At 54.7% G+C, this 50,289-nt stretch carries 45 protein-coding genes (1 of these 45 cut by a window edge); 5 read left to right on the forward strand and 40 right to left on the reverse strand.

The genetic code is table 11. From position 1 onward, the window contains the following. Positions 1-219 carry the 5' end (the start) of a glutathionylspermidine synthase family protein gene (locus tag E1757_RS12420; protein WP_133228253.1) on the reverse strand. The gene continues 1,059 nt to the left of window position 1, outside the view, so 219 of the gene's 1,278 nt are visible here — the first part of the coding sequence; its start codon is at positions 217-219; its stop codon lies off the left edge, out of view. A 72-nt stretch (positions 220-291) separates the two neighbouring features. Beyond that, entirely contained in the window at positions 292-744 is a 453-nt protein-coding gene (locus E1757_RS12425; protein WP_133228458.1) for a hypothetical protein, read from the reverse strand. 227 nt (positions 745-971) lie between these two features. On the opposite strand from E1757_RS12425, the gene E1757_RS12430 reads away from it, so the two are divergent. Then, positions 972-1,466, forward strand: a complete 495-nt coding sequence (locus tag E1757_RS12430; protein ID WP_133228255.1) for a Crp/Fnr family transcriptional regulator — start codon at positions 972-974, stop codon at positions 1,464-1,466. 20 nt (positions 1,467-1,486) lie between these two features. Here the strand turns inward: E1757_RS12430 and hmpA are convergent, their stop codons facing one another. The 11 genes from hmpA to E1757_RS12485 all read right to left on the reverse strand — a co-directional run bounded on the left by hmpA (position 1,487) and on the right by E1757_RS12485 (position 14,574). Further along, complete coding sequence (hmpA, locus tag E1757_RS12435; RefSeq protein ID WP_133228257.1) at positions 1,487-2,707, reverse strand: NO-inducible flavohemoprotein; 1,221 nt, start codon at positions 2,705-2,707, stop codon at positions 1,487-1,489. Between the two features lie 197 nt (positions 2,708-2,904). Then, on the reverse strand, positions 2,905-4,251 hold the full coding sequence (locus tag E1757_RS12440; RefSeq protein WP_133228259.1) for a glycosyl hydrolase family 28-related protein: 1,347 nt from the start codon (positions 4,249-4,251) through the stop codon (positions 2,905-2,907). A gap of 199 nt (positions 4,252-4,450) precedes the next feature. Beyond that, positions 4,451-5,680, reverse strand: a complete 1,230-nt coding sequence (locus E1757_RS12445; protein ID WP_165972090.1) for an efflux RND transporter periplasmic adaptor subunit — start codon at positions 5,678-5,680, stop codon at positions 4,451-4,453. 105 nt (positions 5,681-5,785) lie between these two features. Beyond that, entirely contained in the window at positions 5,786-7,414 is a 1,629-nt protein-coding gene (locus E1757_RS12450; protein ID WP_133228263.1) for a DHA2 family efflux MFS transporter permease subunit, read from the reverse strand. A gap of 44 nt (positions 7,415-7,458) precedes the next feature. Then, positions 7,459-8,112 (reverse strand): biotin/lipoyl-containing protein, encoded by a 654-nt coding sequence (locus tag E1757_RS12455; RefSeq protein WP_133228265.1) that lies wholly within the window; start codon positions 8,110-8,112, stop codon positions 7,459-7,461. Between the two features lie 26 nt (positions 8,113-8,138). Continuing rightward, the gene (locus E1757_RS12460; RefSeq protein WP_133228267.1) at positions 8,139-8,564 is read right to left on the reverse strand and encodes a MarR family winged helix-turn-helix transcriptional regulator; all 426 of its coding nucleotides are present in this window, start codon (positions 8,562-8,564) and stop codon (positions 8,139-8,141) included. 168 nt (positions 8,565-8,732) lie between these two features. Then, positions 8,733-9,020, reverse strand: coding sequence for a stage VI sporulation protein F (locus tag E1757_RS12465; RefSeq protein ID WP_133228269.1), 288 nt, complete (start codon positions 9,018-9,020; stop codon positions 8,733-8,735). Positions 9,021-9,333: 313 nt separating this feature from the next. Then, entirely contained in the window at positions 9,334-11,388 is a 2,055-nt protein-coding gene (recG, locus tag E1757_RS12470) for an ATP-dependent DNA helicase RecG (protein ID WP_133228272.1), read from the reverse strand. Then, on the reverse strand, positions 11,385-12,248 hold the full coding sequence (locus E1757_RS12475) for a DegV family protein (protein ID WP_133228275.1): 864 nt from the start codon (positions 12,246-12,248) through the stop codon (positions 11,385-11,387). Before E1757_RS12475 ends, recG begins: the two co-directional genes overlap by 4 nt. Positions 12,249-12,289: 41 nt before the next feature. Further along, entirely contained in the window at positions 12,290-14,155 is a 1,866-nt protein-coding gene (locus tag E1757_RS12480; RefSeq protein WP_133228278.1) for a DAK2 domain-containing protein, read from the reverse strand. A 56-nt stretch (positions 14,156-14,211) separates the two neighbouring features. Continuing rightward, positions 14,212-14,574 carry an Asp23/Gls24 family envelope stress response protein gene (locus E1757_RS12485; protein ID WP_133228281.1) on the reverse strand — a complete coding sequence of 121 codons (363 nt, stop codon included), beginning with the start codon at positions 14,572-14,574 and terminating at the stop codon, positions 14,212-14,214. Positions 14,575-14,912: 338 nt separating this feature from the next. Between E1757_RS12485 and rpmB the strand changes: the two genes are divergently transcribed. Further along, a complete protein-coding gene (rpmB, locus tag E1757_RS12490; RefSeq protein WP_028550362.1) occupies positions 14,913-15,101 on the forward strand; it encodes a 50S ribosomal protein L28 in 189 nt (62 codons plus the stop codon). A 361-nt stretch (positions 15,102-15,462) separates the two neighbouring features. Here the strand turns inward: rpmB and spoVM are convergent, their stop codons facing one another. The 19 genes from spoVM to E1757_RS12585 all read right to left on the reverse strand — a co-directional run bounded on the left by spoVM (position 15,463) and on the right by E1757_RS12585 (position 36,940). Continuing rightward, on the reverse strand, positions 15,463-15,543 hold the full coding sequence (spoVM, locus tag E1757_RS37060; protein WP_133228461.1) for a stage V sporulation protein SpoVM: 81 nt from the start codon (positions 15,541-15,543) through the stop codon (positions 15,463-15,465). Between the two features lie 331 nt (positions 15,544-15,874). After that, positions 15,875-16,126, reverse strand: a complete 252-nt coding sequence (locus E1757_RS12500) for a hypothetical protein (protein WP_133228283.1) — start codon at positions 16,124-16,126, stop codon at positions 15,875-15,877. A gap of 7 nt (positions 16,127-16,133) precedes the next feature. After that, a complete protein-coding gene (gene rpe, locus E1757_RS12505) occupies positions 16,134-16,790 on the reverse strand; it encodes a ribulose-phosphate 3-epimerase (RefSeq protein WP_133228286.1) in 657 nt (218 codons plus the stop codon). A 1-nt stretch (position 16,791) separates the two neighbouring features. Then, a complete protein-coding gene (gene rsgA, locus E1757_RS12510; protein ID WP_133228289.1) occupies positions 16,792-17,757 on the reverse strand; it encodes a ribosome small subunit-dependent GTPase A in 966 nt (321 codons plus the stop codon). Continuing rightward, on the reverse strand, positions 17,757-20,072 hold the full coding sequence (gene pknB / locus E1757_RS12515; protein ID WP_133228293.1) for a Stk1 family PASTA domain-containing Ser/Thr kinase: 2,316 nt from the start codon (positions 20,070-20,072) through the stop codon (positions 17,757-17,759). Before pknB ends, rsgA begins: the two co-directional genes overlap by 1 nt. Positions 20,073-20,078: 6 nt before the next feature. Beyond that, a complete protein-coding gene (locus E1757_RS12520; protein WP_133228296.1) occupies positions 20,079-20,861 on the reverse strand; it encodes a Stp1/IreP family PP2C-type Ser/Thr phosphatase in 783 nt (260 codons plus the stop codon). Between the two features lie 8 nt (positions 20,862-20,869). Next, positions 20,870-21,952 (reverse strand): dual-specificity RNA methyltransferase RlmN, encoded by a 1,083-nt coding sequence (gene rlmN / locus E1757_RS12525; RefSeq protein ID WP_133228299.1) that lies wholly within the window; start codon positions 21,950-21,952, stop codon positions 20,870-20,872. 96 nt (positions 21,953-22,048) lie between these two features. Next, positions 22,049-23,395 carry a 16S rRNA (cytosine(967)-C(5))-methyltransferase RsmB gene (gene rsmB / locus E1757_RS12530; protein ID WP_133228465.1) on the reverse strand — a complete coding sequence of 449 codons (1,347 nt, stop codon included), beginning with the start codon at positions 23,393-23,395 and terminating at the stop codon, positions 22,049-22,051. A 192-nt stretch (positions 23,396-23,587) separates the two neighbouring features. Then, entirely contained in the window at positions 23,588-24,535 is a 948-nt protein-coding gene (gene fmt, locus E1757_RS12535; protein WP_165972091.1) for a methionyl-tRNA formyltransferase, read from the reverse strand. Further along, entirely contained in the window at positions 24,532-25,011 is a 480-nt protein-coding gene (def, locus tag E1757_RS12540) for a peptide deformylase (RefSeq protein WP_133228302.1), read from the reverse strand. Before def ends, fmt begins: the two co-directional genes overlap by 4 nt. Positions 25,012-25,212: 201 nt before the next feature. Next, positions 25,213-27,846 (reverse strand): primosomal protein N', encoded by a 2,634-nt coding sequence (gene priA / locus E1757_RS12545; RefSeq protein WP_133228305.1) that lies wholly within the window; start codon positions 27,844-27,846, stop codon positions 25,213-25,215. Continuing rightward, the gene (coaBC, locus tag E1757_RS12550; protein ID WP_133228307.1) at positions 27,846-29,057 is read right to left on the reverse strand and encodes a bifunctional phosphopantothenoylcysteine decarboxylase/phosphopantothenate--cysteine ligase CoaBC; all 1,212 of its coding nucleotides are present in this window, start codon (positions 29,055-29,057) and stop codon (positions 27,846-27,848) included. Before coaBC ends, priA begins: the two co-directional genes overlap by 1 nt. Positions 29,058-29,120: 63 nt before the next feature. Then, positions 29,121-29,336: a DNA-directed RNA polymerase subunit omega gene (rpoZ, locus tag E1757_RS12555; RefSeq protein ID WP_133228310.1), complete on the reverse strand. Its 216-nt coding sequence runs from the start codon at positions 29,334-29,336 to the stop codon at positions 29,121-29,123. Further along, positions 29,337-29,957: a guanylate kinase gene (gene gmk / locus E1757_RS12560; RefSeq protein ID WP_133228313.1), complete on the reverse strand. Its 621-nt coding sequence runs from the start codon at positions 29,955-29,957 to the stop codon at positions 29,337-29,339. It lies immediately after the preceding gene. Beyond that, positions 29,947-30,207 (reverse strand): extracellular matrix/biofilm regulator RemA, encoded by a 261-nt coding sequence (remA, locus tag E1757_RS12565; protein ID WP_009672664.1) that lies wholly within the window; start codon positions 30,205-30,207, stop codon positions 29,947-29,949. The genes gmk and remA overlap by 11 nt, the downstream gene beginning before the upstream one ends. Positions 30,208-30,266: 59 nt before the next feature. After that, entirely contained in the window at positions 30,267-31,148 is an 882-nt protein-coding gene (locus E1757_RS12570) for a YicC/YloC family endoribonuclease (protein WP_133228316.1), read from the reverse strand. Positions 31,149-31,187: 39 nt separating this feature from the next. Then, positions 31,188-33,107, reverse strand: a complete 1,920-nt coding sequence (locus E1757_RS12575) for a bifunctional homocysteine S-methyltransferase/methylenetetrahydrofolate reductase (RefSeq protein WP_133228319.1) — start codon at positions 33,105-33,107, stop codon at positions 31,188-31,190. 33 nt (positions 33,108-33,140) lie between these two features. Next, positions 33,141-33,983: a diaminopimelate epimerase gene (gene dapF, locus E1757_RS12580; RefSeq protein WP_133228322.1), complete on the reverse strand. Its 843-nt coding sequence runs from the start codon at positions 33,981-33,983 to the stop codon at positions 33,141-33,143. Positions 33,984-34,153: 170 nt separating this feature from the next. Next, positions 34,154-36,940 (reverse strand): calcium-translocating P-type ATPase, SERCA-type, encoded by a 2,787-nt coding sequence (locus E1757_RS12585; RefSeq protein WP_133228325.1) that lies wholly within the window; start codon positions 36,938-36,940, stop codon positions 34,154-34,156. A 243-nt stretch (positions 36,941-37,183) separates the two neighbouring features. Between E1757_RS12585 and E1757_RS12590 the strand changes: the two genes are divergently transcribed. Then, positions 37,184-39,019 (forward strand): Rqc2 family fibronectin-binding protein, encoded by a 1,836-nt coding sequence (locus E1757_RS12590; RefSeq protein ID WP_133228329.1) that lies wholly within the window; start codon positions 37,184-37,186, stop codon positions 39,017-39,019. A gap of 298 nt (positions 39,020-39,317) precedes the next feature. Here the strand turns inward: E1757_RS12590 and E1757_RS12595 are convergent, their stop codons facing one another. Further along, positions 39,318-40,817 carry an IMP dehydrogenase gene (locus E1757_RS12595; protein WP_133228332.1) on the reverse strand — a complete coding sequence of 500 codons (1,500 nt, stop codon included), beginning with the start codon at positions 40,815-40,817 and terminating at the stop codon, positions 39,318-39,320. Between the two features lie 188 nt (positions 40,818-41,005). Between E1757_RS12595 and E1757_RS12600 the strand changes: the two genes are divergently transcribed. Further along, on the forward strand, positions 41,006-41,242 hold the full coding sequence (locus tag E1757_RS12600; protein ID WP_133228335.1) for a hypothetical protein: 237 nt from the start codon (positions 41,006-41,008) through the stop codon (positions 41,240-41,242). Positions 41,243-41,437: 195 nt separating this feature from the next. On the opposite strand, the gene E1757_RS12605 is transcribed toward E1757_RS12600, so the two are convergent. From E1757_RS12605 to E1757_RS12620, 4 genes are all read right to left on the reverse strand, one after another. Beyond that, a complete protein-coding gene (locus E1757_RS12605; RefSeq protein WP_133228339.1) occupies positions 41,438-42,313 on the reverse strand; it encodes a PHP domain-containing protein in 876 nt (291 codons plus the stop codon). A gap of 52 nt (positions 42,314-42,365) precedes the next feature. Then, positions 42,366-43,277 (reverse strand): selenium metabolism-associated LysR family transcriptional regulator, encoded by a 912-nt coding sequence (locus E1757_RS12610; protein ID WP_133228342.1) that lies wholly within the window; start codon positions 43,275-43,277, stop codon positions 42,366-42,368. A gap of 93 nt (positions 43,278-43,370) precedes the next feature. After that, positions 43,371-43,808, reverse strand: coding sequence for a hypothetical protein (locus E1757_RS12615; protein WP_133228345.1), 438 nt, complete (start codon positions 43,806-43,808; stop codon positions 43,371-43,373). 404 nt (positions 43,809-44,212) lie between these two features. Beyond that, the gene (locus E1757_RS12620) at positions 44,213-44,479 is read right to left on the reverse strand and encodes a YlbG family protein (RefSeq protein ID WP_133228349.1); all 267 of its coding nucleotides are present in this window, start codon (positions 44,477-44,479) and stop codon (positions 44,213-44,215) included. Positions 44,480-44,531: 52 nt separating this feature from the next. On the opposite strand from E1757_RS12620, the gene E1757_RS12625 reads away from it, so the two are divergent. Beyond that, positions 44,532-45,560 carry an asparaginase gene (locus E1757_RS12625; protein ID WP_133228352.1) on the forward strand — a complete coding sequence of 343 codons (1,029 nt, stop codon included), beginning with the start codon at positions 44,532-44,534 and terminating at the stop codon, positions 45,558-45,560. A gap of 66 nt (positions 45,561-45,626) precedes the next feature. On the opposite strand, the gene E1757_RS12630 is transcribed toward E1757_RS12625, so the two are convergent. From E1757_RS12630 to E1757_RS12640, 3 genes are all read right to left on the reverse strand, one after another. After that, positions 45,627-46,085, reverse strand: a complete 459-nt coding sequence (locus E1757_RS12630; RefSeq protein ID WP_133228355.1) for a YlbF/YmcA family competence regulator — start codon at positions 46,083-46,085, stop codon at positions 45,627-45,629. 76 nt (positions 46,086-46,161) lie between these two features. Next, on the reverse strand, positions 46,162-48,231 hold the full coding sequence (locus E1757_RS12635; protein ID WP_165972092.1) for a helicase-associated domain-containing protein: 2,070 nt from the start codon (positions 48,229-48,231) through the stop codon (positions 46,162-46,164). Further along, positions 48,228-49,994, reverse strand: a complete 1,767-nt coding sequence (locus tag E1757_RS12640; RefSeq protein WP_133228360.1) for a DNA repair helicase XPB — start codon at positions 49,992-49,994, stop codon at positions 48,228-48,230. Before E1757_RS12640 ends, E1757_RS12635 begins: the two co-directional genes overlap by 4 nt. Positions 49,995-50,289 lie beyond the last annotated feature (295 nt).

The raw sequence follows: 50,289 nt of genomic DNA on the forward strand, positions 1-50,289 counted from the left end.
TATCTGTACGGTACGGGCATAAATGCGGGTCAAAGCCTCAGCGGCCTGCAGAATGCGGCTGTGCAGCTGCCTATCGATTCGATAAAGGCCGGCCAGCGCATACTCTTCGCCATACATGCAGTCCCACGTAAACACGCCTTCCTGGCGCAGAGGCGCGTAGATCGCCTCTCGTCTCGCTTCATACGGCACGGCTGATGCCGTTTTATTATGTCGTCTCATAATTGCGGCGCGCCTCCTTCCCGGCTGTTCGAATGCCGGATCATAACCTGATTATGGATAGCCGCATGCATATTACCCCTGGGACGGCACAGCGTAAAAGACGAACGTTTCACGGTCTTCATCGATTTCCACGGAAGTTCGGTACCATTCCCGGTCGTTCACATATACATAATTGGCTTGCAAATAGAGCATTGCCTCCAAATGGTCATGGAAGCCGTATGTATGCACCAAACGGTAATCCGTACCGAATTCGCGGTATTCGCGAAGCTCCATTTGCAATCCCCGAGGCTGCTCGTGTTGAGGCCTGTCCCAGCTCATTGCACGTTCGTCTTCGGCTTTTTTAACATAGATGACGCAGCATTCCTCCTCGATAGCACATGACGTTTTTTCGTAGACAGCGCTGTCCTTTACCAAATAATCGCAAGCAAACCGGAGTGCCGCTTCATCGCGTTCCATCCGGTCATAATAATAAAGCAGCGGAAAGTCGCTGCCCTCTTCATACAATCGATATTCCAAACGCGGCACAGTCATGCCCCTTTCTCCGACAAATTTTTGTATGTTTCAGCCAATCCATGATGTAAGACGCGCTCCATCAGGAAAAGCTACACAATTGTCCTCCATTATAACCCGATTCCGTTCCATTGTGTGCATTTTCAAAAAAATCTTCATAGCAGTCTGATTGTTTCCGGCAATAAGACGAGTTGGACGCAAAGTTGCCGGCGTGGTATCATACCCTTCGAGGTGATTCCAAAATGATATTACATAAAGGCGATATTTTGTTCCGGCAAGGCGAAACAGGCCCGTTGTACCGTGTGCAGAGCGGACTTTTCAAAATCGTGCGCGTGCATGAGGATGGCAGCCCTATTGTGGTCAATATCGTCGTTCCCGGCGAAACGATTCCACACCACTCGTTGATCAGCCCCAAGGAATATCACGGAACTGCCGTAGCCCTCGTAACCAGCGAAGTGGAGATGATCCCTGCCGATTCATGGTATCGGGAGTTGGAAAGCCACCCGACAAAATACCGGGAGATCGCTCTGCTGCTGCAAACAAAGCTGCGGATGATGCAGCAGCGAATCGATCACCTGACTTTGATGACGCCGGCGGAAAAACTGCATAAGCTTGAAGAATGGTTCGCGGCGTTCATTTCTCCCGCTTCGCTAAGAGAAGTACTGACGCAGGAAGAAATAGGCCAACTGCTCGGCCTGCGGCGCGAAACCATCAACCGGCTGCTTCGCCATAAATAGCGGCGGACGGCTGTCAACGGTTATTCCGCTTCCAAGCTTCCCGCCGGACCAAAAAATTCGTAATGAATATCCTCGTTCAGCACATCCCATGCTTTCAGCATGCGGTACATCGACTTCATAAACGGTATCGGACCGCACAAGTAGTAACTTGCATCCGGACCAGGTGCAATAGCCTTTAACCAAGGAAGATCGACGTAACCTTCTTTGTCATATCCGTGTTCGGCACGATCCGCTTCCGTCGGCATCTGGTAACAAATATAAGTTCGCAGCCGCGGATGAGCTTCCGTCGATTTGTTCATGTGCATCTTTACAGCATGGGTCTGCCCGTTCAACGCCGCGTGAATAAACGCAACATTGCGCTCGTCTCCGGTTTCAATCAGCTGATTCAGCATGCTGATCATCGGAGTGAGTCCTACGCCGCCGCTCAGCAGTACGATCGGCTTCCCATCTGCTTTCAGTGTAAAGCCGCCTGCCGGAGCAGTGATGGACAACAGGTCGCCCTCCTGAACGTATTGATGTAGATATGACGACACAATGCCCGCCGGTTTCGCTTCCGCTGCATCCTCCCGCTTGACAGAGATCCGGTAATACGGCTTGCCCGGCGCATCCGACAAGCTGTACTGTCGGATATGGGTATAATCATTACCCGGTATTTGTATATGGACGCTAACATATTGCCCGGGCTCAAAGCTTGCAATCGGGTTGCCATCCTCGGGAACCAGGTAAAACGATGTAATAACCCGGCTCTCCTCCTCCTTGCGCTTTACAATAAACCGCCGCAGCCCGCTCCATCCGCCTTCCCTGTTATGGGCTTGCTCGTACAACTCATGCTCTACGCCGATAAACGCATCGGCGATGACCTGATACGCTTCACCCCATGCCGCCAAAATCTCTTCGGTCGCAGCATCTCCCAGTACATCCTTGATCGCCGCCAGCAGCGAGCTGCCGACAATCGGGTAATGCTCCGGTTTCACGCCAAGACTGCGGTGCTTATGTCCGATCTGCCGGACAGCGGGCAGGATCGCTTCCAGATGGTCAATATGAACGGCTGCCGCATATACGGCATTGGCCAACGCCGTTTGCTGGCGGCCCTGCTTTTGGTTGGCATGGTTAAACAGATGGAGCAGCTCCGGATGCGCGGCAAACAACAGCTTGTAAAATCTTTTTGTAATGGCTGTCCCATGCACCTCCAGAACCGGAACAGTAGATTTGATTGTTTGAATCGTCGCTTGATTTAACATATTCCATACCCTCTTTTCTGTAGATTCTTGTACTTGGTTCAATCTTGACCCAGTATAGATCAAACCGCCCAACAACCTTGTGATTGGAATCACATAAAAAGAGGACGATTTGTGACCGGCTGCATTAAAATAAAACAAATAAAACCGCCCTAGTACCTAGGGCGGCCGGTCGCTTGCGTATGAATGATGGCATTTCATTAAAATCCGGCTGTAACAGTGTCCGTTCCCGAATCCGTCAGTCCGGCCGTATTGTCAAAGCCACCGTTGCCGAACACCTGGTTGCCTTGACAGCGTGCGGAGCCAATCTTCACGGCCGATACGGAGCATTGATACAGGCTGTTGGCGGTTATGACGTTTTGTTTTGCGATGGAACCGGCGCTCTCGCCTATCGTATCCAAAACAATTCCCGTTTCCACCCGGCGCACCTCGTTGCTTTTCACCGAGTTAGCGCTGCCGTTAAGAACAACGATACCCTTGACCGATTTGTTTACCATATTGCCGGTAATCGTATTGCCGTAAGGCCGGTCGTCTCCCGCATTGTCCGACGCTTCCAATTGGATGCCCGCAAATGCCGGACTGGAGATCGCATTGTTCGAAATCGTATTGAAGCTGCAATAATCCTTTAATCGGACTCCGTACGTGCAGCTGGTTTCCTCTTCGCCTATTTTGGCGGCTGAAATGAGATTGCCCCGGATGACATGATAAGAGCAGGCAGTAAGCTTGGACGTCAGCACAATCGCGGCATCCTTGCAGGCTTCGAAAATGTTGTCGGCAATCAAGGAATAGCTGCTTCCGGCACTGATCATGATTCCGTTCTTGAACACGTTTTTGAACCGGTTCGATTGGACCGTATGATTGCTTCCGCCCTCGATAACAACCCCGAAACCTTCGTACGGGCTGTCCGAGCCGATCATAAAGGAAAATGTGCAATTGTTCAGAGCAATATGCTGGGATCTTATAAGTTGAACGCCGGTCGTCAGTCGGTTAAACGTGCAGCGGCTGATCCGAATCTGCTCGGATTCAAAAATGTAGACGCCGCATTCGACCATCGGATTCGCCGTCGAGCCCGTGCCGACGCCGGTGCCCTCAAAGGTGATGCCCTCCACGGAGCTGAGCGAAACATTCGACAGGCAGCGAATTAATTGAACGGCCGTATCTCCCGACCGCAGGACGGTCACGCCGGGACCGGCGCCGAGCAAATGCACCTTCGAACGCAGCTGCAGGCTGGACCTTAGCACATAATCTCCCGGCGGTATGTAGACAGTCCCCCCGACGGCGGACGAGGCGGCGTTAATCGCCGCCTGAATATAGGGCGTATCGTCCTGGCTGAAGCGGCCTTCGCCTTGCGCGCCAAAATCTTTGACATTATAAAATACTCCCTTGTCGAGAGTAGGAGTCAAAACGGCGGCGGCTTGCGCCTCCCCCGGAAATCCGGTTCCGGTCGCCAGCAGCACGCCGGCCGCTCCCAAAGACGCCAGCAGCTGTCTGCGAGTCATCGTTTTACCGTGTTCTTGTTCGTTTCCGTTCGATTCTGTAGGCAGCAATGAAAGTTCCCCCTATCTTCTCTAGTTACATTTAAAACGATATAAATAGAATAGTTACTTTCTAGTATAAATGGAAAACGGTACGGCTTCAATCTTTAAAAAAATAGAACGGCATTGCCCGGCAGGCAAAACCGTTCTATTGGCCTGGCGCCAAAACCGGCTCGCGATAATCATGAGAGGACGATGACGGCAGTCCTCGTTAATTAATGATCTGTACCTTCTCTTTATCGTGCAGGCCTTGCACACCTGTGGATACCAGCTGTTCGCCTTCCTTCAAGCCTCCTATGACCTCGCGATAGCCGTTCACCGCACGGCCAAGCGTCACCTTGCGCTTCTCCACTTGATCGCCGGACAGCACGAAAGCGTACATATCGTCGCCTTCCTGGACGATGGCGGAGGTCGGTACGGCCAACGCATCCTGCTTGCCGCCCTCGCCGAGCAGCAGCTTCACGCGGGTACCGGGCTTCAGCTTGAAGCCTTCATTGGGAGCTGTAAGCTCGAGCACGAATGTTTTGCTCTGCGGGCTCATCACATCCGCCAAATAGGTGACGGTGCCCTTTCTTTTATCCGGGCTGCCGGGAATCGTAAAGCCGACCTCGGTCTTTCCTTTTACAAGCTTTATTCCGGCTTCCGTCAAATCGGCGTGAATTTTCACCGGATCAAGCTGCTGGATGACCGCTGCCACATAGCCTGCGGGAACCGACACGCCGACCTCCGGATTGAGCTCTGTCAAAATGCCGCTGATCGGCGCTTTGACGTCGAGATCGGATATCGTTTTTTCGATATCTTCGACCCCTACCGCCGTCGATTCCAATTGTATCCGCAGCGTGGCCAGCGGATCCGTGGCTTCGAGATTGGCCAGCTGCTTTTGCGCCGTATCGAGATCGAGCCGCGCCGTTTTCAGCTGTGTCTCCGCTTTATCAAGCTGCGTTTTTGTAACGGCTCCCCGATCGTAGTCGTTGCGTACGGTGCTGTACGATTTTTCCAAATCGGCGATTTGCAGCTCCAATTTTGTGATCGTATTGCGCAGCACCGCTTTGCTGGTAGTCACATCTTCCTTCGTCTTATCGAGCTGCGATTGCAAATTATCGCGCGACAGCTCCGTTTTCCGCTTCGATCTCAGCATATCCGCCGCGTCGAGCTTCAGGATGACTTCCCCCTGCTGAACGGCGTCGCCCCGTTTTTTCAGCAGCTGCTGAACATCACCGCCGACTTTCACCGTAACATTGACCTGGGAGGAGGAAACGACATCCGCGTCTTGCTCGATCGTTCCTTCCATCATCTGCTTGGCAACCGGCGCTGTTTTCACCTGCGGAAGCTGCGCTTCTTTGGCAGATGTCATGGCGCAGCCCGAAACGAATGCCGTGCCGATCAATAGGAACGCCATGGCGGCAGCCGCGCGTTTCCATGCCGAACTTGTGTGCGTCATTGTCATGAACTCCTTTACCGAATAAATATGAAGCTTAATATGTTTTACATTACCGGACGCCTGCAGCTTGTGCCTGTCAGGTTAAGAACCGCTTTCGTTCCGCGATTATTCGCCCATGACATGCTCTTTGGGAGCGCCTTTGGGAGCCTTTACCGTCTTCATAAAGAGCGATAATACGACAGCTACAAGCGCAAGACCCGCCGTCATGTAAAACACATCGTCCATCGCCTGAACCGTCGACTGAAGCTGAATCTGACCGTATATGTAGCTGATCGCGCTCGTTTGGGCCTGCCCGGCCGTTTGCCCTAGCGCCATAAATTGATGCTGGATTTGACCGACATTGCTTTGCACGGAGGCTGAGAACATGTTCATCTGATCGGACATGGCGGCCGAATGAAAGATGCGCTGATTGCTGAACATCAACGCCAGCCAGGCGATGCCGAACGAAGCGCTCACCTGACGGATTGCGTTGGACAGCGCGGTGCCCTGCCCCATCTTGTGCATCGGAACGGTATTCATTCCCGCGGTCTGCACAGGCATCATGACTAGCCCGACGCCTACGGCGCGTATCATAAGCCAACCGATAATTGTCGAGAAGGAGGTGCTGACGTCGAGCTGCCGGGTCAAATACAGTCCGTACGCGGTAATAATCATGCCGATGACGGCAAGCGGCTTGGCGCCGATTCGATCGAACAGCGCTCCGGCTATCGGCATCATCAATCCCGACACAATCGCCTGGGGCAGCAGGACAAGACCGGTCTGGATCGGAGACAGACCCGCCACATTTTCCAGAAATACCGGCAGCAGAAACAAGCTTCCCATCAAAATGACCATGGCCGTGCTGGAAATCAGCAGGGTGATCGTAAACGTAAAATTTTTGAGCAGCGATAAATCGAGCATCGGCCGCTTGACGTTCAGCTCGATAATTACGAATGCTATCAGACAAACCGCAGCAATCGTCAAATAGATCACGACTTCCTTGTCGCTCCAGCCTTTATCGGCTACAATGCCGACACCGTACAGCAGCGTGGCCAGCCCTGTGCTCGAGGTAAGAAAACCCCACACGTCAAATTTTCCGGGTTGATCGACCTTGTATTCCTTTAAAACCGAGACAGCAAGAAAAACATCGATAATGCCGATCGGGACGTTAATGGAGAAAATGAGCCTCCAATCCAGATATTCGACAATGTACCCGCTGAGCGTCGGACCAAGCGCAGGCGCAAACATAACCGAGATGCCGAACATCCCCATCGCCATGCCGCGCTTCTCCGGCGGGAACATCCGGAACAGCATGACCATGCTGACCGGCATGACCGCGCCGCCCCCGATCGCCTGGATAATGCGGAACACGATCATCGAATTGTTGCTCCATGCCGCACTGCACAGGGCGGAGCCGATAGTAAAAACAAGAACAGAATAGACGAATACCCGCTTGTAGCCAAACCTGTCGCCCAAGTAGCCGGTAATCGGAATCAATGCGCCGACTACCAACGAATAGGCCGTCAGCACCCACTGGATTTCGGTCTGGCTGACGCTGAACACCGCCATCATTTTCGGCACGGCCACATTGACGATACTCGTATCTAGAATGGCCATGAAAACCGCCAAGATCATGGCGAGCATCGCGAGCCCGGTTCGGTTTGGTTTCGTTTGGGCGTCCGACGCTCCCGATCCAGGTGCATCACCCGGCGCTCCGGGTGTTTCTGATTTCGCATCGTTTTGCTGATCCGCCATCGGTTAAGCAGCTCCTTTCTGGACTTAGACGGTTGCCGGCAGTGTTACCGCTCGATTTTAACGACGGCGTTCAAGCCCGGAATCAGCCGTTTTCCTTGATAATCGTTCAGAGCGATTTTTACGGGCACCCGCTGGACGACCTTCGTAAAGCTGCCGCTTGCGTTGGATGTGGGCATCAGAGAGAAGGAAGAGTTGGTGCCGAGGCCGATTTTTTCGACTCGCCCTGTAAACACCGTGCCGGGAAACGCATCGATCGTAAGCGTCGCTTTGTTGCCGATTTTCACATCTGTCAGCTCGGTTTCTTCAATATTCGCCGTCACGTACAGCTCGCCCAAATTGGTGCTCATCAGCAACGAAACGCCAGCGGCTACCGTCTGGTCTTTCACCGCGTTCGTTTGAATGATCGTGCCGTTATCCGGCGCAATAATTTCTTGAGTCGTTGCAGCAACGTTGCCGTGAGCCGGGGCCGTTTCAACGATGGCCAGAACGTCGCCCTTTTTAAAAGCGTCGCCCTCCTTATAATTCCATTCAATCAGTTTGCCCGGAGCCATCGACCCGATCGCCCGCAGCTCGCCCTGCACCTTGGCATCTTCGGTGGATATGTATTTGCTGATCTGCATGTAATAATAAAACCCTCCAATCCCGCCGCCGACCAGCACAACGGCGAGTACTACCAATCCGATGATTTTCTTTTTCATAAGCTCGTGCGCACCTTCCTTTTACCTTACTCTTTATTTACGAAATCTGCCGTCATTTTCCGGAACAACGCGATAAATTGCTTCTGCTCCTCCGGAGTCAGCTTTTGCAGCATGCCGAGCACGACCCGGTCCCTCGTTTCCTTCAGCCGGATCGTTGTCTCTATCGCCGAATCGGTCAGTTCGACCCAGACGACACGGCGGTCGGTCTCATCCCGCGTTCTGTTGATGTGGCCGGATTTGACCAGCCGGTTGATGGCTATGGTTGTCGCGCTGGTCGAAAGTCCGAGCTCCTCGGCAAGCTCGCCGACCGTTATTTTCTTTTTGTACAGCAGTGTAATAAGCAGCAGCATTTGTTGACGCGAGAAGCAATTTTGCTCGATAAGCTGATTTTTAAATCTCACCGCTCTTCGAATCAGTTCATCGATTTGCGTCATGCTCTCCTCGATCGTCATCGGTATCCGCACCTCCTTTTGCAACAAAATAGTTTTATGATCAAATTACTTTAGGATCAATTTACCATCCGTTTTCTGTACCCGTCAATCACCGTATTCAGCCAAAAACGCGCAAAAAAAAGCAGACCGGGTGGTCTGCCTGCCAATTTGCTTCATTCTCTCGCCCGTTTACCGGAACATACCCCAAAGCTTAATCAGATGAAACGTGTTGTTCGGATCGATTTTTTGCGAAATGACAAAATTAATCATATGCTCGACTTGTTTTTCGCTCAGCTTCTCGCCAAGCACCCTGCCCAACATGCCGACAAACCGGCGCACTTTGGCACGGTCCTGCAGATCGTGCTTCGTCACACCCTGCAAAATCATTTTGATACGCTCTTTCGTATCCGGATTTTTCATCTTCATTTTGACGCGCTCCACAAATGCCGGCTCAAATCCGTATTTCTGATAGCTCATGCCACGAACACCTCCGATCAAGGATAAACGGCTTCGTCGTCTGCAATGACGAGCGCGCTTGCCTAAGTTACGCGAAGCAAAGTAATAGATTACTTTACCTGACAATCAAGAAATGAGAAGTTCACTCCTTGTAAGTCTATGATGGGAGGCTCGGACATGTGTCTTAAATATAGGGCGAATCGCCACATTAGGCATTCCTGTTTGCCGGTTTGTCCGGCCGGCATCCGGCATGATTTGCAGCCCGGCATGGGTCATGTGGCACGCGTCTTGATATGATACCGGCATCCTACCGGGAAATAACCGGATTCGGCGGCTAGTCCAACAGTTCGCTGTCGAATATATGTTCGCGCTGCAAAAATTCGCGCTGTTTGATGTAAGCCGCATCCGTCCAAAAGCCGGGCTGCCTCACGAGCGCGGCCGCTTCGTCCCTGGCCTGCTCCATGACCTCGAAGTCCGTCACCATATCGGCCAGCCGGAAATCGGGCAGCCCGCTCTGCTTCGTGCCGAAAAAATCGCCGGGCCCGCGCAGCTCCAAATCGCGGCGCGCGATTTCAAAGCCGTCGTTCGTGTCAGTCATCGCCTTCATGCGCTGCTTGCCCACTTCATTTTTCGGATCGGCGATGAGCACGCAGAACGACTGGTGCTCGCCGCGGCCGACACGGCCGCGGAGCTGGTGAAGCTGCGACAGCCCGAACCGGTGCGCGTCGTAGACGACCATCAGCGTCGCATTCGGCACGTCCACGCCGACCTCGATGACGGTCGTCGAAACGAGCACCTGCGTTTCGTTCGCGCTAAAGCTGCGCATCACTTCGTCCTTCTCTGCCGCTGGCATTCGTCCATGCAGCAGCGCAACCCGGTACTCGGGAAACGCAAACTGCAGCTGGGCGTGCACATCGATCGCATTTTGAACATCGAGCTTCTCCGATTCCTCGATCAGCGGACAGATGACATACGCTTGACGCCCTTCATTGACCTCGCGGCGGATAAAGCCGAGCACCCGCTCCAGCATATCATGGGTAACCGCATAGGTCTTGATCGGCTTGCGGCCCTTCGGCAGCTCGCGAAGCGTCGATACGTCCATGTCGCCGAAGGCGGTGATGGCAAGCGTCCGCGGAATCGGCGTCGCCGTCATCGTCAGCACATCGGGGTTCATGCCTTTGCGGCGCAGAATGCTCCGTTGGTTCACCCCGAACCGGTGCTGCTCGTCCGTTACGACGAGTCCGAGACTGCGGAAGTATACATCCTCCTGGATAAGCGCATGCGTGCCGACGACTACGTCGATCATGCCCATCTGCAGCGAGGCCAGCACATCGCGCCGCTGCCGGTCGGTCAGGCTGCCGGTCAGCAGCGACACCTGTATACCGTACGGCTCATACAGCCGCTCCAGCGACCGCTTGTGCTGCTCGGCCAATATTTCGGTCGGTACCATCAGCGCCCCCTGGCCGCCTGCCTTGACGACCGCGAACAAGGAAGCCGCCGCCACAACCGTCTTGCCGGCGCCGACATCGCCCTGCAGCAGCCGGTTCATGCAGTACGGCTGCTGCAGATCGTGCAAAATTTCCGCCAGCACCTGCTTCTGCGAGGCGGTCAGCTTGAACGGCAGCGCCCGCACGAACGCCCGGACTGCAGGCAGGTCAAGCGCGTGGGCGACACCATCCGCCCGGTCATGGTTCAATGCCCGGTAGGCTTGCATTTTCAGCTGGAACAGGAACAACTCCTCGAATACCATCCGCTTGCGGGCCAGCAGGCCGTCTTGCATCGAGCCGGGCAGATGCAGCAGCGCCACCGCCTGTTTGCGCGGCATGAGCTCATATTTGTCCAGCAGCTCCCGCGGCAGCACCTCGGGGATGAGGTCGCCATATTGCGCCACCGCCTGTTTTAACGTCTGCCGCATCCATTTTTGCGGAATCGCTCCGGTCAGCGAATAAACAGGCTGCAGCGTTCCCGTCTGCGTCGTCCCTTTTCCCGGGAGCTCGGACTCCGACACGGTCAGCTGCAGCCTCTTTTGATCCCATTTGCCCGTCAGCACAATTTCCGTTCCCGGCTGCAGCTGATCCTTCATGTAGTGCCGGTTAAACCAGACGGCCGATATAAACAGCCGGTCGACCATAACTTTACAGGTCAACCTTGATTTGATCCGGCCATACATATGGACTTGCGGCATCCCCGCGATCGAAGCTTGGACCGTCACTTTATCGCCATCCTTCACCTCGGTCAGATCGCGCAGCGTGTAATCCTCGTAGCGGAACGGATAGTAATCCAACAGTTCGCCAACGGAAGAAATGCCGAGCGCCAGCAGTTCTTCCGGCTTTTTCCCTCTGATACCCTGCACCTGTTTGACCGGAATCCGGTACAGATCGATACTCATCCCGACACCTGCTGCGGGCAGGCAAACACGGCGACGACTCCGGGACCGGTATGCGTCCCTATTACCGCACCTATCCGGGTATAACGTGCGCTCTCGACCGTAAAATGCTCCTGCATCAAGTCATGCAGAGGCTTCGCATTGTCGATGGACTCGGCATAAGCGATCGCAATGTCAATCGGCCGTTCGCTCAAATCATGCTTTAACAGCTCGATGATGCGGGTCATTGCCTTTTTCTGGCCTCTCACTTTATCGACCGAATAAACAATGCCTGCATCCGATATGGACAATATCGGCTTAATGTTCAACAGCGAGCCGACCAACGCCGCCGCTTTGCCGATACGGCCGCCCTTTTGCAGAAACTCAAGCGTGTCGACCAAAAAATACAGCTTCATTTCGCGGCGCATCCGCTCGACCAACGCTATGATCTGCTCCTTGCTCTGTCCCGAACGTGCGGCCTTCGCCGCGGCTACGACGAGCATGCCGAAGCCGTAAGAAGCCGATTTCGAGTCGATAACGGTCACATCCGCCCCCTCGTCCAGCATCGTTTTCGCAAGCTGCGCGGACTGATACGTTCCGCTCATACCGGAAGATAAATGAATGGATACGACGGGGTCGTCCGAGGCGTCGGTCAACCGCTTAAACGTTTCCAAAAATTCGACCGGCGAAGGCTGCGAAGTTGTAGGAAGCTCCGGCGAAGCTACCAGCTTTTCAAAAAACTCGGCCGTTTCCAGGTCGATCTGATCGCGATACGTTTCCATTCCAAAATGAACCTTTAACGGCACCAGCTCGATGCCCAACGATTCCCTCAACTCGGCCGGAATATCGGCCGTGCTGTCCGTTACAATCCGCACCTGATTCAAAGATGGGTGCACCTCCATGTGTTCCGTTTGTTTCCGCCGCTTTATTCTGCGGAGATGATATAATAATACAGCGGCTGCCCGCCGGCATGTACCTCGACCTCGGCATCGCTGTACGATTGTTCGATATAATGAACGATACGCTCGGTCTGCTCGGGATCGGCTTCCTCTCCCGTATAAATCGTTACGATTTCCGCCCCCTCCGCCATCAGGCTGTCAACCAGCTTGATCGCGGAAGCCGTCAAATCGGGCTCGGCCGTAACGATGCGGCCATTATGAATACCGATGTAATCGCCCTGCTTGATCTCCATGTCATCCATGCGCGTGTCGCGGACGGCAAAAGTCACAAGGCCTGACTGTACCTGTCCGATTGCCTCGTTCATCGCTTCCGCGTTCATTTCCGCCGTAGCATCCTCCCGCAACGAAAGCACCGCGGCCATTCCTTGCGGAATCGTTTTCGTCAGGATGACGATCACCTGCTTGTCGTCGATCAGCTCGGCTGCCTGTTGGGCCGCCATTGCAATGTTCGAGTTGTTGGGCAGTATAAACACGGTACGCGCCCGAACTTGCCGGATCGCGCTCAATATATCCTCCGTGCTCGGGTTCATCGTCTGGCCGCCGGCCAGCACTTGATCGACACCCAGGCTGGCGAATATATCGGAGATGCCCTGACCGGCCGAGACGGCGACAAAGCCGAACGGCTTGAGTCCGCTCTGTGAAGTCATGGCAGCCGCGATGTCCGCGTGCGGACTTACGCCGGGATGCGTGCCCGACCGCAGCCCGCTCGCTCCTGAATCGGCATTGATTCCATCGGCCATGCCGGCTTCCTCCAGCAATATATGCGTATGCTGGTCGCGCATATTTTCAATTTTAATTCGGCTTAAATCGCCGTATTTCATCGCCAGGTTCATAACGCTGCCCGGATATTCCGCATGGATATGCACCTTGACCAAATCGTCATCGGCCACTACGAGCAGCGAATCGCCCAATTCGGACAATTCCTGGCGGAATGCTAATTCGTCGAAGTTTGAACCGTTCAGCTTCCGATCCTGCAGCGTCACCATAAATTCAGTGCAGTAGCCGAATTCGATATCCTTGGTTGCGAGCTTCGCTTGTGCGCGCTGTGGTTTCGAGTGCTGCCGGACGTCCCCGTCGAAGACGATTGCACCGGCGTCCGAATGCGGCTGCCGGCCCGGCGGCGCCTCCAAGACGGCTCGCTTGGCGCCGCCGGCATCCGTTCCAGCGGCCGCTGCGCCGGGAGCCGCAGCTCCCGTTACTTGCTGCTCGAGCGCTTGCAGAAAGCCCTCATAGATGAACATCAAGCCCTGCCCGCCGGCATCTACGACGCCGACCTGCTTGAGCACCGGCAGCAAATCCGGCGTCTTCGACAAAGCCGCGTTTCCTTTGAGGCAAACCTCCTTCATCAGCTCGGCCATATCCGTAGCCCGGCCTGCCTGCTGTACGGCCTGCTTGGCCGCTTCTTTGGAAACGGTTAAAATCGTTCCCTCAACCGGCTTGACGACAGCTCTGTAGGCCATGTCGACCCCGTTTTGCAGCGCGGCCGCAAATTGGACGGAATCGATATCGTCCGCATCAGCCACCGCCTTGGAAAAACCGCGAAACAATTGCGACAGAATGACGCCTGAATTGCCGCGTGCTCCCATCAGCAGCCCTTTCGCCATAGCTTCAGCCGCTTTGCCGATCTGCGCCGACGGGCGGCGCCGCAGCTCCTCGACGCCGGAAGTAAAAGTCAGGTTCATATTTGTCCCGGTATCCCCGTCGGGCACCGGAAATACATTGAGCGCATTGACCTGCTCCATATTTTCTCTAAGCTGCTGTGCCCCTTTTTCCACCATGCGGATCAAGTCATTTCCGTTAATGCGATTCAGGCGCTTAGCCAAATAAACCATTCCCCTTCCTGCCACAAATGTAGCCGAATTCCACAGTCCGGTCGTCTTCGTCTTCTTTATTCCGAAACCCGGACCCCTTGAACAAATATATTCACTGCGTCTACCTGGAGCCCGGCAACCTCATTCAGTACATACTTCACTTTTGTTTGAACATTGCCCGCTACAACCGAAATTGACGTGCCGTAGCTGACGATGATATATAAGTCAATTGTCGTCGTACCTTGTACGTCTCGATGGACCTCCACGCCGCGGCTCAAATTGTCCTGGCGCAGCAGCTCGGCAATGCCGTCCTTCAGCTGGTTGCGGGACGCCATACCGACGAGTCCATAACAATCCAGCGCAGCCGAGCCTGCCAATACTGCAATAACATGCTCGGTCACCCATACCTTGCCATATTCCGAAGCCAGTTCAATAGCCATCTTCCATAGCCCCCATTAAAATCGATTAGAATGGACTAAGTTTCATTTTACTATAGATGACGCTATTTAAAAAGTCCGCGTTCCGCGGCAAAACGCCACGATAAATGAATCCGTCACGGGTTCCCCGGGAAACTTGGCCAGGATAAACGGCTTCGCCGTCCTTAGGGACGTGCGCGTTTGTCAAGGTTGTGCGTTACGACCAAAAAAAGCACGCCTCCCGTTGACGCCCATAACTGCACTATGTTATGATATTTAAGTGTGTTTTTAACAGGATTTGCTTACGGAGAGAATGGTTTCGAAGATGCAGGTCGTCGAGGCTTTTAAGGAGGTGTAATACCATGTCCCGCAAATGTTTTATTACCGGTAAAGGACCCGGAACTGGCAACCACGTTTCTCATGCTAACAACAAATCGAAGCGTACTTGGGGTGTTAACGTTCAAAAGGTTCGTATTCTTGTGGACGGTAAGCCAAAGCGCGTTTATGTAAGCACGAAGGCTTTGAAATCCGGAAAAGTCACTCGTGTGTAAACTTTTTCCACAAACAGACAAAAAGCACCTGGGGCTCAGGTGCTTTTTTTGATTGAATAGAAAGTATAAAATTTCATACTTTGCTTCGTACAACCTTGATAACGCGCCTGTCCCCTAAGGACGGCGATGCCGTTTATCCTTGATTGAATAGAAAGCCATACATTGCTTCTCACAACCTTGATAAACGTACCCGTCCCATTAAGGATGGCTAAGCCGCTTATGCCAGGCTGTCAAGATCACATAAGTTTTGCAGCTTTAGCTTCGCGTCGGCCTTACAAACGCGCTCGTCCTTGTATCGGGCGAGACAGCATCCGATCCCGGGTTGTTCAAACAAACCGCTAAGTATAAGACCGCAATGCCGTCAGTTTTTGCTAAATGTGCTAAGTACAGCTTTTACCAATCCGCCCAACAACTTAGGTAGCTTGATCGTGTAAAATTTCATTCATGCCCCTCCTTCTAGTTTGCGTAAAAGCTGCTCCGATTTCGCCACATTGTCCGTGTCTGATACGGTGATACGCTGCTTTACCCAAGCGACAAGTTTATCCATGCTTTATTATATTCCTCCGCATGCAAAACGTGCCTATCCCATATTCGAGTCCGAAAAAACAAAAAGGCCACAAAAGCCTGAACTTTTGTAACCATGTTATGCGGCGGTAAGCCGTTTTATGCCATTGTTTAATTCGTACCGGCACACTTGTCCGGTCTTTAATCCGATTGAGCAAGCGCTGCGCACATTTGAGCGCAGCGCCTCGGCCTGTGCCGGCGAAACCGGATTAAGCCGGTAGCGGTCCCGCCTTGATCGTTAAATATATCGCGTAAATAACGGCGAAGATGAAATAAAGCACAATTGTCGTAATGACGAATGCGATCCGCATGCCGCGGCTCTCGTATTTTTTAAAAAACTGGATGCCGGTAAACAGCGCCCCCAACGAAAATATGTATTTCAATAAATCCTGAATTTGCGAAAACAGGGTCAATAGCCCGGCGCACAGTACGCTAAACCCGAGCACGATCAAAAATTTCAACGCCGCCTCACTCCCCGCCCCGAATGAGCCGAATCGCTTCGGCGCGGTCGGTCTGGTTGAATACGGCATTTCCCGCCACAAGCACATCGGCTCCGGCCGCGGTCACCCGACGCGCCGTCTCTGCATTGATTCCGCCGTCCACCTCGATATGTACCCGCTGCAAGCCGCGTTCGTTCAACATTTCACGCAGCCTGGCAATCTTGGGCAGCATGCCCGGAATAAACTGCTGGCCTCCGAAGCCGGGATTGACCGTCATGATGAGCACGAGATCGAGCGCCTCGTCCATCACATGCTCGATAGCGGTTAACGGAGTTGCCGGATTAAGAACGACACCGGCCTTGACGTCCTGCTCCTTAATAAAATGAAGCGTGCGGTGCAGATGACGGCATGCTTCCGCATGGACCGATATCAGATCGGCTCCCGCCTTTGTAAAGGGCGTAATGTACGAATCCGGATTGTCTATCATCAAATGGACGTCCAGTGTCAGCGCCGTGTGAGGCCGAATCGCTTCGACCACGAGCGGTCCGATCGTCATATTGGGAACAAAATGGCCGTCCATCACATCCACATGGATCCAGTCCGCACCGCCGCGCTCCACATCGGCAATTTCGGCACCGAGCTTGGAAAAATCCGCGGATAATATGGATGGAGCGATTTTCAGCATGTCAGTACCTCCTTTTTCTCTCTTTAATCTCTGTCAAAAAATACAAGTAATGCTCGTAACGCGACTCGGCGATTCGGCCCTGCTCTTTGGCTTCAATGACTTTGCAGCCGGGCTCATGCTGATGGAGGCAGCCGCGGAATTTACAGCTTTCCGCAAGCTGCTGAAATTCCTTGAAGCAGGCGCTCAGCTCCTCGGCTGCCCCGATTTGCGCGAAATCGAGCTGACTGAAGCCCGGCGTATCGGCTACCAGGCCTCCGTTTTGCAGCCGGATCAGCTCGACATGCCGGGTCGTATGCTTCCCCCGGCCCAGCTTCATGCTGATCTGGTTCGTTTCAAGCTGCAGTCCGGGCACCATGGCGTTGAGCAGCGACGATTTGCCGACACCGGACTGTCCGGCAAAGACGGAGATATGGCCGGACAGCCGCTGCAGCACCGGTTCAATTCCGATGCCCAGCTTGGCGCTTGTGACGACAACCTGATATCCGATCGATTCATACAAATGAACGATCGCATTCATCGGCTCCAGATTATCGCTCGCGCAAAAGCTGGAATAAGCTTCCGTCATCGACAATTCCGCACCGTCCGAAGCCGGCTCGCCGCTCTCGATTAAATCCTGTTTCGTCAAGCAAATAATCGTCTCCAGACCGGCGTTCTCGGTATGGACCAGAAATTTGTCCAGCAGCTGCAAATTGAGCGCAGGCTCCTGCACCGCAAACACCAGTACAACCAGCTCCACGTTTGCAACCTGCGGCCGGATCAGCTCCGAGCTGCGCGGTAAAATTTCATCCACCGTGCCTTCTCCGTTTTCGGTCAGCTCATATACGACTCTATCCCCTACCAACGGCGTCTCGCCGCGTTTCTTGAAAATACCGCGGGCTCTGCACTGCACCGGAACCATGCCCTCATCATCCTCGGGCAGCACGTAATAATAGCCGCTTAACGCTTTTACAATAAGGCCCGATGGCATCAGCTTCTGCCTCCCGCTGCCGGTGTGGCTCCGTTCCCGCCGCCTGCGGGCGGCGGCGGCGTGCCCGGAGCTCCGCTGCCGGTTCCCGTTCCGGCACCATTGCCGGTTCCCGAACCCGGTTGCGCTCCGGTTCCGGTGCCGCCATTGCCGTTGCCGGCGCCGCCCGTTCCTGCGCCCGGCGTGGATCCCGTTCCCTGCGTTCCGCCGGGATTGCCGGGCTTTGTGCCGTCAGGCGCAGTTCCGCTGCCCGGCGTGCCTTGACCTTGCCCCGGCGGCGTCGTTACGCCCCCGGGAGTTGTCGAACCGGGTGCCGTCGAACCCGACGTTACAGGCACCGGTGTAAACGGCTTGCCATTTTTCTGAGCGACAAAATCGTCGTACGTGACTGTAATCATATCGGCCAGCACATTGTCCTTCTTAATTTGAATGACAGCCCGTTTATCCGGGGATACGACCAAGTTGACGTCAACCGTGGTCACCTTCGAAATTTTGACCGATTTGTACTCGAAGTTATCGTACTGGGCATCGCTCAAAATAAACTTAACCGTCGTTTCCTTGCCTTCCTTGGTCGGTGTGACCGGAACGGCAATTTTCATCGGGCCCGCATCCTCCGGCAGTCCGGAGCTGATAATCAGTTTAATTTCCGCTCCCGGGGAAACCTCATCATTATATTTGTAAGGGAACTGCGTAATGACTTTCCCTTTCGGCTGCTTGTAGCTCGTTTCCACATTGATGCCGTCCTGCGCCAGCTTCAGATTGCTTGCGGCAATCCGCGTTCTGGCCTCCGCCTCGCTCAAGCCGACCAGATCGGGCATTTTGAACGTCTCTCTGCCTTTGCTGACTGTCAGCAGGACGTTGACCGTTGCAGGATCGAATTCCTCATTAAGGGCCGGATTTTGAATTACGACCGTTTCCGGATCTTCATCTACGAATTTCGGGTCGATTTTGATCCGGTCCTCCGTAATGCCGACCGCCATCAGCGCCGTTTTGGCATCGCCCAGCTTTTTGCCGGTCACGCTTGGCATTTTTTGCTTTTCCGCGCCTTTGCTTACATAGATCGTTTCCTTGCCGTGAAGCTTGAGCTTCATATTCATATGATCCTGGCGGATAACAATATCCTTCGGCACGTCCTTCGAATATTCAGGAACGACCTCAGCCTCCAGGCCGGCGGCGGTAAGCATCGCCTGAGCCTCCGTTAACGGCTTGTTGACGACTGTCGGCACGTCGACATCCTGAATGACAACCTTGGATTTAACGTATCCTACCAAATACCACATCCCGGCCAACAGCATCAGCAGAATGATGATCCATACGAGCGGCTTGATCCAACGTTTTTTCTTTTTTCCCGAAGCCTCGTCCTCATCCGCGTCTTCATCCTCATCGTCCGCCGTGTCCGATCCCGTATATTGATTGGGGCGGATCGCAGGAATGACCAGCGTTTTCTCCTCATCAAGCTCATCATCGTCCATGAAGCTGATTTTGGCTTCGTTGCGCCGATGCGGCAGCAGACAGCTGTCGAGATCGTCAAGCATTTGCTTGGCGGAACGGTAGCGCTCCGACGGATTTTTGCGCATCGCTTTTAAAATGATATTTTCGACGCTTTGCGGAATGAGCGGATTCACTTTGCGCGGCTCTTCCACTTCTTCCTGCAAATGCTTTAAAGCGACGCTGATCGGACTTTCCCCCAAAAAAGGCAGACGGCCGGTCAGCATTTGATACATGACAATCCCGAGTGAATACAAATCCGATTGCTCTCCGGTAGGAGTGCCTTTGGCATGCTCAGGGGAAAAATAATGAACCGAACCGACCACGGAGCCGGTTTGCGTAATGGTTGAGGATGTGACAGCACGGGCGATGCCGAAATCAGTTACTTTCACTCTGCCGTTTTTGCCGATTAAAATATTATGAGGCTTAATATCGCGATGAATGATTTGATTATGATGGGCATGATCGAGCGCGTCGCAAATTTGGCCGGCAAAATGGACGGCTTCCTCCACCTGCAGCGGCGCCTTCTCCTTGATCAGTTCGTTCAAGGTGGTGCCTTCGATATATTCCATCACAATATAGTGAACGTCATCTTCCTGACCGACATCGTAGATGCTGACTACGTTCGAGTGGGATAATGACGCGGCAGCCTGGGCCTCGCGCCGAAACCGTTGAATGAATTCCTCGTCGTGGACATACTGCGAACGCAATATTTTGACAGCCACATGGCGATGCAGCAAAATATCAAGCGCTTTATAGACAATAGCCATTCCGCCGCCGCCCACGCGTTCAAGGATTTCATAACGTCCTCCCAGCCGGTTACCTATCATTCATCATCACCTCTCTTCACCGTCAAAATGAGCTGTGTCCACTGCGGTGCTCCCGGCATCGTTGCTGACGAGAACTACGGTAATGTTGTCGTCGCCGCCGGCCTCCATCGCTTCCGCAACAAGCCGCTGCGCCTTGCCTTCAAGCAGGCCGTCCCCATTGACGACCGCCAGAAGCCGCTCCCGGCTGACCAGGCCGCTGAGTCCGTCGCTGCATAGCAACAAAACATCGCCGTACCGCCATTGCACGTCCCGTACATCGACTTCGATCCCGGCTTCCGTCCCAAGCGCCCGGGTCAGCACGTTGCGCCGAGGATGGTGACCCGCTTCTTCACGGGTAATTTGCCCGCTCTTGACCAGTTCGTTGACGAGCGAATGATCCTCGGTTAGCTGCTCGATGCCCGCCTGGTTCACCTGATAGGCCCGGCTATCGCCGATATGGCCGACAACGACCGTATGCTCGTCCGCGATGACGGCCACGACGGTCGTACCCATTCCATGGTAATTTTCCCGCTCCGCGGCAAATGCAAATATATTTGCATTGGCAAGCTCTATCGCCGCTCTCAGGCGGTTTTTTCGTTCCTCGACAGAGGCGTCTCCCGGTATCGACTGCAGCTCGGTATGAATGATTTCCACAGCCATCTGACTTGCGATATCGCCTGCCTGGTGGCCTCCCATCCCGTCCGCTACGATTGCCAGCACGAAGCCGTTCAAATCTTCCTGTACGACCGCCCTGTCTTCATTAACCAAACGGACACGTCCGATATCCGTTTGATTCGCCGTTCTTATCATGCTTCCCCTCACCTCGCACCTGACTCCATATGCTTCGCGCGCAGTTGTCCGCAGGCGGCCGCAATATCGCTGCCCTGCTCCCTGCGGATCGTCGCATTAATTTTATTCCGCTCAAGAATACGCTGGAATGTAAAAATGTCGTCTCTCGGCGTCCGAACATAGTCCCGCTCCGACACGAAATTGACCGGAATCAAGTTGACGTGTGCCATCGGGAACGCCTGAAGCACCTGCCCCAGCTCCTCCGCATGCTCGGGACGGTCGTTCACCCCGCCCATCAAAGCATATTCGAACGTGATTCTGCGCCCTGTTTTGGCCACGTAATACTTGCAGGCTTCAATCAATTCGGCAAAAGGAAACCGCCGGTTGACCGGCATCAGCTTGGAACGGAGCTTGTCATTGGGCGCATGAATGGAAATCGCCAAATTGATCTGCGTCTGCTCATCGGCAAAACGATAAATATTCGGCACAATGCCGCTTGTCGAAACGGTAATATGGCGTTGGCCGATATTCAAGCCCTTCGGATGAATCATCACCTTCAGGAAGGTCATCATCGCATCGTAATTTTCAAACGGCTCGCCGATACCCATAATGACAATGCTGCTGACGCGCTCATCGGTCGCATCCAATAGCTGCTGCGCCTTAACGACCTGGGCAATAATTTCGCCCGGCATCAGGTTGCGCTTCAGCCCCGTCAAGGTCGACGCGCAAAACGTGCAGCCGATCCGACAGCCGACCTGTGTCGTCACACAGACGCTATTGCCGTAACTATGCTTCATAATGACGGTTTCAATGGCGTTTTTATCCGACAGCTCGAACAAAAACTTCACGGTACCGTCCTTGGATTCGTATTTGGCGACTTCGGTCAAGGTAACGAAATCGAATGTCTGCCCCAGCTTTTCGCGGAGCGGTTTCGGCAAGTTCGTCATCTCGTCGAAGCTTGATATTCTTTTCACATACAGCCAGTCAAAAATTTGTCCGGCGCGAAATCCCGATTCGCCGTTCGACTTGACCCATTCCTGCCACTCCTCCAACGTCAGATCGTAAACGTACGGCTTGGCAGGGGCTTGAAATTTTTCTTTTGTCGTTTCCATCGATTATCACAACCTGTTTTTCAATTCATGCGGTGCGCAAATGAAACGGTCATCGCACTAACGCACATGCCTTAGATTTTACCATATTCGTCGCATTTACGCTCGTTTTCGCAGCCTGGCTATAAAAAAACCGTCGGAATGATGCTCGTACGGGTAAATTTGGACAGGCTCACAGTCCAAATCGTATTCCGGATGCGCCTCCAAAAATAACCGGACCCGACCTTCGTTCTCGTTATATTCAAGCGTGCAGGTGCTGTATACGAGCACCCCGCCAGGGCGCAGCAGCGAGTGAACGCGTTCGAGCAGCTCGTGCTGAATGACGCATATTTCGTCCAGCTCCCGCTCGCTTTTTGCCCATTTCATATCCGGCTTGCGACGAATGACGCCGAGCCCCGAGCATGGCGCATCGAGCAAAATGCGGTCGAAGCTTCCGGGCGCGAATCGCTCCGGAAGCTCGCGCGCATCCGCAACGATCGTGCGGATGGAGCCAAGGCCCAGACGATCCGCCTGCTCCTGAATCAGCTTCTCCTTATGCTCGTGGATATCGCAGGCCCATATTTCGCCGCGGTCGTTCATTTTTTCCGCCATATGAGCGGTTTTGCCGCCCGGAGCGGCGCAGCAGTCCAGCACCTTGTCGCCGGGCTGCGGATCGACCGTATCCGCCACCAGCATCGAGCTTTCGTCCTGGATCGAGAACAAGCCTTCCGCATACCACGGAGTCAAAGCCATGTTGCCGCCGCCCTTGACGACAATTCCGTCGCTCGCCAGAGCCGACGGCTCCGCCTCAAGTCCGGCCTCGCCCAGCTTCGCAAGCAGCTCGGAGCGGCTTAGCTTCACCGTATTGACCCGGATACTGACGTGCGGCGGCTCGTTGTTCGCCGCGCATATGCGCTCTGTCCGCTCTTCACCCAGCTGGCGGATCCAGCGATTCACCAGCCATTCGGGATGCGAATGGGCTAAGACGATCCGCTCCGCCGGCGGCAAATCCGCAGGCAGCTGCAGCGAATCCTTCTGTCGGAGAACGGAGCGCAGCACGCCATTGACCATACCGGATATCCCCTGGTGCCCTCTGCGCTTCGCCAGATTGACCGCTTCGTTGACTACGGCGTGATCCGGTATGCGGTCCAAATAGTAGATCTGGTAAAAGCTGAGTCTGAGCAGGCTGCGTACCCACGGCTCCAGCTTGGCCAAACCTTTGGCAACAAAGCGGGCGAGAAAATAGTCGATCGTGTTCAGACGCTGAATCGTCCCGTACACGATTTCCGTCGCCAGCCCGGCATCCGGTTTGTCCAGATTGTACCGCTGCAGCGTTTGGTGCAGCAGCAGATTGCTGTACGAGCGGTCCTGCTCGATGCGCACAAGCACGTCCAGCGCCGCTTCTCTCGCGCCGCCTTTGCGGTTCTGGCTTCCGGCGGGCCGGTTATGCGGCTCCCGGCGGTTCATTGGGGACCGGTCTACTCCAGGCTTACCCGGGTTTACGCCGTCCGAATTTAAGCCGCCTGCCTGGACCGTGCGGTTCGTTTGATTCGTCCCGTCCGCGCGGACGACAGCTTTGTTATGATTATACCGGCCGCGGCCGTTCTTCATGTTGTCGCTCAATGTTATATGCCTCCGCTCTTCCTCCGGCTGCCGGGATCAGCCGAGTACCACTCCCGCGTTCATCTGGCCGCCACGGGCAAATTGTCCGGCATCCATCGTTTTTTTGCCGGCAGGCTGCAGCTCCGTAATCGTAATCAGCCCGCTGCCGGTCGCCACCTGGATGCCTCCGTCGCCGACGGCGACAACCGTACCGGCCGCCGGGCTAGCTTGTCCGTCCGGCGCTTGATCCGGCTCCGGCTTGGCACACGACCATATTTTCAATACATCGCCGTTCCACAGCGTATAAGCGCCCGGACGAGGATGCAGCCCTCTCACCTTGTTCCAGACCGCTTCAGCCGGCTCATTCCAGTCAATCCGCTCCTGCTCGCGGGTAATATTCGGCGAATAGACCGCTTCGGCGTCGTTTTGCGGTACGGCCTGCACCGTTCCCGCCAGCAGTCCCGGCAGCGTTGCCTTCAACAGCTGCGCTCCGGCCAAGCTCAGCTTATGAAACATCGTGCCGGTCGTATCCGCATCCTCGATCGGCACCTCGATCCGGCTGATCATATCGCCGGTATCGAGCCCTTCCGCCATGTACATGATCGTTACGCCGGTCACCGCATCGCCGTTCATGACGGCATAATGGATCGGCGCTCCGCCGCGGTACTTGGGCAGCAGCGAGGCATGAACGTTAATGCAGCCCAGCTTCGGCAGCTCCAGCACCGATTTCGGCAAAATTTGGCCGTAGGCGGCGCTCACGATCAAATCGGGCTGCAGCGCTCTGACCGCCTCTACCGATTCCGGCCGGCGCAGACGCTCCGGCTGCAGCACCGGTATGCCGTGCCGTTCCGCTTCCACCTTGACCGGCGTAGGCGTCAACAGCCGTTTGCGACCGACAGGACGGTCCGGCTGCGTGACGACCCCGACCACCTGCTCGCCGCTTTCGATTAAAGCGAGTAAAGAAGGCACGGCGAAATCCGGCGTGCCCATAAAAACGATTCTCATGCTTCACCGCCCTTAGGGTCGATGCGATATACTTTTTCCGCCAGATCCGTATACAGCACGCCGTTAAGATGATCCACCTCATGCAGAATGCAGCGCGCCAGCAGCTCCGTGCCCTCAATGACAATTTCGTTGCCGTCGCGATCGAGCCCTTTGACCACAACGCGCTCCGCACGACGGACGTCGCCGTTCAGGCCCGGAATGCTCAAGCAGCCCTCGGGTCCGAACTGCTCGCCTTCCGTTTCGATCACCTCCGGATTGATCAGCTCGATTAAACCGTGATCATCGCCGACATCCATCACAATCACCCGCTTCAAAATACCGATCTGCGGGGCGGCCAGACCGACGCCCTCCGCGTCGTACATCGTATCGGCCATATCCTTGAGCAGTTTATGAATGTTTGCATTTATTTTCGTTACAGGCTTGCTTTTTTCCCGAAGCACCGGGTCCGGATCTTTCACAATCAATCTAATAGCCATCGGTTTCCACACCTTCCTGATAAAAAAGTTCATATGCCTTCAACGGGATCACGTGCAGCATGCACGCGATTCCATCCGAGATCATGCCGTAACTCCGATTTATGACAAAAAGACTTTATATATATTCATATGATGCCGGTTCATGGCGGGTGTTCTTTAATAAATGCGATTCTGTCGCGTATCGACTGCCGAAATTCGCGGTTACATCAGCACCTGCGGATCCACATCAATGCTGATCGTCAGCTTGTGCTGTTTTTCCATATCCTCAAACGCGGCCGCAGCCTGCCGGACAAGACCCGAAATGGATGCTTCCCCCCGATATTTTATCATGCATTGGAACCGATATCTATCTTTGATGCGGGCGATCGGCGAGGCCACCGGACCTAATATTTCGACAGGCAGCGGGGCGAGCGATTTCGCCAGCTCCTTCAGCCGGGCCGCCAGCGATTCCGCCGTCCGCATCAGCAAAGGAATCTGCTCATGAGATAAAGTAATCAGAATAAGCCGGTGAAACGGCGGATATTCATGGAGCTTGCGCAGCGTCATTTCCTTGTTTATAAACGATTTATAATCGTGCCTGCTGGCGCTTACGATACTGTAATGCTCTGGCGCATACGTTTGTACGAACACTTCGCCCGGCAGCTCGTGGCGTCCGGCGCGTCCGGCCACCTGCGTGAGCAGCTGGAACGTCCGCTCCGCCGCCCGGAAATCCGGCAAATTCAGCACCGTATCCGCAGCCAGGGCGCCGACGAGCGTTACATGCGGGAAATCGAGCCCTTTCGCAACCATTTGCGTGCCCAGCAGCACATCGGCCTGACGGTTGCGGAACATCGTCAACCATTTTTCATGGGAGCCTTTTTCCGTCGTCGTGTCGACATCCATCCGGATGACCCGGATTCCCGGAAACAGCTTGCCCAGCTCTTCCTCCACCCGCTGCGTGCCGGTACCGAAATGGCGGATATGCTCGCTGCTGCAGCTCGGACAAACCGTCACCTCGCGTTCGGCATAGCCGCAATAGTGGCAGCGAATGGCGCGCGAGCTTTGATGAAACGTCAGCGAAATATCGCAATGCGGGCACTGCGCGACATAGCCGCATGTGCGGCACATGACGAAGGTCGAGTAACCGCGGCGGTTCAGCAGCAATACGGTCTGCTCTTTCTTGTGTAACCGTTCTTCAATCGCTTTATACAGCGAGCGGCTGAACATCGACCGGTTCCCTTCGCGGAGCTCCTCCCGCATATCGATGATATGTACCCTTGGAAGCGGCCGGCCCTCGACGCGGTTGTGCATGGTCAGCAGCTCGATCGCGGCGCCTTGCGGCTGCAGCGGCGCTTCGTTTGACGGCGCGTCGGCCTGTACAGACGGATGCAGCCCGGCAGCAGAAACGGCGGCTGCCGCATCATTCAGGCGATTCCCGCCTGCGGCCCCAGACGGCGTTCCCGTCAGGGACGGCTGCCGCATCGTACCGTACATGCTCTCCAGCGACGGCGTTGCCGAGCCGAGAACCACGACGGCCCGGTGCTGTACGGCACGGGCCACCGCTACGTCTCGTGCATGGTATTTGGGACTCTCCTCCTGTTTGTAGGACGATTCATGCTCTTCATCGATAATGATAAGCCCGATCCGTGTAAACGGAGCGAATATCGCCGAGCGCGCGCCGATGACGACACGAACCTGCTTCAACATAATTTTGCGCCATTCGTCATAGCGTTCGCCATGCGATAACCGGCTGTGCAGCACGGCCACTTGATCGCCGAACCGTCCCTTGAACCGCTCGACCATTTGCGGCGTCAAAGAAATTTCCGGAACAAGCACGATCGCTTCCCTGCCCAGGTCCAGGCATGTCTGGATCGACTGCAGGTAAACCTCCGTCTTGCCGCTGCCGGTCACGCCGTGCAGCAGAAACACTTGATGCCGCTCATCCTGAACCGCCTCCGATATACGGCCGAATACATGCCGCTGCTCAGGCATTAACGCTAGCGGCTCGGTTCGCCGGAAGCTCCGCTGCGCATAAGGATCGCGGAACACCTCCACCTCCTCGATCGCCAGCCAGCCTTTTTCCGCCAAGCTTTTGACGGTCCCCGCGCTTGTCCCAAGCTCATGCAGCAGCTCGGACAGCTTGATCGGGAACGGATGCTCCGCCAAATAGCGGAGCACTTCCTTTTGCTTGGCCGAACGGGCAGGAAGCTCCTCCGCCCGCTGCAGCAGCTGTGCAGGCTGATCCGGCGGGATAACGGTCAACACTTTTTTGGCCGCCATCCGGTCTTTGATCATTTGCACCTCCAGCAAAAGCCCCTCGAGCATCAGCTGCTTGACCAAGCCTCCGTTCGCCGCGAATTTTTGCAGCAGCGCTCCGATTTCTACCGTTCCTTTTTCACGGACATAACGCAATATGTCAAGCTGTTCCGGAAGGAGCAGCAGATGCTGCCCGCCGGAGCCGCCGACGTTCGTCCCAGCGCTGCGTCCATCCGCCGCATGCTCCGCCACTTTGACATGCCGTTCGTATTTCGCTTTTAATGCACCCGGAATCATCGCCTGCAGCGCCGTTATTTCATGGCATAAATACGTTTGACTGATCCAGCGGGCCAGCTCTACGAGATCTGGAGTCAACGGCGGGTATACGTCCATCACCTCGGCAATCGGCTTCACCTTTGCGGGATCGTAGTCGACCTGGGTGCGGATGTCCACCACGAAGCCCTGGAGCTTGCGCGGGCCGAACGGGACGCCGACCCGGCTTCCGACCGCTACCCATTCGCGCATCGGTTCGGGAATCCAATAGTCGAACGCGCGATTCGTTTGTTTCGCAGGGACATCCACAATGACTTTTGCGTACATCAGTTCGCCCCTTCTCCTCTCCCGATCCGTTCCGCAACCAGATTCAACAGTTCCCGGGCCACGCCTTGCTTGGTCATGACAGGCAGCGCCTGGACCAAGCCGTTTTTATCATAGATGCGCACGACATTCGTATCCGTTCCGAAGCCGGCCCCTTCCTGCGTTACATCGTTGGCGACAAGCAGATCGCAGTTTTTGCGCTGCAGCTTGTCCATTGCATATTCATCGATCCGTTCGGTTTCGGCCGCAAAGCCGACCACGAATTGCGTCGTTTTCATGCTTCCGATTGTCTGTAGGATATCGGGGTTTTTGACCAAGGTTAGCGTCATTTCTTCCGATTTTTTCTTGATCTTTTGCCGAGCCTGCTCGGCAGGCCGGTAATCGGCTACCGCCGCAGCCTTGATGACAACATCGGCATCGGCCAGTCGTTCGAGCACGGCCTTCATCATATCGTGGGCCGATTCGATCGAAACGACCTTAACGCCCCGGGGAACAGGCGCAGTCGCCTTTCCGGCGATCAGCGTCACCTCAGCGCCCATATCGCGTGCGGTTTCCGCAATAGCGTAGCCCATCTTGCCGGATGAATCGTTCGTTAAAAACCGGACCGGATCGATTCGTTCAACCGTACCGCCCGCCGTAACGAGCACTTTTTTGCCGCTCAGCTGGCCTTGCTCCGAAAAAAAGCGGCGGATCGCCTCTACAATTTGCTCCGGTTCCTCCAGCCTGCCTTTGCCGACATATCCGCACGCAAGCTGACCCGTGCCCGGCTCCACGAACAGAACGCCCCGGTCGGCCAATGTCTGCATATTGGCCATGACCGCCGGATGGGCGTACATATGAACGTTCATGGCCGGCGCGACAATCACCGGTGCGGTGGCGGCCAGCAGCGTCGTGCTCAACATATCGTCGGCCAGTCCATGCGCCATTTTACCGATAATATTGGCCGTAGCCGGCACAATGACGATCAGGTCGGCCCGGTCGGCCAGATCGATATGGGATACGACCGAAGCATCCTTTTCATCGAAGGTGTCGACAATCACATCGTGCCGTGAAAGCGTCTGAAACGTTAACGGCGCGATAAAGCGGGTAGCGGATTCGGTCATGATCACGCGTACCTCAGCCCCCGCTTGAACCAGCTTGCTGCAAAGCGCGGCCGCTTTATATGCGGCAATCCCTCCGCTGACGCCAAGTACGATCGTTTTATTGCGAAGCATTTTCCGATACACCCCCATTATTGAGAAAAAAATAACAACCACGAGGGTTGTTGTTGGAGAAAGTTACTTTACAATTTCTTTGGCCGGCAGCTTCTCGTAAGAGATGTGATCCTCAAAAATCTCTTCCAAAGCAAGACCGACATACTTGTGCGAAACCTTGTTGCGAACTTCCGATTTGGCTCCGTCACGAAGCAATCTCGCGCGTTTGGCCGCCGCAACGACCAACGAATATTTGCTGTCGACTTTACCCAGCAGCTTGTCGATTGAAGGGTATAACATTTATTTCACCTCTGCCATCCATTGTTTAATTTTGCTGACTACTCGATCTTTGCGGCAATGCTCGGCGACAATAATCGATTGTATCCGGGAACAAGCATGCTCGACATGATCATTTACAATAGCATAATCGTAATGCTCCATCAAGCGGATCTCGTCCATTGCAACCGACATGCGGGTGCGAATCGCGTCCTTGGATTCCGTTCCGCGCCCGACAATACGGTTTTCCAGCTCATCCATCGATGGCGGCAGCAGGAAAATATAGACGCCTTCGGGAAACGTTTGCTTTACTTTTAACGCGCCCTGCACTTCGATTTCCAAAATGATATCTTTGCCTGTGCTCAGCGTGTCCTCTACAAATTTGCGCGGAGTTCCGTAATAATTGCCGACATATTCCGCCCATTCCAGCATCTGGTTGTCCTGGATCAGCTGCTGGAATTGTTCCCTTGACTTAAAAAAATAATTCACGCCCTCCGTTTCGCCCTCGCGAGGAGCCCGTGTCGTCGCAGAAACGGAATAAACCAAATCGGGCGCGCATTGCCTGAGCGCTTTGCAAACCGTACCTTTGCCGACACCGGAAGGGCCTGATAAAACGATTAAAATCCCTCTATCCTTACTCGTCATGATCATCGTCCTTATTGGAAAGTCGATGGGCCACCGTTTCAGGCTGAACCGCAGATAAAATCACATGGTCGCTGTCCGTAATAATGACGGCTCTTGTGCGTCGTCCGTAAGTGGCGTCGATCAGCATGTGACGGTCGCGCGCCTCCTGAATAATCCGTTTAATCGGAGCCGACTCCGGACTGACGATGGAAATGATCCGGTTGGCGGATACAATATTCCCGAAACCGATATTGATAAGTTTGATAGCCATCTATTTTCCTCCCACAGGCTTGCCAAGGCAATGCCGTTTCGTAGCATGAATGCATGTCGTTACTCGATATTTTGAATTTGTTCTCTCATCTTCTCAAGCTCCGCCTTCATCTCGACGACCAGCGCCGTAAGTCCGGCATGGTTGGCTTTGGACCCGATCGTATTGACCTCACGATTCATCTCCTGAACGAGAAAATCAAGCTTGCGTCCGACCGGCTCCGAAGAATCGAGCTGCTGTCTGTACTGCAGAAGATGGGATTGCATTCTGGTCAGCTCTTCATCGACGTTCACCCGATCTGCAAAAAGCGCCACCTCGGCTGCAATTCGCGTCTCATCGATGATCGGATGCTCCAGGAGCTCCTGTATACGCGTGCGCAGCCTCACGGAATAGTCCGATACCGACTGCGGGGCAAGCTGCTTCGCCTGTCCAAGATATTGCTCCATCGCATCCAACCGCAGAAGCGCGTCCGTACGCAGATGGCTGCCTTCTCTTTCGCGCATTTGCAGCAATTGTTCGGCCGCTTCGTTGACGCAGTCCAATAGTCCGAGCTCTTTCTGCTCCTCGGTGGCTTCATCGGCTTCCTTCATCGAGATCAGATCGGGAATCCGCAGAAGGTCATGGATCTGCAGCATGCCCTCGAGTCCGAACTTATCCTGCAGCTGTTTGGCTGCCGAGAGGTAGGCTTCCGCCAGCGGCCAGTTCAATTGTGCCGTCTGGCGGGTCGAGGCTTCGCGTTCGACGGTTACGAACAGATCTACACGGCCCCGTTTGATCTGCTGCTGCAGCGTGCGCTTCAGCAAATCTTCATATTTCAGCCATTCGCGGGGCATCCTTACAATAACCTCGCAATAGCGGTGATTGACCGACTTAAGGTCCATTTGCACGCTATAGCCAGCAAACAGGCGATTTGCTTGTCCGAATCCGGTCATACTGCGAATCATGGCATTATCACATCCATTAACCTATTCTAATCCATTTTGCTAGTGGGTACAAGTGGAAATCGCTCTCCCAGATTTTTCCCATACATAGCGGGTCAGATCGGCCGTCATCTCATAGGAAAGGAAAGGCGTCATCAAGTAAATTCCGTTAAAATAGCGCATTGCCGTATCCAGCAGTTCCTTCGAAATTTGCACGCCCATCGCCCGGCCTTCTTCGCCCTTCAAGCTGCCCATGCGCTGTCTTACCTCGTCGGACAATTGAATGCCCGGCACCTCGTTATGCAAATATTCCGCATTGCCGCCGCTGGCCAAGGGCATAATTCCAATAAATATCGGAATGCTCAAATGCTTGGTCGCTTCATATATTTTCTCGACCAGCGCCGCATCATACACCGGCTGGGTCATAATGTAATCGGCACCCGCCTCGATCTTTCTCTCCAAACGCTGTACCGCTTTATCCAAATATTTGACATTCGGATTGAAGGCCGCACCTACGATGAAGCTCGCTCTCTTCTTCAACGGCTTGCCGGAAAAAGCGACCCCCTCGTTAAGCTGTTTGATCATCCGGATCATCTCGAACGAGGTTAAATCGTAAACCGAGCTGGAGCCCGGCAAATCGCCGAAGCGCGCCGGATCTCCGGTTACCGCCAGCACATGATCGATGCCGAGCGTATGCAGTCCCATCATATGCGACTGCGTTCCGATCAGATTGCGGTCGCGGCAGGCAATGTGGATAAGCGGGCGCAGTCCGGTCTGCTCTTTGACCAGATAGCCCAGCGCCAAGTTGCTCATGCGGGTGACGGCCAAGGAATTGTCCGCCATTGTCAGCGCGTCGACATGAGCTTCCTTCAACGCCCGGGCGCCCTTCATAAATTTATCGATATCCAAATCGCGCGGCGGGTCCAATTCGACGATGACCGTATGGCGCTGCTTAACCAAATCGACGATATTCGGTTCATTCGCCCCGTCAGGTTTAGCGGACGGCGCCGGTTGTGCCAACACTTCCGCCGCCGGTTGAACCGGCTCCCGTTCAGGCAGTACGGCCGCTCCGGCTGACGTCGGCTGCGAACGGTCCGCACGTGCGGGGCCCGGGCTGTAGCCGGCGAGCGCCCTGGACATCGCGGCGATATGCTCCGGCGTCGTGCCGCAGCATCCGCCTATGATTCGCGCCCCCAGATCGGCGAATTTCAATGCCGTTTCGGCAAAATATTGCGGCGTTGCCGCATACGTAAACCGTCCGTCGACATAATCGGGTATGCCTGCGTTCGGAAATATCGAGTAAGGGAGCTCTCCTCCGATTGCGGCCACCCTTTCGAGCGAGCGCAGCAAACCGTTGGGACCGCTGCGGCAGTTGAAGCCGACGACATCCGCACCGTTCTGCTCCAGCTTGGCAAACGCATCCTGCAGCGTTACTCCGTCCTGCGTCGTCCCCGTCCCTTCGGTCGCGAACTGGCAAATGACCGGGAGTGAACTGAGCTTGCGGATAATTTTTAACGCCAGCAGCAGCTCCTCAAGATCGTAAAACGATTCCAGCAGCAGCCCGTCCACCTGCGTGTCCAATAAAATTTCGATTTGCTGCCGCAAATCGTCTTTGATTTTGGCAGTCCGGAAGTTTTTGCGGCGGCCTGCGCGGATCGAGCCGATGGCGCCGACCACGTAGGCGTCGCGGCCGACCGCTTTGCGCGCCAGCTCGACGCCGGCACGGTTAATCGCTTCGATATCTTCTTCGAGTCCGTACTTCGACAGCTTTTCCCGGTTCGCGGAAAATGTGTTCGTTTCGATCAACCGCGCACCGGCTTCATAATAGCGGCGATGGACGTCAACGATGACGTCGGGCTTCAACAGGTTCAATTCCTCATATGAAATGCCGACCGGAAATCCCATTTGGTACAAGTAGGTCCCCATAGCTCCGTCACCGACAATGATTTGTTGACGGAGCGCTTCTCTTAACTCAAGCTTCATCCTCTTCCGTCCCCCTTATTCCATTACTGATCTTTATAACGTTACCGATCCGGTATACACTTGCTCTGCCGGTCCTGTCATGTACACATGATTGTCCGCTTCGTTCCATTCGATAAACAAATCGCCGCCCTTAAGGGAAACGATTGCCGTTCTATCCGACAAGCCGTTCAATACCGAAGACACCAATGTCGCGCACGCCCCGGTTCCGCACGCCAGCGTCGGTCCCGCTCCCCGTTCCCACACGCGCATGTCCATCGCACCGCGCGATTTCACCGTTGCGAATTCCACATTGACGCGGCGCGGAAACATCGGATGCGATTCGAGCTTGGGCCCCCATACGGCCAGCTCGAACGATTGCGCGTCATCCACATAAATGACGCAATGCGGATTCCCCATCGAAACTGCGGTAAAGCGGAAATTCCGGCCATCCACTTCGATCGGATAATCGATCACACGTTCCTGATCGACCGCTGTCGGCACCAGCTTTCCCTGCAGCACCGGCTCCCCCATATCGACGCGCACGGCCGTTACTTTACCGTCCGCGATCGTGAGCTGAACCTGCTGCGCTCCCGCTCCCAGCGTTTCCACCGAAAGCCCGGTGCGCGAACTATCGATCAATTGATGCTCGTATATATATTTGGCGACGCAGCGGATCGCATTGCCGCATTGTTCGGATTCCGAACCGTCGGAATTTATAATTCGCATTTGATAATCGGCGATTTCCGAAGGCAGTATATAAACTAATCCATCCGCCCCGATCCCGAAAAAACGGCTGCACAACCGGACGGCAAGCTCGCTTGCGTCAGACGGCAGCTCATGCTCGCCCGCTACGATTATAAAATCGTTTCCCAGCCCGTGCATTTTTGTAAAATTCATCGTCTCTCTCCTGCTTTCGCGCTTATTCGTTCCTTTGGTTTAGCCATTATCATAACGCAAAACGACATGCATGCATAGTTTTTCCGCAAAATTTTAACCGATTTATACGGAAAATGCAAAAAGCCCGCCAGCAGGGCGCTTCCCCTCTGAACGGGCTGATGCGGCATCGGCTAGCGGGTAACCGGCTTGGCGCTGCCGTAGCGGATTTGCTTGCGTTTGGCCGGGCGGCTCATGACGCTGCCCAATCCCATTAAGAACGTCGGGATTCCGGCAAATACGAGCACGATGATCCAATCCTTCCAGCCGAGCGGAACCGTTTTGAAAATCGGCTGCAGCTGATCGATGTACAGCACCGCAAGCATCAAGATAAGCGATGAAATAACCGCCAGCACCAGGTAGCCGTTTTGCAGCGGGTTGCGGTGAAATATCGAACGCGAGCTGCGGCAGTCGAAAACATGGATCAGCTGCGCCATGACCAATGTCGCGAAAGCGACCGTCTGCGCCTGAACCAAAGCGGCGGCATCGCCCTTCGGCCCCTGCTGCAGCACGATCCAGAAGGCAGCCAGCGTGCAGAAGCCGATGAGCAGACCGCGGCTTATAATTTTCCAGCCAAGCCGGCGGGCAAATATATTTTCACGGGAGCCGCGGGGCTTTTGCTGCATCAAGTCTTTTTCGGCCTGGTCGACGCCGAGCGCCATTGCCGGCAAGCCGTCCGTCACCAGATTGACCCATAAAATCTGAATCGGAATAAGCGGCAGCGGCAACCCGGCCATCATCGCCAGAAACATCGTCATAATTTCACCGACGTTGGAAGCGAGCAAATAGCGGATGAATTTGCGGATATTTTCATAAATGCCGCGCCCCTCTTCAATCGCCGCGACAATGCTCGCAAAATTGTCGTCGCTCAATACAAGGGAGGACGCTTCCTTGGTCACATCCGTACCATTGATGCCCATCGCGATTCCGATATCCGCCGCTTTGACGGCCGGAGCGTCGTTCACGCCGTCACCGGTCATCGCCACGACATGGCCGTTGCGCTGCAGCGACTTGACGATGCGCAATTTATGCTCAGGCGAGACGCGCGCGTATACATATGTATCCTCTACGCGCTGATCCAGCTCCTCGTCGCTCAGCTGGTTCAGCTGCTGGCCGTTTAAAGCAAGGCCGCCGGCTGCCGGGAAAATCCCCAGCTGCTTGGCAATCGCTTCCGCCGTCCCCTGATGGTCTCCGGTGATCATGACCGTCTTGATGCCTGCCCTGCGGCATTGGGATATAGCATCCCGCACTTCCTTGCGCGGCGGATCGATCATGCCGGTCAGACCGATGAAGACGAGACCCAGCTCGACTTCCTCCTCGTCCGAGCTGCGGTCGCTAATTTTCAAATCGCGGTAGGCGAGACCGAGTACGCGCAGCGCATTTTTGGCCATGCCCTCGTTGGCGGCCAGCACCTTCTGCTTCAAAGTGGGAGTAAACGGAATGACCCTGTCATCCCATAGAACATAGCAGCACTGCTGGAGCAGCACATCGGGCGCTCCTTTGGTGCATACCGTCCGGCCGCCCTGGTGCTCGACGAGCACGGACATTCGTTTGCGTTCGGAGTCAAACGGAAACTCACCGATACGGTGATATAAGCCATCCATCGATTGCTGCGTCACTCCGGCTTTGGCGCCAAGCACGACCAGCGCGCCCTCCGTCGGATCGCCTTTAATGCTCCATTGGCTGCCAGGCTCTTCGACCGGCTGTTTTTTGCGCCGGACCTCCGGCTTTTCTTCGACCAACATCGCGTTGTTGCACAGCACAGACACTTGCAGCAGCCGCCGCAGCATTTGGTTGTTGCGAATATTGACATGTTTGCCGCCGCTCGTAATTTCGCCGTGCGGATCGTAGCCGTCCCCGCTCACTTCCAATATATGTCCGCCAAGCCACAGGTGAGTGACGGTCATTTTATTTTGCGTCAGCGTGCCTGTCTTATCGGAGCAAATAACCGAAGCGCAGCCGAGCGTTTCCACCGAGGGCAGCTTCCGCACAATCGCTTTGCGCTGGATCATCCGCTGCACGCCCAACGCCAGCGCGATCGTTACGATCGCCGGCAAGCCTTCCGGAATGGCGGCGACCGCCAGGCTGACGCCAGCCAGAAACATGCCGTACGGCTCCTGCCCGTGAACGATCCCGGCGACGACCACCACGACGGTCAACGCCAACGCGACGATGATCAATATTTTGCCGAGCTGCTCCAGCCGATGCTGCAGCGGCGTTTCCATCGACTCGGTGCTTTGGATCAGGTCGGCGATTTTTCCCATTTCCGTGCTCATGCCGGTTCGCACAATGATCCCCTTGGCCGTTCCCCGCGTCACCATCGTCCCCATAAAGCCCAGGTTTCGCTGGTCGCCCAGCGGCACTTCCTCGCCATCCAAAGCGTTCGTATGCTTGTTGACCGGCACGGATTCGCCCGTTAAAGCCGATTCCTCCGCATACAAGCTGTTGGCGTCGATAAATCGGAGATCGGCCGGAACACGGTCGCCGCTCTCCAAAAAGACCACATCGCCCGGAACGAGCTCGCGCGCGGGTATTTGGCTGAGAACCCCGTCGCGCAGCACTTTAGCGTTAGGCGCCGACAGCTCTTTCAACGCGCGCAGCGACCGCTCCGCCCGGAATTCCTGGACGAATCCGAGAATGCCGTTCATAATAATGATGGCGACAATCGTAATGGCGTCCAAATATTCACCGAGCAGCCCCGAAATGAGCGTCGCGCCCATCAGCACAAGCACCATAAAATCTTTAAACTGATTCAAAAACAAGGCAACCGGCGATACTTTCGCCCCTTCGGAGAGCTCGTTGCGCCCATGCTCGTCCAGCCGTTTCCGCGCCTCTTCAGACGACAGCCCTTTTGACGGATGAATTTGCTGCGATTGCATGATTTCCTCCGCCGTCATCTGGTACCACTTTTTCTGACTCATCTGCTCATTCCCTCCCAAAAGGATCAGACACTTGAACAACCTCTCGAATCCAATGTATTCAGACAAGCCAAGAAATAGCACCGGAACGGAACAAAGCGCCCCAAAAGAGACGTGCGGGTCCACCAAACGGGAGAACGGACTTAAGTTTTTGACCGAAATATGGCATGATAGTAAGGAACCTTATCCGGCGTTCATTCATTTTAAGTATGCAAATTAAACAGATTAAGATTGGAGTTGTACATCATGTCGTTAGACGGTCTCGTCGTCCACAGCCTTGTGCGGGAACTGCAGGCTTGCGTGGGCGGCCGAATCAATAAAGTACATATGCCCACGCACAATGATATCGTACTGCAGCTGCGCGCCCAGGGACGCAATTTGAAGCTGCTGCTGTCTGCAAACCCTACATATCCGCGGGTCCATCTGACCGAGCAAGCGTATACCAACCCGCTCGAAGCGCCCATGTTTTGCATGCTGCTGCGCAAGCACTGCGAGGGCGGCGTCATCGAAAGCATCGCGCAGCCGGGACTGGAGCGCGTCATTCGGCTGCAGGTACGCCAGCGCGACGAGCTCGGCGATGTCAGCAGCAAAACAATCGTGGTCGAAATTATGGGCAGGCACAGCAATATTATATTGCTTGATCCGGCGACGGGCACGATCATTGACGGCATTCATCATGTGACGCCGGCGATCAGCAGCTACCGGATCGTTATGCCGGGCAGCGCTTATACCGCTCCGCCCGAGCAGCACAAGAACCATCCGTTCCATACGGACAAGGAACGGTTCATCGCCGTGCTAACGCAGCCCGACGACGCAACCGGCCAGGAAGACGATGATCGGCGGGTCGTGGCGAAGCGGACCGCAGCGCCGGATTCGCGGGAAGCCGCATGGGCAAATCGCCTTGTCGCATGCTTCAGCGGGATCAGCCCGCTTGTGGCCAAGGAACTCGTATACCGCGCGCAGCCGCTTTGGCCAGCTTCCGACATGCCTGAGAACCTTAGGCCAGAGAAGGATGCGGCGATTGTGTGGGAGCCTTTCCATACGCTGATCGAGCAGCTTCGATACGACGGCGGCGTTCCGCAAATTTGCGACCAGCCCGATACGGGAAAGCAGTCATTTTCGATTGTCGAGCTGACGCATCTGCACGGCGAAACCAAGCAGTTTGCTTCGGTCAGCGAATGCCTCGAAGCGTTCTACGGCGATAAGGCGGAGCGGGATACAGTCAAGCAGCGCGTATCCGATCTGCTCCGGTTTCTGCAAAATGAGCGCAGTAAAAATGTAAAAAAACTGGAAAAATTGCAAGAAACGTTGGAGGAAGGCCGCGACGCGGATAAATTCCGGATTATCGGCGAGCTGCTCACCGCTTCCATGCATCAAATTCAGAAGGGCGACCCGCAGATCGAGGTGATCAATTATTACGATGAGGAGCAGCGTCCGGTCGTGATCGTCCTGGATCCGCTGCTCACCCCTTCCGAAAACGCGCAGCGCTATTTCAAAAAATATACGAAAAGCAAAAACAGCCTGGTTGTCGTCAAGGAGCAGCTGGAACAGACGCATCAAGAAATCCGCTACCTGAACAGTCTCCTCCAGCAGCTCGGCACCGCTTCGCTCAGCGATATCGAGGAAATCCGCGACGAACTGGTCGAGCAGGGCTATATTCGCGACCGCAGCAAAAAAACGCGCAAAAAGAAATCGAATCTGAAGCCGCAGCTTTCCTGCTTCACGTCAAGCGAAGGCATCGCGATCTATGTCGGAAAAAACAACACGCAAAACGAGTACTTGACGAACCGGCTCGCCCAATCGGCCGACACCTGGCTTCATACGAAGGATATTCCCGGTTCGCACGTCGTCATCCGCAGCGCTCAATTCGGAGATGCGACGCTGCAAGAAGCCGCCCAGTTGGCCGCTTATTTCAGCCAAGCCAAATCGTCGAGCCAAGTGCCGGTCGACTACACGATGATCAAGCATGTCCGCAAGCCGGGCGGTGCCAAGCCGGGCTTCGTCATCTACGACCACCAGAAAACGCTGTATATTACTCCAGACGCCGAGAGCATCAAGCAAATGCCGGTCAGCATCAAGTAGCCCCAAACCAGGATAAACGGCTTCGCCGTCCCTAGGGGACGAGCGCGTTTGTCAAGGTTGTGCGAAGCCAAGTATGAAAAAACTTATACTTGCTATTCAACCAAGGATAAACCGCTTCGCCGTCATCTGGAACGGGCCGGCTTGTCCAGGCAATGAGAAGCGAAGGCATTTAAAACTTACATTTCTGTACAAAGAAACAAGCGGCTTTCCATCCCTCGCACGCTTGCGGGCAAGATGGAAAGCCGCTTGTTTTAAACTCGGATCGTATCGTTACAAGCAGTCGGATGGCCGGATTAAGCTATTCCGCCGACATGTTGTTTTCTTTTAATATAACGTCATGCGCTCCGCCTTCCACGATACTGGTGGCGGAAACGATTGTGATGCGCGCCTTATGTTGAAGCTCCTCGATCGTTTTGGCACCGCAATTGCACATCGTCGATTTGATTTTGCTGTTCGTTTTATCCAAATTTTCCTGCAAGCTGCCCGCATATGGCACATAAGAGTCGACCCCTTCTTCGAACACAAGATCCTGCTTGCCTCCCGTGTCGTAACGCTGCCAATTGCGCGCCCGGTTGGAGCCCTCGCCCCAAAATTCTTTTACAAAATTGTTGCCGACCTTCAGTTTTCGCGTCGGGCTCTCGTCGAAGCGGGCGAAATATCTGCCCATCATGACGAAATCGGCGCCCATCGCGAGCGCTAGCGTAATATGATAATCGTGAACAATTCCGCCGTCCGAACAGATCGGTATATAGATGCCGGTTTCTTCGTAATATTGGTTTCGAGCCTCCGCGACCTCGATCAGCGCCGATGCTTGGCCGCGGCCGATGCCTTTTTGCTCTCTCGTAATGCAGATGGAGCCGCCGCCCACGCCGACCTTAATAAAATCAGCGCCCGCGCCCACCAAATATTGAAATCCTTCCCTGTCCACAACATTGCCCGCTCCGATTTTTACGTCAAAATTCGACTTCACATATTGCAGCGTTTCGTGCTGCCATTCGCTAAACCCATCGGACGAATCGATGACAAGCACATCTACTCCGGCAGCGACCAATGCCGGCACACGCTCCTCGTAATCCTTGGTATTGATGCCGGCGCCGACGATGTAGCTTTTGTTCATATCCAGCAGCTCCTGCGGATTTTCCTTGTGAGCGTCATAATCTTTGCGGAATACGAGAAATTCGAGGTTTTGCCGTTCATCCACAATCGGCAAACAGTTCAGCTTATGCTCCCAGATCAAATCGTTCGCCTCGGATAACGAAATACCGGATTTGCCGTAAACCAGCGACGCGAACGGCGTCATAAATTGTTGAACCGGCTTGTCGAGCGAATCGCGGCTGACCCGGTAATCCCGGCTTGTGACAATGCCCAGCAGTTTGCCTTTAGGAGTCCCGTCATCGGTTATCGCTACCGTGGAATGCCCCGTTTCGTCCTTCAAATTCAGCACATCCTTAAGCGTATGAGCGGGGGTCAGATTGGAGCGGCTTACGACAAAGCCCGCCTTGTAGCTTTTCGCTTTGCGCACCATCGCCGCTTGCTCCTCCACCGGCTGGGAGCCGAAAATAAACGAGATTCCGCCGCAGCGGGCTAATGCGACCGCCATATTGTGGTCCGATACGGACTGCATCACCGCCGAAGCAAACGGAATATTCAATGAAACGGCCGGCTTTTCCCCGCGTTTGAATTTAACGATCGGCGTCTTCAGACTGACATTGGCAGGCGTACAATCCTTCTTCGTCAGGTTGGGCAGCAATAAAAATTCGCTGAACGTCCGGGACGGTTCCAAATAATAATAAGCCATTGAATTAATCCTCCTCAAAATTGGAATTGACAAGTCGGCAGCACCATTGCGGGCTGCGCTCTCCGGGTAAATTTTTACAATCATACCACACGGTTTGCCTTTACGGCAATCCCTTATTGACATACCGGGTTGACGTACCGGACAAGTTCCATAATAATAGTCATAGCAACTAGTTTGGAGGTGCTGATGTGGATCAAAATATCGAAACCTTGATCGATTTATTCGACAAGTATACCGATGAGCAGATTGCGGATTTGTCTGATTTTACTTACGAAAACCGTACGATGACTCGAGATGAAACATTAATTATCGTCTCTACAATCCGGGCGTCGCGAACCGCGAGAGGTTATATTAACGGCGGCAGAACCCGCCGTTCGGACAGCCCGGCTCCTGCAGGCCAGGGCCAGGGCACGACCCCCTCATAATGCGGCTTCTTAAAGAAAAGACTTGTTGTGAACGCATGATTCCTTTTATTAGCAACCAGCGTTCGCAGGCGAATTAAAAATGACGGGCAAGCCGAAAATGGGCTGCCCGTCATTATTCATATCATTTATTTTTCATGTCATCCAATCCGGCGCAACTTGCTGCATCGGACTTCCGCGGTCGGAGCGGAGCGTTCTCTAGCCCTGGAGGAGCTTATTCGAACTTCTCCCGCCCGCCTGCGCCAGCTGCCCAAGCTGCTCCACGACGGATATGTCCACCTTGCGCGCCCCAACCGGAGCATGGAAAACGACGCCGCCCCGCTCTCCGTGAAAATCGGAGCCGCCGGTCGCAATCAGTCCGAACCGCTCGGCAATTCGGCGGTAATGCTCCTCCTGCTCCGGCGTATGGTCGGAGTGATATACCTCCAGGCCGGCCAGCCCCCGCTCGGCAAGCTGACCGATCAGCTCGTCCTGTCCGTACAAGCCCGGATGGGCCAATACCGGCACACCGCCGGCCTCCCGTATCCATTCAACGGCGGTGAACGGCTCGATCCGCGGCGGATTCACATATGCCGCCGCCCCTTTGCCCAAATAGCGTTCGAACGCTTCCGCCGTCGAGGCGATGTAGCCTTTTTTCATCAACGCACCGGCGATGTGGGGTCTGCCGACCGTCTCGTCCGCTTTCTTCGACCCTTGCAATGAAGCTGTAACATCCTCCATCGTAAGACTGAGCCCGAGCTCATTCAACCGCTCAATGATCATCCGGTTGCGTTGGTCTCTAACGCCGCGCAGACGGGCGAGCCGCTCCAGCAGATGCGGATCGCAGGGGTCGATCCAATAGCCGAGCACGTGAATGTCCTGCCCCTCCGCGACAGTGCTGATTTCGACGCCCGGCACAACCGTCAACCCAAGTCTCTTGCCCGCCTCCAACGCCTCTGCGATACCCGCTACCGTATCATGATCGGTTATCGCTATAGCGGCCAGCCCCGCTTCCGCAGCGAGCTTGACATTGTCGGCCGGCGGCTGCGTTCCATCCGAAGCCGTCGTATGCATATGTAAATCGGCGAATGCCATGGTCGAATCTCCTTTATCATAGTTAATGATTTCACAGTAATGCCCTGAAAGCTTACAGCCATTGACTTAAATCGCGCTCCCGCAAAAACGTTACAAACGTGACCGCCGATATCGGTAAAAGGGTCGAGTTGAGATAAATCGCATAAAAGCTGCGGGAGAAACAGATCTCTTCGATTTTGCGGACTGTCAGCACACCGAGCGCTACTTCGTGCTTCAGCGACGATTGCGACAGGATCGAGATGCCCAGCCCCGCTTCTACGGCCGATTTAACGGCTCCGGTACTGCCCAGTTCGTTGACAATTTTCATCGCTCCGGGATCCCAGCCGGCCCGTGCCAGCTCTTCCTCCATCACTCTGCGCGTGCCGGAGCCTTGTTCCCGCAGCACAAACGGGTATTCAAGCACATCGTTCATCGTCACAACCGGTACTTGAGCCAGAGGATGGTCCGGCGGCATAATCAGAACGAGCTCATCGTTCAGCACGGCCTCCGTGTGAACGTCCGGATGGTCGATCTCGGCCTCGACCAGACCGAAATTAAGCTGATGGTTCAGCACTTCATCCAAAATTTGCCGCGTATTGATCACTTTCATGCTTACCGAAATATTCGGGTACTCTTTGCCGAACGGGCCGAGCAGACGGGGCAATATGTATTCGCCTACGGTCATGCTTGCCCCCAAATGAAGCCGTCCTTCCAGCATATGCGTAAATTTGGACATGCTGACGTCGGTTTCCTTCATCAGATCGATGCTGCGCTTGGCATAAGGCATCAAGGTTCTTCCCGCTTCCGACAGCTCAATCTTTTTGGTCGTGCGGTGGAACAGCTTCGTGCCGAAATAATCCTCCAACGCCTGCACCTGCATCGTCACCGCCGGCTGCGTCATATGAAGCGCTTGCGCTGCATGGGAGAAGCTGCCTTTCTCCGCAACGGTATAAAAAATATGGAGCTGATGAAAATTAAGTGCCATCGCCCGCTTCCCTCCAGCTTACTTGGTAGCCCTATTATAACAAAATAAAAAGGAGCACGCCGCTTTTGCGGACGCTCCTTCGATGAAATTATATTATCTGCGTTTCCGGCTGCTTTTGATCAGTGTCATCCGCCGCGAATGACGCAGCCATGAATAGTACGATTTCAGGTCGCGCAGCTCGATCGTATCGGACATTCTTCCAAGGAAGGTAACGATGACCATACGATGCAGCAGCTTCGAATCCAACGTTTCGGGAACGCCCCACCCGGCAAATTCCGCAACCATGACCATGTCGTCGTCGATCAAGTATACATCTTCGCTATTTTTGTAGTAAGGCTTTATTTGTCCCGCTCTCAGCCTGTCCCATAAATAATCACATATATCGTTAAAGCCCGTTTTCTGGTTTTCCACCCGGTCCGTCCAACGGATACGCGCGTGATTCGTAATCACAATGTCTGCAACGTTCTTATCCCCCAAAGTAACATAGAAAGGCTCGGAGCTGTTGGATCGGTCAATCGTTCTGTCTCTCATAAACCACAACCTCTCACCCATTAAAATAGTACCTTTAACCTATGTACATCCCATACACCCTTTATTTTACTAGATTTAAAAAAGGAATCCAAATAAAATATTCTTTATGATCATGCTAAATTTATCAAAAAAACCGATGACTTTATAACTATTTTCGGGCTGTACTTTGTCGTATAATGGCAAAAGTGCCTGTCCGTGCAGCGCGGTCCGGGGAAAACGGGCCTGCGGCGCAAGCGGCTCCCGTTTCCGCGTGCTGTCGCTTTCTGAATGGTTGAGACACTCGAACCTGCACTTTACTTCATATCAAAAAGAGGCTCCCGCAGTTACGGAAGCCCCATGGATTGCGTATATAATATAATAACGAGCAAACGGCCCAATTTTGAGCTGCGGCGCGAACCGATCGGTCAGACTGTGTAAAATCGGGTTTTATCAGGCATATTACTACTGTATTCCGTTTTTATCTCGTTGCGGTAGGAGCGCTCGACCTTTTTTACGAAGGGCAGCTTTTGCAGCTGCTTGGTCGTTTCGTCCAATTTGGAGGAGTGCACGTACATGGCTGCGTAATGCAGCCTTTTCGAAATAAAATGAACGCTCCCATAGCGTTCCAGATGTTTATTTGCAGCTTTAATGTCACTTACCCAAACGATCAGGCCGCTGCGGTCGGTAAACATGGTTCATACCTTCTTTCCATATAGGGATAAGCGATGAAAGGACGAATTGCGTATGTCACAAATGGTTGTTGAGGCAAGACGCGGCGCGGTGGTCGAGAGCCGGCACCGAGGGCATGTTGCCGTGGTCAATGTAAACCGGGAGCGGATCGCTTATGCCGGAGACCCGGCCTATTATACTTTCGCCCGCTCGACGGCTAAGCTGCTGCAAGCGATTCCACTGCTGGAAGCGGACGGCGATCGGCAGTTTCAGCTGGACGATAAAATGGTCGCGCTTGTGTGCGCCTCCCATAACGGCGAGGATGCGCACGCCGCGCTTGCGAACGAAATACTACAGCGCATTGGACTCGATGAAAGCGCGCTGCGCTGCGGCGTGCACGAGCCGTTCGACCCGGAGACGGCGAATCGGCTGAAAAAGGCCGGCTTGCCTTTTACGCCGCTGCGCAACAACTGCTCCGGCAAACATGCCGGGATGCTCGCGCTGTCCCGCCTGCTCGAACATTCGGGCGCCGGCGTTCCTTATACGTCCATCACTCATCCGGTTCAGCAGCTGATGCTGGATACGGTGTCCGAAATGTGCGGCGTTCCGGTTGAGCAGATAGCGCTAGGCACAGATGGCTGCGGTGTCCCGGTCTTCGCCGTGCCGCTCGAGGCGCTCGCGTACGCCTATGCGCGGCTTGGCAAGCCGGACTCGCTGCCCGGGCAGCGAGCCGAAGCATGCCGGCGGATTATCGGCGCCGTCGCGCGGCAGCCCTACTATGTAGCCGGGAACGAACGGTTCGATACCCGTTTAATCGAAGCAACTCAAGGCCGCATTATCGGCAAAATGGGGGCCGAGGGCATATTCGCCCTCGCCATTCCGGAGCAGGGCTGGGGGATCGCCGTCAAGATCGAGGACGGTTCCTTGCGCGCGTTATACCCGGCTGTCATAGAAACGCTCCTGCAATTAGATATGCTCCGCGAGGAGGAAATTATGCAGCTTCACGAATTCCATCATCCTGTGATCACGAATTGCCACCAAGCGGCTGTCGGCGAAATCCACCCTGTCATCGAGCTGACATGGACCGGGTCCGATCCGCAATAATCGTACCGGTTGCGGTCGAAACCAGGATGCTTGAACTCATGCGGCGCTGCCGCGCTCGCAGCTTCTCTAGCTGCAGCCTCCGCTGCAGCTTCCGCCGCTCGAGCAGCCGCCGGAGGAACAGCTTCCGCCTGCTTGCAGCTCGTTGCCCGGCACCTTGATCGTATCGGACACGCTTTGCGCGATCGTTTGCGAAATCGAGTACAGCAGCTGATCCAACCGCTGCTCCGCTTCTTTATAATGTTTGACGGTTTCCAGACTGTCGAGCTGCTCTTGAATCGCCTTTACCTGATCCAGAGCGGCGTGATAGTCCGGATGAAAATGACCGAACCGCTGGCATTCCTCGAACAGCTCTTTCTTTTTATCAAAAAGCAGGACAAGCTCTCGGACCTTAGGATCTTCGTCCTTGCGCTTCTTCCAATATAAATAATCCGCTGTCTCTACGGAATCGTTAATCATATCTCCCAAGCTGTATGCCTGCATGAGAATGGCAGACATATCTAACGTGTAAGCTTCCGTTACTGCCATAATAGCACCTGCCTCATATTCATCGTAGATTTTCCAGACAAGTCTATCATACCACACATTGTTCACAATTGTTGTATCAATATTTATCAGTAACGCCAGGGACGATGATCTTCATTTCCTGCCATTCCTCGGGAAACAGGCACACCTCTTGAAGCTTCGATTGCTGCAAGCCGGTCATGCTCCATGTGCCCCGCGTATCCTGAAGCTTCCTCGGAGCAATCACTTCGTCGCGGCCGTTGCGGCGGATTTGAAGCGCCGTTTTCCACTCAAGCGCTTTCTCTACCATTTCTCTGCGCGTCGAAGGATGGTAAGTCCGGTAGTCCCTCATCCAACCCTGCGGCACGCCCTGCAGATCGGGATACAGCTCGCGCACCTCCGGGATTCTCGCATCCATCTCGAAATAAATGTGGTTATGGCGGGAGTACAAAAACCCTTTGTCTCCAAGCTGCAGCGGTTCGGCGGCGGGATTCACCCCGTTCCCTGACGAATCATCGCTTGCGTCAATCCGTTCATGGTAGTCGGGCTGACTGATGCCGCCTCGACCGGACGGCGCCGGTCCGCCCGGCTGCAGCAGCTTGCCCGGCATCCAGCCTGCCTTTTCAAGCAGCTCTGTCAATCGTTTGAGCCGATCCGTACGGACCATCCACGCCCGGTCTCCGACCGCCTCAAGCAAGCATTCGGCACTGCCCGGCAGCTTGCTTACAGCCTCGGCCGCTTCAGCGTCCGAGCAGCGGAGCAGCACCGCCTCGACAAGCTGCACTTTGCCGAACGGCTTGGCCCATTGCTCCAGCGTCAGCTTCACATTGTCCGGCAATCCGTAAAGCGCATGCCGTTCCAGAAATTGCAGCGTATCTTCAAGCCTGCAGCCGTTCTCCAGTCCGCGCTGCAGGCTTTCCTTGCTCAGCTTGTAAACCGATACCTGATCGGTCTTAATCCGGTCGGCGAAAGCTGACAGCTGCCAGCGGACGATGTACGGTACGGAAGGTGGCATCAATATTTCAAAATCCGGCTGAACGTAAAACCGCTGCTCCGCATCGTCTTCGTCATCCGCAGCCGGAAGACCGTCATCCGCCGAAGGCCGGGCAAGCCACATATATGCGGCTTCTCCGCCTCCCGCGTGAGCGGATGAGTCCGTTCCCTTCGCCAGCCAGCCGAAGGCGACAAGCGGCTCGAGCCACTGTTGTTCCAGCTGAGACTGCAGCTCCCGGTCAGCGGCGGCATCAGCCTCAAACGGCATACAAATGCCCTGCCTGCGCAGCCATTGCAGCAGTCCGGCAGCGCGAAGCCATATTCCTTCAGGCTGCCTCTCCAGCAGCAGCGCAGCATGCTGAAGCCAGGCCGTCCCCGGAAAAACGATCCGTTTCCAAATAAGGTACAGCCGCTTGTTTTGCTCCCGTTCGTTAAGGACGAGCCAGCCGTTAACCGCTTCTTCCCGCAGACGCAGCTGGTCGCCGCGCTGTTCCACCAGCTCCAGCCGCTGTAAAAATTCCATCATCACCGCGAGCTTTACCGGATAGACGTCGGCATAAGCATATTTCAGCGCGCTTCCTTGAAAGGGCTCGTTTTCGAGCGGCAGCGCATCGAGCCATTTCTGCACTTGCTTTTTATGGAGCGTTCCGTTTTTCGTCAGCTTCATTTCGTTCTGCGCAATGAATACGAGCGTGTGCAGCAGCTGCAAAGCCAGTGCCGGCCCGGATTTGCCGGTGCAGGAAACGGCCGGCGACTCCGCCAGCGGCAGCAGGCGCTCCTCCTCCGCGGATAAAAGCAGCCGCTGCCATAATCCCAGAGCGTCCTCGGCCACCACATAAACATGCTCGCCCCATGATTTCCGGAACATATATATCAAGCCCTTTTTCAGCAAATGAATAAAGCCGACCTTCGCCTCCGCACCTGACATTATATGTGTGGCCAGTCTTTCCAGTCGTGCCCAATCGAAAGGCTCGCAGCCGATCGACACAACGACAATTTGCAGCACCTGCTTTTCACGGACGGACAGCTGATTGAGAACGGCTTCCATAATCGCCGGGTCGCTCCAGATCGACTTTAACGTTTCCCCCCGCAGCAGCCATGGCGCATAGACCGGTTCCGCTTCGATCCGCGCCTTCAGCTCCTGCGGCATTTTGCTTAAATAGAACGTATTGTTCATATCAACCCCGCCTCCATTCCCGAATGTAACTCCGGCCATGAAACCGCCGCCGCTTGATCGTTGACAGAAATGCGGCTCGGCTCACGCTCCGACAGCGGCCATTCCTCGATTCGGTAGCTGTATCCTTGTTCGATCAAAAACAGCTGGCGGTTCAGCGCGAATTCCTGCTCTTTCGTATCGGCCGCTACAATGGAATAAAAATAAGCTTCGTTGGCATTCGACTTGGGACGGAGAATACGCCCCAATCGTTGGGCTTCTTCCTGGCGGGAGCCGAAGCTGCCGGAAATTTGAATCGCCACCGAGGCGTCAGGAAGATCGACGGCAAAATTGGCTACCTTGGACACAACAAGGGTAGTCAGCTCCCCGCGGCGGAAGCGGTTATACAGCTCCTCGCGCTGCTCATGCGGCATTTGGCCGGATATGATGGGGGCTTCCAGCTCCCGCGCGACCAGCTTCAGCTGCTCCAAATATTGCCCGATAATAATCGTCTGCTCACCTGCATGCTTGTCCAGCAAACTGCGGATCACCCCGAGCTTGGCGCGGCTTGTACTGGCCGCCCGCATCTGCTGCCGCGGTTCGGCTGAGGCATAGGAGTCACGTTCTTCGGATGAGAGCGGAACGCGGATTTCCGTACAGCCGACCGTCGCAATCCATCCCTTTTGCTCCAATTCCTTCCAGGGTACTTCGTACCGCTTCGGTCCGACCAGCGAAAATACATCCTCCTCCCGGCCGTCCTCGCGAACAAGCGTTGCAGTCAGTCCCAGTCTGCGTGTCGCCTGAATATCGGCGGTTACCCGAAATACCGGGGCAGGCAGAAGATGCACCTCGTCATAAACAATAAGCCCCCAATCGCGCTTGTTGAACAAATCCATATGCACAAACAGATCGTCCTTCGATTTGCGGTATGTCAATATTTGATAGGTGGCGATCGTGATCGGACGGACGTCTTTTTTCAAGCCCGTATACTCGCCGACCATATCCTCGGTCACATCCGTTTTTTCCAATATTTCGCGCTTCCATTGATTGACCGACGTCGTATTTGTCGTAAGAATCAAGGTGGCGCAGTTCAGCTTGCCCATCGCCGCGATGCCGATAATCGTTTTCCCCGCGCCGCAGGGCAGCACAAGCACACCGCTCCCCCCCAAATGACTGCCTTCCCGATAAAACGAATCGACAGCCGACGTCTGATAATCGCGCAGCCGAAACGCATTATGGTCCGAATCGTCCTGCTTGAGCCTGATGGGCAGCTCCTCGCCGCGCGAATAGCCTGCCAAATCCTGAACCGGAAAACCGAGCTTGATCAGCTCCTGCTTCAGCACGCCCCGATATCTGGACGAAAACCGCAGCGTTTGCGAATCGACCTGGCACAAGCCGTAGGAGCGCAGCGTTCGAAATGAACACATTTCTTTAATCGCCTCGACATCGTCGGAAATCAGCAGCAGATCGTCGCCCAAGCTCTCCATTCTGACAAGTCCGTACCGTTCCACGAACCGCTGAATATCATGCTTGATCGAGTGAGGCACTCCGAATTTGGCATACTTCTCCAAAAAATCGGTTATTTCCGCCGTCGACATCCCCGCCGCTGCCGCATTCCATAACGATAAGGCGGTCATTCGGTAGGTATGAATATGCTCGGGCGTTTTAACCAGATCCGCAAACCGGGCCAAACCGATGCGTACCCTTTCGAAGTCCGGATGCCGCACCTCCAATAAAACCGTAAAATCGCTTTGTACGATCAGCGGGCGTTTCTGGTCCATTTTCATGTTGTTCCCTCCTCGTATAATCAGTTTAGAAGCTCATTTTGAGCGAATTTCCAGTTGATCCGGACAACGGGAAAGAGCCTAAATGAATTTCCAATATATAAGTGATGGTGGCACCTCTACTTGATGGGGGATGTGGGCGTAGCCGAACCCGTACCGCAGCCCGAAGGGCGAGGAACGGAAGTCGGGGAAGCGAAGCCTTCTTCCTTCCACTCCAATCGATCCGGACGATCAGAGAGCCCCACCTTCACTTGGAGAAAGCCCCGGTTTCCTCGTCCACATGGTTTTGTTTCACCCC

Origin of the sequence: Paenibacillus piri (assembly GCF_004354045.1) — a bacterium.
Lineage (GTDB): Bacteria > Bacillota > Bacilli > Paenibacillales > NBRC-103111 > Paenibacillus_S > Paenibacillus_S piri.

Bases quoted from the DNA above. Each gene is read 5' to 3' on its own strand.
- E1757_RS12430 (WP_133228255.1), top strand. From the start codon at position 972: ATGATATTACATAAAGGCGATATTTTGTTCCGGCAAGGCGAAACAGGC.
- hmpA (WP_133228257.1), bottom strand. From the start codon at position 2,707: ATGTTAAATCAAGCGACGATTCAAACAATCAAATCTACTGTTCCGGTT.
- E1757_RS12445 (WP_165972090.1), bottom strand. From the start codon at position 5,680: ATGACGCACACAAGTTCGGCATGGAAACGCGCGGCTGCCGCCATGGCG.
- E1757_RS12450 (WP_133228263.1), bottom strand. From the start codon at position 7,414: ATGGCGGATCAGCAAAACGATGCGAAATCAGAAACACCCGGAGCGCCG.
- E1757_RS12455 (WP_133228265.1), bottom strand. From the start codon at position 8,112: ATGAAAAAGAAAATCATCGGATTGGTAGTACTCGCCGTTGTGCTGGTC.
- E1757_RS12460 (WP_133228267.1), bottom strand. From the start codon at position 8,564: ATGACGATCGAGGAGAGCATGACGCAAATCGATGAACTGATTCGAAGA.
- E1757_RS12465 (WP_133228269.1), bottom strand. From the start codon at position 9,020: ATGAGCTATCAGAAATACGGATTTGAGCCGGCATTTGTGGAGCGCGTC.
- recG (WP_133228272.1), bottom strand. From the start codon at position 11,388: ATGAGTATCGATCTGTACCGGATTCCGGTCAAACAGGTGCAGGGTATC.
- E1757_RS12480 (WP_133228278.1), bottom strand. From the start codon at position 14,155: ATGGTTTATTTGGCTAAGCGCCTGAATCGCATTAACGGAAATGACTTG.
- E1757_RS12485 (WP_133228281.1), bottom strand. From the start codon at position 14,574: ATGGCTATTGAACTGGCTTCGGAATATGGCAAGGTATGGGTGACCGAG.
- rpmB (WP_028550362.1), top strand. From the start codon at position 14,913: ATGTCCCGCAAATGTTTTATTACCGGTAAAGGACCCGGAACTGGCAAC.
- spoVM (WP_133228461.1), bottom strand. From the start codon at position 15,543: ATGAAATTTTACACGATCAAGCTACCTAAGTTGTTGGGCGGATTGGTA.
- rpe (WP_133228286.1), bottom strand. From the start codon at position 16,790: ATGCTGAAAATCGCTCCATCCATATTATCCGCGGATTTTTCCAAGCTC.
- rsgA (WP_133228289.1), bottom strand. From the start codon at position 17,757: ATGCCATCGGGCCTTATTGTAAAAGCGTTAAGCGGCTATTATTACGTG.
- pknB (WP_133228293.1), bottom strand. From the start codon at position 20,072: ATGATAGGTAACCGGCTGGGAGGACGTTATGAAATCCTTGAACGCGTG.
- E1757_RS12520 (WP_133228296.1), bottom strand. From the start codon at position 20,861: ATGATAAGAACGGCGAATCAAACGGATATCGGACGTGTCCGTTTGGTT.
- rlmN (WP_133228299.1), bottom strand. From the start codon at position 21,952: ATGGAAACGACAAAAGAAAAATTTCAAGCCCCTGCCAAGCCGTACGTT.
- rsmB (WP_133228465.1), bottom strand. From the start codon at position 23,395: ATGAACCGCCGGGAGCCGCATAACCGGCCCGCCGGAAGCCAGAACCGC.
- fmt (WP_165972091.1), bottom strand. From the start codon at position 24,535: ATGAGAATCGTTTTTATGGGCACGCCGGATTTCGCCGTGCCTTCTTTA.
- def (WP_133228302.1), bottom strand. From the start codon at position 25,011: ATGGCTATTAGATTGATTGTGAAAGATCCGGACCCGGTGCTTCGGGAA.
- priA (WP_133228305.1), bottom strand. From the start codon at position 27,846: ATGTACGCAAAAGTCATTGTGGATGTCCCTGCGAAACAAACGAATCGC.
- coaBC (WP_133228307.1), bottom strand. From the start codon at position 29,057: ATGCTTCGCAATAAAACGATCGTACTTGGCGTCAGCGGAGGGATTGCC.
- rpoZ (WP_133228310.1), bottom strand. From the start codon at position 29,336: ATGTTATACCCTTCAATCGACAAGCTGCTGGGTAAAGTCGACAGCAAA.
- gmk (WP_133228313.1), bottom strand. From the start codon at position 29,957: ATGACGAGTAAGGATAGAGGGATTTTAATCGTTTTATCAGGCCCTTCC.
- remA (WP_009672664.1), bottom strand. From the start codon at position 30,207: ATGGCTATCAAACTTATCAATATCGGTTTCGGGAATATTGTATCCGCC.
- E1757_RS12570 (WP_133228316.1), bottom strand. From the start codon at position 31,148: ATGATTCGCAGTATGACCGGATTCGGACAAGCAAATCGCCTGTTTGCT.
- E1757_RS12575 (WP_133228319.1), bottom strand. From the start codon at position 33,107: ATGAAGCTTGAGTTAAGAGAAGCGCTCCGTCAACAAATCATTGTCGGT.
- dapF (WP_133228322.1), bottom strand. From the start codon at position 33,983: ATGAATTTTACAAAAATGCACGGGCTGGGAAACGATTTTATAATCGTA.
- E1757_RS12585 (WP_133228325.1), bottom strand. From the start codon at position 36,940: ATGAGTCAGAAAAAGTGGTACCAGATGACGGCGGAGGAAATCATGCAA.
- E1757_RS12590 (WP_133228329.1), top strand. From the start codon at position 37,184: ATGTCGTTAGACGGTCTCGTCGTCCACAGCCTTGTGCGGGAACTGCAG.
- E1757_RS12595 (WP_133228332.1), bottom strand. From the start codon at position 40,817: ATGGCTTATTATTATTTGGAACCGTCCCGGACGTTCAGCGAATTTTTA.
- E1757_RS12605 (WP_133228339.1), bottom strand. From the start codon at position 42,313: ATGGCATTCGCCGATTTACATATGCATACGACGGCTTCGGATGGAACG.
- E1757_RS12610 (WP_133228342.1), bottom strand. From the start codon at position 43,277: ATGGCACTTAATTTTCATCAGCTCCATATTTTTTATACCGTTGCGGAG.
- E1757_RS12615 (WP_133228345.1), bottom strand. From the start codon at position 43,808: ATGAGAGACAGAACGATTGACCGATCCAACAGCTCCGAGCCTTTCTAT.
- E1757_RS12620 (WP_133228349.1), bottom strand. From the start codon at position 44,479: ATGTTTACCGACCGCAGCGGCCTGATCGTTTGGGTAAGTGACATTAAA.
- E1757_RS12625 (WP_133228352.1), top strand. From the start codon at position 44,532: ATGTCACAAATGGTTGTTGAGGCAAGACGCGGCGCGGTGGTCGAGAGC.
- E1757_RS12630 (WP_133228355.1), bottom strand. From the start codon at position 46,085: ATGGCAGTAACGGAAGCTTACACGTTAGATATGTCTGCCATTCTCATG.
- E1757_RS12635 (WP_165972092.1), bottom strand. From the start codon at position 48,231: ATGAACAATACGTTCTATTTAAGCAAAATGCCGCAGGAGCTGAAGGCG.
- E1757_RS12640 (WP_133228360.1), bottom strand. From the start codon at position 49,994: ATGAAAATGGACCAGAAACGCCCGCTGATCGTACAAAGCGATTTTACG.